67 protein-coding genes, 1 pseudogene and 1 other annotated feature (1 of these 69 running past the window's edge) are annotated in these 57194 nt (G+C 40.8%); of the genes and pseudogenes, 61 read left to right on the top strand and 7 right to left on the bottom strand.

The window, feature by feature from the left end; translation table 11 throughout:
- Positions 1-132: 132 nt before the first annotated feature.
- Both K1I43_RS05650 and zwf read right to left on the bottom strand, forming a co-directional pair.
- Positions 133-744 (bottom strand): cyclase family protein, encoded by a 612-nt coding sequence (locus K1I43_RS05650; protein WP_019417007.1) that lies wholly within the window; start codon positions 742-744, stop codon positions 133-135.
- A gap of 13 nt (positions 745-757) precedes the next feature.
- Positions 758-2245, bottom strand: a complete 1488-nt coding sequence (zwf, locus tag K1I43_RS05655) for a glucose-6-phosphate dehydrogenase (protein ID WP_009373843.1) — start codon at positions 2243-2245, stop codon at positions 758-760.
- A gap of 119 nt (positions 2246-2364) precedes the next feature.
- Between zwf and rnz the strand changes: the two genes are divergently transcribed.
- Both rnz and K1I43_RS05665 read left to right on the top strand, forming a co-directional pair.
- Positions 2365-3294: a ribonuclease Z gene (gene rnz / locus K1I43_RS05660; RefSeq protein ID WP_009373842.1), complete on the top strand. Its 930-nt coding sequence runs from the start codon at positions 2365-2367 to the stop codon at positions 3292-3294.
- A 2-nt stretch (positions 3295-3296) separates the two neighbouring features.
- A complete protein-coding gene (locus K1I43_RS05665; protein WP_019417008.1) occupies positions 3297-3614 on the top strand; it encodes a CHY zinc finger protein in 318 nt (105 codons plus the stop codon).
- Between the two features lie 37 nt (positions 3615-3651).
- Here K1I43_RS05665 and namA read toward each other — a convergent pair whose 3' ends face one another.
- Complete coding sequence (gene namA, locus K1I43_RS05670; protein WP_019417009.1) at positions 3652-4653, bottom strand: NADPH dehydrogenase NamA; 1002 nt, start codon at positions 4651-4653, stop codon at positions 3652-3654.
- A gap of 72 nt (positions 4654-4725) precedes the next feature.
- Positions 4726-5547, bottom strand: coding sequence for a pyrroline-5-carboxylate reductase ProI (gene proI, locus K1I43_RS05675; RefSeq protein WP_019417010.1), 822 nt, complete (start codon positions 5545-5547; stop codon positions 4726-4728).
- Positions 5548-5590: 43 nt separating this feature from the next.
- Positions 5591-5803, bottom strand: a binding site (T-box leader).
- Between the two features lie 181 nt (positions 5804-5984).
- Between proI and K1I43_RS05680 the strand changes: the two genes are divergently transcribed.
- The 5 genes and pseudogenes from K1I43_RS05680 to K1I43_RS05700 all read left to right on the top strand — a co-directional run bounded on the left by K1I43_RS05680 (position 5985) and on the right by K1I43_RS05700 (position 9927).
- Complete coding sequence (locus K1I43_RS05680; RefSeq protein ID WP_019417011.1) at positions 5985-6932, top strand: MBL fold metallo-hydrolase; 948 nt, start codon at positions 5985-5987, stop codon at positions 6930-6932.
- Positions 6929-7714, top strand: coding sequence for an SDR family NAD(P)-dependent oxidoreductase (locus tag K1I43_RS05685; protein ID WP_019417012.1), 786 nt, complete (start codon positions 6929-6931; stop codon positions 7712-7714). The genes K1I43_RS05680 and K1I43_RS05685 overlap by 4 nt, the downstream gene beginning before the upstream one ends.
- A gap of 11 nt (positions 7715-7725) precedes the next feature.
- Positions 7726-8043 carry an iron-sulfur cluster biosynthesis family protein gene (locus tag K1I43_RS05690; protein ID WP_019417013.1) on the top strand — a complete coding sequence of 106 codons (318 nt, stop codon included), beginning with the start codon at positions 7726-7728 and terminating at the stop codon, positions 8041-8043.
- Between the two features lie 8 nt (positions 8044-8051).
- Positions 8052-8552 (top strand): annotated as a pseudogene (locus K1I43_RS05695) (TIGR00375 family protein); the annotation flags it as partial.
- Positions 8553-8709: 157 nt separating this feature from the next.
- Positions 8710-9927: an RNA-guided endonuclease InsQ/TnpB family protein gene (locus tag K1I43_RS05700; protein WP_116052126.1), complete on the top strand. Its 1218-nt coding sequence runs from the start codon at positions 8710-8712 to the stop codon at positions 9925-9927.
- A gap of 217 nt (positions 9928-10144) precedes the next feature.
- Here K1I43_RS05700 and K1I43_RS05705 read toward each other — a convergent pair whose 3' ends face one another.
- Positions 10145-10351, bottom strand: coding sequence for a CDGSH iron-sulfur domain-containing protein (locus K1I43_RS05705; protein ID WP_009373835.1), 207 nt, complete (start codon positions 10349-10351; stop codon positions 10145-10147).
- A gap of 187 nt (positions 10352-10538) precedes the next feature.
- Here K1I43_RS05705 and K1I43_RS05710 point away from each other — a divergent pair, with 187 nt between their 5' ends.
- Entirely contained in the window at positions 10539-11654 is a 1116-nt protein-coding gene (locus tag K1I43_RS05710; RefSeq protein WP_019418687.1) for a TIGR04053 family radical SAM/SPASM domain-containing protein, read from the top strand.
- A gap of 10 nt (positions 11655-11664) precedes the next feature.
- On the opposite strand, the gene K1I43_RS05715 is transcribed toward K1I43_RS05710, so the two are convergent.
- The gene (locus K1I43_RS05715; RefSeq protein WP_019418686.1) at positions 11665-12153 is read right to left on the bottom strand and encodes a DUF6803 family protein; all 489 of its coding nucleotides are present in this window, start codon (positions 12151-12153) and stop codon (positions 11665-11667) included.
- 327 nt (positions 12154-12480) lie between these two features.
- Here K1I43_RS05715 and K1I43_RS05720 point away from each other — a divergent pair, with 327 nt between their 5' ends.
- The 33 genes from K1I43_RS05720 to K1I43_RS05880 all read left to right on the top strand — a co-directional run bounded on the left by K1I43_RS05720 (position 12481) and on the right by K1I43_RS05880 (position 41077).
- The gene (locus tag K1I43_RS05720) at positions 12481-13290 is read left to right on the top strand and encodes a hypothetical protein (RefSeq protein WP_019418685.1); all 810 of its coding nucleotides are present in this window, start codon (positions 12481-12483) and stop codon (positions 13288-13290) included.
- Positions 13280-13702: a cytochrome c maturation protein CcmE gene (locus tag K1I43_RS05725; RefSeq protein ID WP_019418684.1), complete on the top strand. Its 423-nt coding sequence runs from the start codon at positions 13280-13282 to the stop codon at positions 13700-13702. Before K1I43_RS05720 ends, K1I43_RS05725 begins: the two co-directional genes overlap by 11 nt.
- Positions 13703-13713: 11 nt before the next feature.
- Positions 13714-15663 (top strand): heme lyase CcmF/NrfE family subunit, encoded by a 1950-nt coding sequence (locus K1I43_RS05730; protein WP_019418683.1) that lies wholly within the window; start codon positions 13714-13716, stop codon positions 15661-15663.
- Positions 15660-16034, top strand: coding sequence for a cytochrome c-type biogenesis protein CcmH (locus K1I43_RS05735; protein WP_019418682.1), 375 nt, complete (start codon positions 15660-15662; stop codon positions 16032-16034). The genes K1I43_RS05730 and K1I43_RS05735 overlap by 4 nt, the downstream gene beginning before the upstream one ends.
- Before the next feature lie 92 nt (positions 16035-16126).
- Positions 16127-16822, top strand: coding sequence for a heme ABC exporter ATP-binding protein CcmA (ccmA, locus tag K1I43_RS05740; RefSeq protein ID WP_019418680.1), 696 nt, complete (start codon positions 16127-16129; stop codon positions 16820-16822).
- Positions 16819-17481, top strand: a complete 663-nt coding sequence (locus K1I43_RS05745; protein ID WP_019418679.1) for a heme exporter protein CcmB — start codon at positions 16819-16821, stop codon at positions 17479-17481. The genes ccmA and K1I43_RS05745 overlap by 4 nt, the downstream gene beginning before the upstream one ends.
- A 4-nt stretch (positions 17482-17485) precedes the next feature.
- Positions 17486-18181 carry a cytochrome c biogenesis protein gene (locus K1I43_RS05750; protein WP_019418678.1) on the top strand — a complete coding sequence of 232 codons (696 nt, stop codon included), beginning with the start codon at positions 17486-17488 and terminating at the stop codon, positions 18179-18181.
- Positions 18182-18193: 12 nt separating this feature from the next.
- On the top strand, positions 18194-18346 hold the full coding sequence (locus tag K1I43_RS05755; RefSeq protein ID WP_019418677.1) for a CcmD family protein: 153 nt from the start codon (positions 18194-18196) through the stop codon (positions 18344-18346).
- Positions 18343-18837, top strand: a complete 495-nt coding sequence (locus K1I43_RS05760; RefSeq protein ID WP_019418676.1) for a TlpA family protein disulfide reductase — start codon at positions 18343-18345, stop codon at positions 18835-18837. Before K1I43_RS05755 ends, K1I43_RS05760 begins: the two co-directional genes overlap by 4 nt.
- 60 nt (positions 18838-18897) lie before the next feature.
- Entirely contained in the window at positions 18898-19413 is a 516-nt protein-coding gene (locus K1I43_RS05765; protein WP_019418675.1) for a NapC/NirT family cytochrome c, read from the top strand.
- Between the two features lies 1 nt (position 19414).
- Positions 19415-20839, top strand: a complete 1425-nt coding sequence (locus K1I43_RS05770) for an ammonia-forming cytochrome c nitrite reductase subunit c552 (RefSeq protein ID WP_019418674.1) — start codon at positions 19415-19417, stop codon at positions 20837-20839.
- Positions 20840-21026: 187 nt separating this feature from the next.
- Entirely contained in the window at positions 21027-22199 is a 1173-nt protein-coding gene (locus tag K1I43_RS05775; RefSeq protein WP_026011832.1) for a nitrate/nitrite transporter, read from the top strand.
- A 135-nt stretch (positions 22200-22334) separates the two neighbouring features.
- Positions 22335-23666, top strand: coding sequence for a NarK family nitrate/nitrite MFS transporter (locus K1I43_RS05780; protein ID WP_019418479.1), 1332 nt, complete (start codon positions 22335-22337; stop codon positions 23664-23666).
- Positions 23667-23727: 61 nt separating this feature from the next.
- Positions 23728-24489: a molybdate ABC transporter substrate-binding protein gene (modA, locus tag K1I43_RS05785; RefSeq protein ID WP_019418480.1), complete on the top strand. Its 762-nt coding sequence runs from the start codon at positions 23728-23730 to the stop codon at positions 24487-24489.
- A gap of 2 nt (positions 24490-24491) precedes the next feature.
- A complete protein-coding gene (gene modB, locus K1I43_RS05790; protein ID WP_019418481.1) occupies positions 24492-25187 on the top strand; it encodes a molybdate ABC transporter permease subunit in 696 nt (231 codons plus the stop codon).
- On the top strand, positions 25168-26205 hold the full coding sequence (locus K1I43_RS05795) for a sulfate/molybdate ABC transporter ATP-binding protein (protein ID WP_019418482.1): 1038 nt from the start codon (positions 25168-25170) through the stop codon (positions 26203-26205). Before modB ends, K1I43_RS05795 begins: the two co-directional genes overlap by 20 nt.
- Before the next feature lie 104 nt (positions 26206-26309).
- Positions 26310-27311, top strand: a complete 1002-nt coding sequence (gene moaA, locus K1I43_RS05800) for a GTP 3',8-cyclase MoaA (protein WP_019418483.1) — start codon at positions 26310-26312, stop codon at positions 27309-27311.
- 4 nt (positions 27312-27315) lie between these two features.
- Positions 27316-27813, top strand: coding sequence for a MogA/MoaB family molybdenum cofactor biosynthesis protein (locus K1I43_RS05805; RefSeq protein WP_019418484.1), 498 nt, complete (start codon positions 27316-27318; stop codon positions 27811-27813).
- Positions 27810-28379, top strand: a complete 570-nt coding sequence (gene mobA, locus K1I43_RS05810; protein ID WP_006318147.1) for a molybdenum cofactor guanylyltransferase — start codon at positions 27810-27812, stop codon at positions 28377-28379. The genes K1I43_RS05805 and mobA overlap by 4 nt, the downstream gene beginning before the upstream one ends.
- Before the next feature lie 150 nt (positions 28380-28529).
- Positions 28530-29783, top strand: coding sequence for a molybdopterin molybdotransferase MoeA (locus K1I43_RS05815; RefSeq protein WP_019418485.1), 1254 nt, complete (start codon positions 28530-28532; stop codon positions 29781-29783).
- Positions 29774-30277, top strand: a complete 504-nt coding sequence (gene mobB / locus K1I43_RS05820) for a molybdopterin-guanine dinucleotide biosynthesis protein B (RefSeq protein ID WP_019418486.1) — start codon at positions 29774-29776, stop codon at positions 30275-30277. The genes K1I43_RS05815 and mobB overlap by 10 nt, the downstream gene beginning before the upstream one ends.
- Positions 30258-30713 carry a molybdenum cofactor biosynthesis protein MoaE gene (locus K1I43_RS05825; RefSeq protein ID WP_006318154.1) on the top strand — a complete coding sequence of 152 codons (456 nt, stop codon included), beginning with the start codon at positions 30258-30260 and terminating at the stop codon, positions 30711-30713. The genes mobB and K1I43_RS05825 overlap by 20 nt, the downstream gene beginning before the upstream one ends.
- Positions 30710-30943 (top strand): molybdopterin converting factor subunit 1, encoded by a 234-nt coding sequence (gene moaD, locus K1I43_RS05830; protein WP_019418487.1) that lies wholly within the window; start codon positions 30710-30712, stop codon positions 30941-30943. The genes K1I43_RS05825 and moaD overlap by 4 nt, the downstream gene beginning before the upstream one ends.
- A gap of 4 nt (positions 30944-30947) precedes the next feature.
- On the top strand, positions 30948-31436 hold the full coding sequence (gene moaC, locus K1I43_RS05835; protein WP_006318158.1) for a cyclic pyranopterin monophosphate synthase MoaC: 489 nt from the start codon (positions 30948-30950) through the stop codon (positions 31434-31436).
- Entirely contained in the window at positions 31436-32449 is a 1014-nt protein-coding gene (locus tag K1I43_RS05840; RefSeq protein ID WP_220382625.1) for a ThiF family adenylyltransferase, read from the top strand. The genes moaC and K1I43_RS05840 overlap by 1 nt, the downstream gene beginning before the upstream one ends.
- A 17-nt stretch (positions 32450-32466) precedes the next feature.
- Positions 32467-33156 (top strand): Crp/Fnr family transcriptional regulator, encoded by a 690-nt coding sequence (locus tag K1I43_RS05845; protein WP_006318160.1) that lies wholly within the window; start codon positions 32467-32469, stop codon positions 33154-33156.
- A 108-nt stretch (positions 33157-33264) separates the two neighbouring features.
- On the top strand, positions 33265-33792 hold the full coding sequence (locus tag K1I43_RS05850) for a hemerythrin domain-containing protein (RefSeq protein WP_019418489.1): 528 nt from the start codon (positions 33265-33267) through the stop codon (positions 33790-33792).
- Positions 33793-33936: 144 nt separating this feature from the next.
- On the top strand, positions 33937-37620 hold the full coding sequence (locus tag K1I43_RS05855) for a nitrate reductase subunit alpha (protein WP_019418490.1): 3684 nt from the start codon (positions 33937-33939) through the stop codon (positions 37618-37620).
- A complete protein-coding gene (narH, locus tag K1I43_RS05860) occupies positions 37610-39085 on the top strand; it encodes a nitrate reductase subunit beta (protein WP_019418491.1) in 1476 nt (491 codons plus the stop codon). Before K1I43_RS05855 ends, narH begins: the two co-directional genes overlap by 11 nt.
- 15 nt (positions 39086-39100) lie before the next feature.
- Positions 39101-39652 carry a nitrate reductase molybdenum cofactor assembly chaperone gene (gene narJ, locus K1I43_RS05865; protein WP_006318164.1) on the top strand — a complete coding sequence of 184 codons (552 nt, stop codon included), beginning with the start codon at positions 39101-39103 and terminating at the stop codon, positions 39650-39652.
- On the top strand, positions 39653-40336 hold the full coding sequence (narI, locus tag K1I43_RS05870) for a respiratory nitrate reductase subunit gamma (protein WP_006318166.1): 684 nt from the start codon (positions 39653-39655) through the stop codon (positions 40334-40336).
- A gap of 109 nt (positions 40337-40445) precedes the next feature.
- Positions 40446-40685 carry a YqkC family protein gene (locus tag K1I43_RS05875; RefSeq protein WP_009373834.1) on the top strand — a complete coding sequence of 80 codons (240 nt, stop codon included), beginning with the start codon at positions 40446-40448 and terminating at the stop codon, positions 40683-40685.
- A gap of 191 nt (positions 40686-40876) precedes the next feature.
- A complete protein-coding gene (locus K1I43_RS05880; RefSeq protein WP_009373831.1) occupies positions 40877-41077 on the top strand; it encodes a DUF3886 domain-containing protein in 201 nt (66 codons plus the stop codon).
- 20 nt (positions 41078-41097) lie between these two features.
- Here the strand turns inward: K1I43_RS05880 and K1I43_RS05885 are convergent, their stop codons facing one another.
- Entirely contained in the window at positions 41098-42012 is a 915-nt protein-coding gene (locus tag K1I43_RS05885; protein WP_019418493.1) for an aldo/keto reductase, read from the bottom strand.
- Between the two features lie 97 nt (positions 42013-42109).
- On the opposite strand from K1I43_RS05885, the gene K1I43_RS05890 reads away from it, so the two are divergent.
- From K1I43_RS05890 to lysA, 20 genes are all read left to right on the top strand, one after another.
- A complete protein-coding gene (locus K1I43_RS05890) occupies positions 42110-42649 on the top strand; it encodes an NUDIX hydrolase (RefSeq protein WP_019418494.1) in 540 nt (179 codons plus the stop codon).
- Between the two features lie 83 nt (positions 42650-42732).
- Positions 42733-43377 carry a stage II sporulation protein M gene (gene spoIIM, locus K1I43_RS05895; protein WP_009373822.1) on the top strand — a complete coding sequence of 215 codons (645 nt, stop codon included), beginning with the start codon at positions 42733-42735 and terminating at the stop codon, positions 43375-43377.
- A 104-nt stretch (positions 43378-43481) separates the two neighbouring features.
- The gene (gene fur / locus K1I43_RS05900; protein WP_009373818.1) at positions 43482-43934 is read left to right on the top strand and encodes a ferric iron uptake transcriptional regulator; all 453 of its coding nucleotides are present in this window, start codon (positions 43482-43484) and stop codon (positions 43932-43934) included.
- A gap of 95 nt (positions 43935-44029) precedes the next feature.
- On the top strand, positions 44030-44242 hold the full coding sequence (locus tag K1I43_RS05905; protein WP_009373816.1) for a YqzK family protein: 213 nt from the start codon (positions 44030-44032) through the stop codon (positions 44240-44242).
- A 7-nt stretch (positions 44243-44249) separates the two neighbouring features.
- A complete protein-coding gene (xerD, locus tag K1I43_RS05910; protein WP_009373815.1) occupies positions 44250-45146 on the top strand; it encodes a site-specific tyrosine recombinase XerD in 897 nt (298 codons plus the stop codon).
- A gap of 156 nt (positions 45147-45302) precedes the next feature.
- Positions 45303-46484, top strand: coding sequence for a phosphopentomutase (deoB, locus tag K1I43_RS05915; protein WP_019418496.1), 1182 nt, complete (start codon positions 45303-45305; stop codon positions 46482-46484).
- A gap of 13 nt (positions 46485-46497) precedes the next feature.
- Complete coding sequence (locus K1I43_RS05920) at positions 46498-47322, top strand: purine-nucleoside phosphorylase (protein ID WP_009373811.1); 825 nt, start codon at positions 46498-46500, stop codon at positions 47320-47322.
- Between the two features lie 18 nt (positions 47323-47340).
- Positions 47341-48642, top strand: a complete 1302-nt coding sequence (locus K1I43_RS05925; RefSeq protein ID WP_019418497.1) for a pyrimidine-nucleoside phosphorylase — start codon at positions 47341-47343, stop codon at positions 48640-48642.
- Between the two features lie 88 nt (positions 48643-48730).
- On the top strand, positions 48731-49888 hold the full coding sequence (locus K1I43_RS05930; RefSeq protein WP_026011835.1) for a D-alanyl-D-alanine carboxypeptidase family protein: 1158 nt from the start codon (positions 48731-48733) through the stop codon (positions 49886-49888).
- A 100-nt stretch (positions 49889-49988) separates the two neighbouring features.
- On the top strand, positions 49989-50339 hold the full coding sequence (gene spoIIAA, locus K1I43_RS05935) for an anti-sigma F factor antagonist (protein WP_021095893.1): 351 nt from the start codon (positions 49989-49991) through the stop codon (positions 50337-50339).
- Positions 50340-50780, top strand: a complete 441-nt coding sequence (gene spoIIAB, locus K1I43_RS05940; RefSeq protein WP_004889709.1) for an anti-sigma F factor — start codon at positions 50340-50342, stop codon at positions 50778-50780. It begins immediately after the preceding gene.
- Positions 50781-50793: 13 nt separating this feature from the next.
- Positions 50794-51531, top strand: coding sequence for an RNA polymerase sporulation sigma factor SigF (gene sigF, locus K1I43_RS05945; RefSeq protein ID WP_035066892.1), 738 nt, complete (start codon positions 50794-50796; stop codon positions 51529-51531).
- Between the two features lie 79 nt (positions 51532-51610).
- A complete protein-coding gene (locus tag K1I43_RS05950) occupies positions 51611-52231 on the top strand; it encodes a stage V sporulation protein AA (RefSeq protein WP_009373802.1) in 621 nt (206 codons plus the stop codon).
- Entirely contained in the window at positions 52221-52640 is a 420-nt protein-coding gene (locus K1I43_RS05955) for a stage V sporulation protein AB (protein ID WP_019418501.1), read from the top strand. Before K1I43_RS05950 ends, K1I43_RS05955 begins: the two co-directional genes overlap by 11 nt.
- A gap of 10 nt (positions 52641-52650) precedes the next feature.
- Entirely contained in the window at positions 52651-52995 is a 345-nt protein-coding gene (locus K1I43_RS05960) for a SpoVA/SpoVAEb family sporulation membrane protein (RefSeq protein WP_009373800.1), read from the top strand.
- A 13-nt stretch (positions 52996-53008) separates the two neighbouring features.
- Positions 53009-54016, top strand: a complete 1008-nt coding sequence (spoVAD, locus tag K1I43_RS05965; protein ID WP_019418502.1) for a stage V sporulation protein AD — start codon at positions 53009-53011, stop codon at positions 54014-54016.
- 2 nt (positions 54017-54018) lie between these two features.
- Positions 54019-54339, top strand: coding sequence for a SpoVA/SpoVAEb family sporulation membrane protein (locus tag K1I43_RS05970; RefSeq protein ID WP_019418503.1), 321 nt, complete (start codon positions 54019-54021; stop codon positions 54337-54339).
- Positions 54336-54938 (top strand): stage V sporulation protein SpoVABEA, encoded by a 603-nt coding sequence (gene spoVAEA / locus K1I43_RS05975; protein WP_019418504.1) that lies wholly within the window; start codon positions 54336-54338, stop codon positions 54936-54938. Before K1I43_RS05970 ends, spoVAEA begins: the two co-directional genes overlap by 4 nt.
- On the top strand, positions 54895-56364 hold the full coding sequence (locus K1I43_RS05980; RefSeq protein WP_009373794.1) for a spore germination protein: 1470 nt from the start codon (positions 54895-54897) through the stop codon (positions 56362-56364). Before spoVAEA ends, K1I43_RS05980 begins: the two co-directional genes overlap by 44 nt.
- 68 nt (positions 56365-56432) lie before the next feature.
- Positions 56433-57194, top strand: partial view of a diaminopimelate decarboxylase gene (gene lysA, locus K1I43_RS05985; protein WP_026011837.1) — the 5' portion only. The gene runs 558 nt beyond the window's last position; only the first 762 of its 1320 coding nucleotides appear in the window; the start codon lies at positions 56433-56435; its stop codon lies off the right edge, out of view.

The following is a 57194-nucleotide window of genomic DNA, read 5'->3' on the forward strand; positions in this document are numbered from 1 at the left end:
AATCGCTCCTTTTTTGGTGTAGTTGTTTTTGGTGACTCAATTTTACCATAAAAAGGGCGATTCTTCTATTTTTGGGCAAAAAAGAAAGGGCTAGACCCAAAGCGCATTAGCGTTTTGGGTCAGCCCCATTGCTTATTGTTCAAACAATAATACACGCGCTGGGGCGGCGTCAGTGCCGACGAGTTTGAGGGGAGCAGCAACCATCCAATATTCGCCGGCTGGTACGTCTTTTAGGCGAAGCCCTTCGATGACGATAATGCCGTGACCGAACAACGTTTTATGTGTTGGATGTCCCGCTTGGTTTCGTTCGACGCCGAGCGCATCAATGCCGACGCCGCGAATGCGTTTTTCTGCTAAGTGCATCGCAGCATCTTCGGCAACGTAAATAAATTCAAAGTTAAAGGTATCGTCGAATGAATTTTTTGTTTTAAATAAGATAAAATCATTCTCTTGAATATCAAAATGAATGAGATCTTCTTTTGTAATGCGATCATTGACGTTTGTGACGTCTAAAACTTTGCAGTAGCCGACGAGTTTTTCAAGCGGAATCGTTTCAAATGTTTCCCCGTCTTTTACCATATGGAGTGGTGCGTCAATGTGCGTGCCCGTATGCACATCCATATCGATGCGCGATTCAGTGACGTAATCGTTCGTGACGGTCGTTAGCTTCGGCTGTTTTTCCGGCTTATTTTTATACACAGGCATCCCTTCAAAAATCGGGGCGGTGACATCGTACATTTTCATGTTTCGTTCCTCCTTACATTGTTCCGTTTAGCGACCACCAGTGGAAGCCGTCTTTTTGCAATAGTTCATCTGCCTTTTTTGGCCCCATCGAGCCAGCTTCGTAGTTCGGGAAGTCAACCGCTTTCGTATTTTCCCATACTTCAGAAATCGGGTCGACAAAGCTCCATGACGCAGCGACTTCGTCCCAGTGCGTAAAGTTTGTCGCATCACCGCGCATGCAGTCATATAACAACTTTTCATACGCTTCTGGCGTATTAATGCCGTCAATGCAATTGTTGCAGTAATCCAACTTAATTGGCGTCGTTTTCATGCTTTCGCCGCTTTTTTTCGCATTTAAATGAAGGGTAATCCCTTCATCTGGTTGAATATGAATGACGAGCAAATTCGGATGAACGTATTCGCTCGTGCGATAATATAAATTCATCGGTACGTCTTTAAATTGCACAACAATTTTCGTTGATTTTTCAGTCATTCGTTTTCCTGTTCGTATGTAAAATGGCACACCTGCCCAGCGGAAGTTGTCGATCATTAGTTTCCCTGCGACAAACGTTTCTGTATTAGAATGTGGATCGACGCTATGTTCTTCACGATACCCGACGACTTGTTGTCCGCGCACAATGCCGCGTCCGTATTGCCCGCGCACGAAATATTTGTCGACGTCATCATGTGTCATCGGACGAAGCGCGCGAAGCACTTTCACTTTTTCACTGCGAATGTCATCTGTTGTCAGCTTAATTGGCGGCTCCATTGCGAGAAGGGCAACCATTTGTAGCATATGGTTTTGCACCATATCGCGAAGCGCACCAGAATGATCATAGTAACGACCGCGATCTTCCACCCCGAGCGTTTCACTTGATGTAATTTGAATATTGGCAATAAAGCGATTGTTCCAAAGCGGTTCAAAAATCGCGTTCGCAAAGCGAATGACTTCAATGTTTTGTACCATTTCTTTTCCGAGATAATGGTCAATTCGGAAAATTTGTTCCTCGGAAAACGATTGTCGAATTTCTTCATTTAACTTTTGTGCGCTTTGCAAATCATGTCCGAACGGTTTTTCAATGACTAATCGCGTCCAGCCGTTTGTTGCTGTCAGTCCTTCTGATTTTAAATGCGATGTAATCGTTCCGAAAAACTCAGGTGCCATCGCCAAGTAAAAAATGCGGTTGCCTGGAATATGAAATTGCTCTTCCACCCGCGTTAATAATTCATTTAATTGTTCATATGATTTTGTATTTGTCGCATCTAATGAATGATAGTAAAAATGAGAAATAAATTGATTATCCATTAATTCTTGTTTTGTTGCTTCTTCAATCGTTTCTTTTACGTAATGACGAAACGATTCATCTGTATGGGGACGACGAGCGACGCCAACAACCGCAAACTGTTCAGAAAGCTTTCCTTTTTGATAAAGTTTATAAATAGATGGGAATAATTTGCGTTTTGCTAAGTCGCCAGTCGCGCCAAAAATAACAATTGTTGCTTTTGGTTGTACGTCATTCACGGACCATATACCTCACTTTTATTCATTTTTTGAAAGGTTCATGATAATGTAATTTTAGAGGTTTATTGTGGTAAACGCAAATGTTTTATCCGACTAAAGAAAAGAGAGGAGTTTGTAGCGTGGAATTATTGTTTTTAGGAACGGGCTCTGGTGTCCCGTCAAAAGGGAGAAACGTATCGGCAGTTGCCCTTCAGCTATTAGAAGAAAGAGGAGCGACATGGCTGTTCGATTGCGGCGAAGCAACGCAACATCAAATTTTACATACGTCTATTCGCCCGCGACGCATTGAACGTATTTTTATTACTCATTTACATGGCGATCACATTTTTGGCTTGCCTGGATTGCTTGGAAGTCGCTCATTTCAAGGGGGAGAAACGCCTCTTTTTGTTTACGGTCCGGCTGGTATTCGTTCGTTTGTTGAAACTGCCTTGGCGGTTAGCGGCACGCGGTTAAAATATGATTTGCATATTTATGAGTTTACAGAAGGTGTCATATTTGAAGATGAGCAGTTTATTGTTACAGCGAAATTGCTTGATCACGGTTTACCTTCATACGGTTTCCGAATCGTTGAAAAAGATTTACCGGGCACGTTGCTCGTTGATCAATTGCGTGCACTTGGCGTGCGCCCAGGACCAATTTATCAACAAATTAAGCGAGGGGAGATGGTCACATTAGATGATGGAACTGTCATTGATGGACGGAACTTTGTAGCCCCGCCAAAGAAAGGACGAATTGTTTCGATTATAGGAGATACGCGTTATTGTGAGGCGAGTGTGGAATTGGCGAAACAAGCGGACGTCCTTGTCCACGAGGCAACATTTCGTGCCAAAGAAGCGCATTTAGCGCATGATTACTATCATTCAACGACGTTGCAAGCAGCGGAAGTAGCGAAACGAGCGGAAGTGAAGCAACTCATTTTGACACATATTAGTTCCCGCTACCAAGGAGAGATGTGTGACGAACTCGTTGAAGAAGCGAAAACGATTTTTCCGAACGTGTCACTTGCTTTCGATTTCTCATCGTTTCCAATTTTACGAAAAGAGGGTTAACAATGATCGAAGTAAAAGGAAGCGTCATTGATAAACACACACGATGTGTACATTATCATAGTGAACGCGATGTCATTGCGATTAAGTTTTATTGCTGCAAAACATATTTTCCGTGTGTACATTGCCATGAACAACATGGTTGTGGCAAGCATGTCGTATGGCCGAAAGAACGTTTTCATGAAAAAGCGATTTTATGCGGTGTTTGTCAAACTGAGCTGACAATTGAACAATATATGACAAGCAATTACCATTGCCCACATTGCTACGCGGCGTTTAATCCGGGATGTCAACTTCACGCTCACTATTATTTTGAAATGTAAAAGGATGTCCGCCACATTGGACATCCTTTGTCGTGTTTTACCACCCTCTGACATATGGCTTCGGTGCTTCAAGCGATATACCAAGTTCGTTGGCAGCTGTTTTTGGCCAATATGGGTTGCGAAGAAGCTCGCGACCGATAAAAATGAGATCGGCACGGCCATTGCGTAAAATTTCTTCCGCTTGTAAGCCAGACGTAATGAGTCCGACAGCACCAGTTGGCACGCTTGCTTCACGGCGAATCGTTTCCGCAAATGGCACTTGATAACCTGGATACGCATCAATTTTTGCTGGAACGACGGCGCCAGAGCTGACGTCAATGAGGTCAACGCCTTGCGCTTTCATTTGTTTTGCATATTCGACATAGTCTTTCACTGTTAACCCATCTCGATGATAATCGTGTGCGGAAATACGGACAAATAGCGGTCCGTTCCATACTTCTTTTACTGCTTCAATGATTTCACTTAAAAAGCGGTAACGGTTTTCTCCACCGTATTCGTCTGTTCGTTTGTTTGTGAGCGGCGATAAAAATTCGTTAATGAGATAGCCGTGAGCAGCATGAATTTCAATGACGTCAAATCCCGCTTTTTTGGCGCGTCGTGCCCCTTGTTGAAACGCATCGATCGTTTCTTCAATCTCTTCTTTTGTCATTTCTTTTGGTGTTCGCATCGTTTCATCAAATGGAATGGGGGATGGTGCAATAATTTCTCCAGAAACGGTTGCCTTTCGTCCGGCATGGGCCAGCTGAATGCCAATGTTTGCACCTTGTTCATGAACGAGCGTAGTAAGCGTACGCAAGCCGTCAATATGGTTATCATCCCAAATCCCTAAATCGCGTGACGAAATTCGTCCTTGTGGCGTCACGGCTGTCGCTTCCACCATAATGAGCCCGACTTGCCCGACAGCGCGCGTTGCATAATGAATGAGATGCCAGTTGTGCACCGTTCCGTCTTCGCGATCGCACGCATACATACACATCGGCGACATAACAATGCGGTTTTTAAAGGTAACATCTCGAATCGTATATGGTGAAAATAACATGTTTCATCCCTCCCACAGTATGTTTCATAACAAATGATACCATGGGTATTTGGAAAAGAAAAACAACTTGCACTATTGAACGGAAGAAAGCAATGCTTCGCCAAGTTCTTTTGATCGTTCAGTTGCTCGTTTAATGCATGCAATCATCGCTTCTTGGTAGCGATAACGTTCAAGTACCCCAATGCCAGCTTCTGTCGTCCCGCCTGGACTTGTTACTTCTTTGCGCAAAATGGATGGATGTTTGTTTGTTGCTTTTAACATATGAGCAGCACCGATAATCGTTTGTAAAATAAGCTCTTTTGCAATATCGCGCTCAAGTCCAATTTCATCCGCTGCTTTTTCCATCGCTTCGACTAAATAGTAAACGTACGCCGGTCCACTACCCGATAGCCCTGTTACTGCGTGCAAATGCTTTTCATCAACAATCGTCACAATCCCGACCGTTTCAAATAGCTCTTTTGCCATGTGGACATGTTTATCTGTTGCATAGGCACCTTGTGCTAGCGCTGTGGCAGATTGCCCGATAGCTGCTGATGTATTTGGCATGGCACGAATGACAGGCATTTGTTTTCCGATGAGCGATGCAATCGTATCCGTCGTCACTCCCGCAAGCAATGAAATAATAAGTTGTTGTTCATGAAAAGCATGTGCGATCGGCGTTAAGCTTTCGGCAACGTCTTTTGGCTTCATAGCTAAAATAACGATATCAGCTTCTTTGACGGCTTGTTCTTTATTTGTTTCGATTCGTACCCCGTATGTTTGTTGCATATACGTCAGTCGCTCCATTCGAGAGCGATTCGTTACAATCATTTGTTTCGGCTCATATAGTGTCTGTGTCACTCCTGAAATGAGCGCTTCTGCCATCGACCCTGCACCGAGAAATGTGATCGTCATTTTTTCTCCTCCTCGTCTCCAAAATAAAAAGACCTTTCGTCCGATAAAGGACGGAAAGGTCTTTATTTCCGCGGTACCACCTTTGTTGGCACAATGTGCCCACCTCTTATGCCGATATCGTCGGCAAGACGGTTAGGTTTGCCTAACTGCTCATAGGGTAGGTTCCATGATAAAGAGGGTAATGAAACCTTTCAGCCTATGGGTTTCACTCTCTTGTTACCGTTTATCATGTACTGGCCCTATTCATCGCTTTACACATATATGATTTGTTTGCAATTATGCATGAAAAACAAGCTTGTTGTCAATAGGTTATACGTTTTTATTTTCTGAATTTTTTAATAAATAAATAAAAATAAATGACAAATGAAAAAAATAAGTGTAAACTGATAAACAGACGAAACGAAAAGTTATGATGATATAATGAAGGAGCCGAAAAAATGGAACAGTTGCATCGCATTGTCGTCCCAACGCCATTTGCCGTTGGCGATGTCAATATGTATATTGTCAAAGGAGACCGTTTAACGCTTATTGATGCGGGAGTAAAAACGGAAGAAGCATGGCATGTCTTCGTTCGTGAATTACGCGAACTCGGCTATGAACCGGAAGATATTGAGCAAGTCATCATTACACATCACCATCCAGATCACGTCGGTTTACTCGATTATTTACCGCCGTCGCTTCCTGTTATTGGCCATCGCAAAGCTGCACCGTGGATTGCGAAAGATGCTGCTTTTTTTGCGTGGCATCAACAATATTTTGAGCAATTTTTAATTGAATGTGGAATTGGAGAAGAAGGGCTTGCGAAACTTGGAAACTTTCGACGCTCTCTCCGTTTTTCGTGCGAGCGCTCGCTCACCCAAGAAGTAAAAGAAGGGGATATGATTGAAGGCTGGACGGTTATCGAAACGCCAGGTCATGCACAAAGTCATATTGTATTATATCGTGAAGCAGATGGCTTGATGATTGGAGGAGATCATTTGTTAGCGACTATTTCATCTAATCCATTGTTAGAGCCGCCTGCGATCGGGAAACAAGAGCGCCCAAAACCACTTTTGCAATATAACGATTCATTAAAAAAACTACTGAATTACGACATTGCCACAATTGTTACAGGACATGGAGAAGATGTGACAGATGTTGCATCACTGGTCGAAAAGCGACTTGAAAAACAAAAAGAGCGTGCACAATATGTATGGCAATTGTTAAGTGAAAAGCCAATGACGGCATTTGACGTATGCCGTGCGCTTTTTCCGTCCGTATATGAACGTGAATTTTTATTGACGATGTCCGAAACGATTGGTCAACTCGATTATTTAGAAGCGATCGGAGCAGTGAAAAAAGAAAAAGACGATCAAATATATATGTACGAAGCGGTGAGATCATGAAGTTAGCAGGGAAATACGTCGTTATTACAGGAGCGTCGAGCGGCATTGGCGAACAAATTGCATATGAAGTGGCTAAGCGTGGAGGAATACCGATATTGCTCGCTCGCTCAAAAGAAAAGTTGGCGCAAATCGCGCGACATATTGAACAAACGTACGGCATGTCTTGCTTATATGAACAGTTAGATGTCAGTAACCAAGAGGAAGTAGATGTTGTATTTGATCGATTACTTGCGTCTGTCGATATCGATATTCTCGTTAATAATGCCGGATTCGGTGTGTTTCGCTATGTCGAGCATATTGATTTGTTGGAAGCGAAGCAAATGTTTGATGTCAACGTGCTCGGATTGATCGCGTGTACAAAAAAAGTGTACACACATATGATGAAGAAACGATCCGGTCACATTATTAATGTCGCATCTCAAGCAGGAAAAATTGCGACGCCGAAATCGAGCGTATACGCCGCAACAAAACATGCTGTCCTTGGATTTACAAATAGCTTGCGAATGGAAGCGTCCATGTATGGCATTTTTGTCACTGCTGTGAACCCTGGACCGATCGAAACAAACTTTTTTACTGTTGCTGATACGTCTGGGGAATATGTGAAAAACGTGAAACGATGGATGCTCCGCCCTGAATTTGTCGCCAAACGTATCGTTGATGTGATGCTTACTCCGACGCGCGAAGTGAATTTGCCGTTTTGGATGCATATAGGAAGTCGATTGTATCAATTATTTCCATCGGTCATCGAAAAAATGGGAAAACGGGCATTTTTAAAAAAGTAAGCGAGGTGTAAATGGTGAAAATTACGATAACGGAACGAGCGATCGAACAACTTCGCCGTGTTCGTGGAAACAAGCACGTCAAGCTGACATACGATACAGATGATTGCGGATGTGCTGTAAATGGAGTGCCGATGTTACTGCTTGTCAATCAATTAGACGAACATGATGTAGAGATTGAAACAAACGATATACCTATTTGGATGGAAAAACATCGGCTCATTTTTTTTGATGAACAAATGACGATTGATGTTGTCGATGGAGCAGGATGTTTTCAATTAAAAAGCCCGAATCAAATTTTAAATGCGCGCATGTCGCTTATGGAGCGTTGAAAAGAAACATGATGAACCGTTATTTTGTTGATTTACACATCCATATTGGTCGAACGGCTTCACAGCGGCCGGTGAAAATAACAGGGGCGAAATCATTAACGTTATCAAATATTGTACAGGAAGCGACATATACAAAAGGACTGCAAATGATTGGTATTGTTGATGCACATGTGCCGGAAATATTACAAGAAATCGAGCAACATATCGAAAAACATCGTTGGATGGAGCATGAAGATGGAGGAATAATCACGCATGGTGTAACGATGTTATTAGGAAGCGAAATAGAAATATATGATGACCATTGTCAAGGCCCGATTCATGTATTAGTTTTCTTCCCGACGATTGATACGATGCGCAAATTTTCTGATTGGATGGCGATATATGTAAAAAATCGTTCGCTTAGTTCACAACGCATATATGTTTCAGGAAAACATCTGCAAGAACAAGTAAAAAAATGGGGCGGATTATTTATTTTAGCCCATGCGTTTACTCCATTTAAAAGTGTATATGCATGGTTCTGTTTTTTCATTCAATCATAAAAATATATTAAACATTTTGATAAAATATATTTGAGATCCCTCTTCTTTCGTGATCATCTTTACATCTTATTGCATGGCTCTCTGATGAACATGTATAGTAAAAGAGAAAGCGAGGTGAACAGCGATCATGATGGCGAATCGAGTGGAAAGGCATATGATTTGCGCCACTCATCCGTATTATCCGATGCTCGATGAGTATTGTTTTCGTTCAAAAAATTTGTACAACTTCGCCAACTATCAAGTGAGGCAAACGTTTTTTCAACACGGCACATATCTTTCTTACAACAAGCTAGACAAGTTGCTGAAAACAGAAGGGATGGATGCAGACTATCGAGCGATGCCAATGGCTCAATGTGCCCAACAAACGTTAAGGATGTTGCATCGAAATTGGAAGTCATTTTTTAAGTCGATGAAAGATTGGGCAAAAAACAAAGACAAATATACAGGCAGACCGAAACCGCCCAAATATCTCAAAAAAGACGGACGGTATGTACTTGTGCTAACGAATCAATCATGCAAAGTCGTCGATGAACACATCACGTTTCCTGCCTGTTTTCAAGGGTTTCGGTTAAAAACAAACATGAAAGGGAAGCTTCAACAAGTCCGATTCATTCCGAAACGCCGCCATATCATCATCGAAGTCGTTTACAAAATCCCTATTCCACCGCAAAAACAAGATCACAACAGATACATCAGTATTGATTTGGGTTTAGATAACTTCGCAACCATTGTGAATAACGTGGGCAAACAACCGATCGTCATCAATGGTAAAGGTCTAAAATCCGCCAATCAATACTACAACAAACAGATGAGCCATTATCGCAAAGTAGCGAAACAGATGAATGGACTCGATTGGACAAAACGAATGAGCAAAATGACAGAAAAACGAAACCGCATCGTAGAAAACTTTATGCACCAAGCGAGTGCCTTTGTCATCAAACATGCGCTGTCTTTAGACTGCGATACGATTGTGGTGGGGATGAATAAAGATTGGAAGCGTGAAGTCCATCTCGGAAAGCGTACGAATCAAGCGTTCGTTCACATTCCGTATCAAACGTTTCTTCATCAGTTGCAGTACAAAGCGGTACAGCATGGCATTCGCGTCGTCGTGACAGAAGAAAGCTATACATCGAAATGCAGTTTTTTAGACATGGAAGAAATGAAGAAACAAAAACAATACAAAGGAAAACGAATCAAGCGTGGGCTGTTTCAATCTGAAAACGGAACACTCATCCACGCAGATGTCAATGGGGCATACAACATCATGAGAAAAGTATTCCCAAAGGCGTTTGCCAATGGGATAGCGGGTGTGGGGTTACACCCAATCCGAGTACATGTCGCTTAAACGACGTGGACGGATAAACAATTTTATTAAAATCTTTATCATTATTCTATGATTTTAATAAAATTGATAACCTGAAGCATCTGAAGATGAGTTAGCTTATGTTGCGGGACAAAACATTGCCAAAACGATTATCGCGGCTAGAAACGGAACATTACAAGTTCATGAAGGTGGAGGAGGAAAATACGGCAAAGTAAAAAGCCCGGAATAAAAGCCGGGCTTATTCGTTTTTCGGAGCGCGAACGACGGATTGAAATTTTCCTTTATGAGCTGCATCACAAAATGGCATATTTTGTGAGAGCCCGCAACGACAGAGAGAAAATGTTTCTTTCGTTTCAAACTTGTTTCCTTCCATATCAATTAATTCAACATCTCCGGTCACACGAAATGAACCGTTATCCATCACTTTAATTTGCACTTTCGCCATATATTCCACCTCCTTGTATACCTTATATCGTATATACTATCTGTTTTATATCAGAAAAGCAAGAACGTGAATATTTGTCAGAACAGTGACAAGATAAATGGATATGATTTTTTGTGATCAATGTCACATGATATAAACATTCCTTCTTGTACAATGAGAAGTAGTGAGCGAATCGGAGGGATGAAATATGCGTGATTTTCAACAAAATCCATTTATTGTTATATGGGAGTTAACGAGGGCGTGTCAGCTCAATTGTCTTCATTGTCGAGCCGAAGCACAGTATCATCGCGATCCGCGTGAATTAACGTTTGAAGAAGGAAAACAATTGATTGATGACATTTATGAGATGGATCAGCCTCTTCTCGTGTTTACAGGTGGAGATCCGCTTATGCGTCCAGATGTGTACGATATTGCTAAATATGCGATTGATAAAGGGCTTCGTGTATCAATGACCCCCAGTGCAACCCCAAACGTGACAAAAGAAGCTATCCGAAAAGCGAAAGAAGTAGGCCTTGCTCGTTGGGCATTTAGCTTAGATGGTCCGAATGCGGATATTCACGATCACTTTCGTGGGACGTCCGGTTCATTTGATTTAACGATGAAGGCGATTCAATATTTACACGAACTCGACATTCCAATCCAAATAAATACAGTCATCTCTCGTTATAACGTTCATGTGCTTGACGAGATGGTGCAACTTGTTGAAAAGCTCGGCTGCGTGCTTTGGAGCGTATTTTTTCTCGTACCGACGGGCAGGGGAAAAGAGACAGATATGATTTCGCCTGTTGAGCATGAAAAAGTGTTTCGCTGGCTTTACGAAACGAGCAAACGTGTACCGTTTGATATAAAAACGACAGCAGGACAACATTATCGTCGCGTTGTTTTGCAACAAAAAATGCGCGAACAGCAAATTCATGGCGGCATTCGTTATGAAGATGTGTTAATGAAAGGATTAACTGGACAAGTAGACGGACTAGGGCGTGCTCCAAAAGGAGTAAACGATGGAAACGGTTTTGTATTTATTTCGCATATTGGTGACGTATATCCAAGTGGACTATTGCCTGTAAAAGCAGGGAATGTACGTGAACAACCGTTATCTCATATTTATCGCCATTCTCCAATTTTCAAACAGTTAAGAAATCCAGACGGATATAAAGGGAAATGTGGCGTATGTGAATTTCGTTACGTTTGTGGTGGGTCGCGTTCAAGAGCATATGCCGTTACAGGCGACTACTTAGCAAGCGAACCGTACTGCATCTACATCCCAAAAGCATGGCGTCAAAAAGAAAAGGTCGGCGAATAGCCGGCCTTTTTTACATATTCATATGATGTCCTTGCCCATTTCCGAGGGATGGATCTAACATACCAAAAATCATGGCGATATGAGCGACAATTAAAAAAATACCAACGAATATAGCATGCATTTTTAATTTTTGTTCTTCGCTCCAATTTCGTCCAATAACATGTAAATCTAATAAAGTTAATCCAAAGAGAGGGATAACTCCTAATAAGTAAAATGTTACAGCAATAACATCAATCCATCCTCTCCATTCCCCATTCATTGTGAGTGGAATGACAGCTGTGATGAACAAATAAATGAAGACAAACAAAAAATAAATCCCACCTATAATGCTACATATTTTATTTACTTTTCGAATGTTTCCATCAAAACGTCTTGTAAAAAGAATGGCTAATTCAGTAATGGCAACAGTTTCAGCGAGTATCACGGGAATTGCCATGAATAAAATTAAATTCCATGGTTGATTAACGGCCAATAGCTCCATATAGTGCGTCATGCTCATGTATGCTTCCTCCTTTATTTTTTTGTTTCACATTGTATATAACAATAAATTGTGCATTTTTTTTGCAGAAACGAAGAAAAAATTGTGACTAATTCTATATTTTAAAAAAATGGTTTGTGAATTAATGATCATTATGATTGTGCTCTAACAAAAAATTATAGCGCGAATAAAGTGAGGAAAATATGAACTTTATCACATTTCATGTTGTATTTTTCATGAAATGTGATATTGAACAAATTGTGAAAATATTATCATGTATACTCAAAAATACCAAATATTTTTCTATACTAAATGTAGAAGATCGCTCAAAGAAACGAGGGGACAACGATGAGAAAGTATGTATATATCTTTACCTGTTTATTTTACATATGTTTTATTTATTCAGTGGCTGCACAAGAAAATGTTTTTGCACTAGAAAATGCGTTGATACAAGTGATGCCGGAGTATGCAAATCATCCAAATGATCAAACTAATAAGCCGTCTATGTTAGTCGGAATGCATCTTTCGTTTCGAAATGTAAGTAAACAAAAACAAAAAGGAGCAATCGTCATCCCACTTCCAACAAAAGAAAAAGGGTTCCGAATCGGGTATGTTGCTCAGTATGTAAACGATGAGCCAGAAGAAATAGATTATGTACTTGATCTAGAAAAAGGGTATATTTCTTTTGAAGTAAATAAAGAAATTCAATCAAATGAGCGTTACGATGTTGTCATTGAATACTACACAAAAAATATAAAGCTAGAAAAAAAGAAACGGATGATCACTTACACATACCATCATTTGTTACCTATTGAACATATGAAAATCATTTTTTACCAACCATTGAAAGCGGATGGTTTCAAAATGACCCCTTCGCCACAATATTATGAAGAAAACAGTTATGGAATGGGAATGTATTTATATGAATTGACAAAACTCCAGCAAGGAGATGTAAAAACGTTCGATATTACATATTCTCGAGAAGATATGCGTCCCACGTACGAATTACTTAATGAATATCACGGAAATCAAAAAGAACAAAAGAATAAAACATTACCACCTATGTTAGTAGCTAGTGCTGTCGTTGGCGGAAGTTTATTTTCAATTACAACGATGATTTTTACGCTTTACAAAAGGAGGATGAAAAATGGGAAATAAAAAAATTGCCATTGGGATATGCTTCATCGTTTTGGCCATTGGTATGTTGTTATTTACATCTATGCCTTCTGCAAGCGTTGTAGAAGTGAAATTGAAAGATTTAACAAAAAGAGAACAATATGAAAATGAATATGTGTTAACACAAGGAATGCTCAAACAATCTTCTGTACAATGGGATGCGAAACGTACGCAATTATCGTTTGAGTTATATGATGAAAAAGAAACGATCCAAGTGCGTTACACGGGGGCGAAACCTGATAATTTTTCTGATGGAGTCATCGTCATTATCGAAGGAAAATGGCGTAATAACATATTTTACGCTGAAAAAGTTCAGACGAAATGCCCATCAAAATATGAAGGGGAGGATATGAAAAATTACGATAAAGAAATGCATAAAAAACTTTTAGATTGAGGCGGTGCTTTATGTATATATTGGGATACACAACAATGATCGCTAGCTTTATTTTTTCACTATATGGCCTTTGGGCGTATGGATATGGGATAAAGAAGAAAAAAGAAACGTATGTGGAGAGCGGTAAAGGCGCTGTTTTTGCTGTTTTTGTTACAGCGACTATCGGGATTTGTTTACTTGTTTATTTACTAGTAACCAACCATTTTGAGTATAAATATGTCGCCGCATATACGAATTCATCATTAGCGTGGTTTTACCGTTTTTGCGCGCTTTGGGCAGGGAATGCAGGATCTCTTCTTCTATGGGCATTTTTGCTTAGTTTATTTGCTTTCATTATCGCATATTCGAAACGTACGCAGGCACATGCTTTAACGCCGTATGCGCTTCTCGTTTTACTCATGAATCTTGTATTTTTCTTTCTCGTTTTATCAATAAACGAAAATCCGTTTAAAATGACAAAAACGATTCCGTTAGATGGAAATGGTCTGAATCCGATGTTGTTACATCCGGGAATGATCATTCACCCTGTTTCCACATATGTCGGTTATGTTACTTTAGCGGTCCCATTTGCTTATACAATTGGAGTTCTTTTTCAAAAGGATTGGAGTGCAATATGGGTTCCTCTTATAAGAAAATGGACGCTCATCGCATGGGTTAGTTTAACGATTGGGAATCTAGTCGGTGCATGGTGGGCTTATGTCGAATTAGGATGGGGTGGATATTGGGCTTGGGATCCTGTTGAGAATGCTTCGTTTATGCCATGGTTAACGACAACGGCATTGTTACATTCACTCATGATGCAAGAGAAAAAACAAATACTGAAAGGATGGAACGTAGCACTCGTTATTGTATCGTACTTTCTTTCACTGTTTGGAACATTTATTGTGCGAAGCGGCGTGTTAACATCTGTTCATGCTTTTTCAAATTCAACGTTAGGAACATATTTCCTTGTATTTATTATCGTTATGTTTATCGTTACGATGTATGTCGTTGCTGATCGCGCACATGTATGGAAACAAAACAAAGTAGTGATCGAACATATTTTTTCAAAAGAAATGAGCTTTTTAGTTGCGAATTTAATTTTCATCGGCGGAATGATAGCGATTTTTTGGGGAACAATCTTTCCGCTTGTATCGGAAACGATAATGGGAAGAAAAGTGAATGTTGGTGCTCCATATTTTAATGAAGTGACAGCACCTATTTTTCTAGCTCTTATCTTATTGATGGCTATTTGTCCTATTGTTCCGTGGAAATCAGCATCTATTCCAGTTATGTTGCGGCGCTTAAGCATGCCTGCAATTGTGAGCGGATGTATAGCTGTAGCGTTATATGTCATGGGAAAAAAAGATTTATACGTCATTTTGGCATGTTTCATCGTTACGTTCATGATTGTTGTACACATCATAGAATTATTTAGCGATGTATGGAAAAAGAAAAAAGGAACACAACAATCGATTGTTCATATCCTTGTTCATTTATTAAAGCATAACAGCCGCAAGTATGGAGGATACATCGTTCATATCGGTATTGCTTTCATTGCTTTTGGTGTTATTGGTTCACAGGCATATAGCGAAGAAATGATGAAAACGCTGTCGCTTGGGGAAAGTGTGAAAATTGGAGACTATAAATTGTTGTATAAGTCGTTAGATGAACGGTATGAAAAAGATAAAGATGTTGTGTATGCAACGCTAAAAGTACATGAGGATAATGAGAAGACGAATGTGTTAGAGGTAGAAAAATGGTTTTATCATCATTGGAAGGAACCTTCAAGTGAAGTTGCTTTACAGTCGAACGTATTTGAAGATTTATATATTGTATTAAGTTCGTGGGAAAGCGACCGAAGTGCAACATTTTTAATAAAAATAAACCCGCTCGTTTCATGGATTTGGATCGGGGGAGTAATCATGATGATTGGAGCCGTGATTGCGATGACGCATCCGATGAAAGGGGGGAGAAAATGATAAAAAAGCTTTGGTTCAGTTTCTTTTTAGTATGTATTTTGCCGGTTAGCGTCTTTGCGCAAACGTATGATTACAATTCTAAGTTATTTCAACGTATTGTGAATCAATTGGCTATGCAAGGGCATAAAGAACACGATCTCGCTACGTGCACAGTAAAGCAACAGTATTACAAAGAAGTTCTTGATATGTTGAATAAAGGAAAAAGTGAAGATGAAATTTTAAATTATTATGTTGAACAACTGGGAGAACAAGCGCTTGTCGTTCCGCAAAAAAGTGGATTTAGCTTAACTGCTTGGGTTGTACCTATAGCCATCTTCATGTTCGGGGCGTTTGTCATTTATCGAACGGTTCGTCGGAAAGAGGGGAATTAAATGGAATATATGTATATCGTTATAAGTATTGCCGTTGTTACAGGATGTTCCTATTTTATCGTTAGCCCGTTTTTTAAAAAGAGGGAGAGCGAATGATTGTTTTACAAAACGTTCAAAAAAAGCTTGGTATGCGCCCGATACTACGACACATCAACATGGAAGTAACACCAGGGGATTGTTTCTCCATTGTTGGACCGAATGGTGCTGGAAAAACAACGCTTTTAAAAGTTTGTGCATGTATTCATAAAGCTGATGAAGGAAATGTGTATTGGAACGGTCGAGACGTATACAAACAGTTAGCACAATATAAAAGTCAGGTTGGTTGGATTTCACATCATCACTTTCTATATGAAAATTTCACTCCAATAGAAAATTTACGATTTTACAGTGAATTGTACGGAGTAAAAAACCGTGAAGAAACGATTAAAAGATGGCTTAAAATTGTCGATTTATATGTGTTTAAGGATATCCCTGTACGTACATTTTCAAAAGGAATGAAACAGCGGTTATCTTTAGCGCGTGCGTTATTACATGAACCGAGCATTTTGCTTCTCGACGAACCGTTTACGGGGTTAGATCAAGATGGAGTGCAATTGCTTTTCCACTTGTTGAAACAAGAAAGAGAGAAACAATCAATGATTATGATGGTGACACATGACTTTAGTCATATTGAAAAAATAAGCAATAAAGTCGTTTTTCTATACAAAGGAACAATAGCTACTGAAAGTGTGCAAACAAAAGCGGAACATATAAGAGAAATTTACAAAACATTGGTGGATGAACCATGAACATAAAACAAATATGGACGATTACGAAAAAAGAGCTTTACTACGAGTATAAAGAGAAGCAAAACGTCATGTTTATTCTCGTTTTTGCACTATTAATGATTACAACGTATAGTTTTTCCTTTACGATTACACAAGATTTATTGAAACAAATTACTCCTGGTTTTATTTGGATTGTGACGATTTTCACAGGTATGATGTGTTTTGAACGTTCTATGTCCTATGAGTTATATAATGATTGTTTTACGGGGTTGCTCGTTGCACCAATTGAAAAAAGTGCAATTTACATGGGGAAAACAATCGCAAATTTTATTATTCTTTTTTGTACGAACGTCATCGTTGTCCCACTTTTATTTATACTATTTGATTTTCGTTATTATCATCATCTTTCCCTTTTCTTCGTTGTCATGATCGTTGGTTTATTTGGCTTTTCGATTGTTGGTACATTTTTAGCATGTATATCAAACAAAGTATTGTTTTACATTTTGCTTTTACCGATGATCAGTCCGTTGCTTATTGCAGGAGCGCAGTCTACAAAAATATTGTTTCTTGCTGAAAATCAAATTTATGATACGTTCAGTTGGCTAAAGATGATGATTGCGTATGATTGCATCTTTTTTACCGTTTGCTATTGGTTAGTTGATTTTGTATTAGGAGAGTGAGGAGATGAAGAAACTTGATGCCATTTTGCTTGCGTGTGCGACAGTTTGTATGCTCATCGCATTATACATGGTGTTTATTTGGTCACCGATCGAAGTACAAATGGGGGTTGTACAAAAAATTTTTTACATTCACGTATCATCAGCATGGGTAAGTTTTTTAGCGTTTTTTGTCGTGTTTATTTGTAGCTTGTTCGTCATTTGGAAATCGAATGAGTTAGCTTATCACGTAGCGGGAGTGTCAGCAGAAATTGGTGTCGTGTTCACAGCCATTGTATTAACGACGGGGCCCATTTGGGCGCGTAGTGCATGGAATACATGGTGGACGTGGGAACCGCGGTTAACGACAACGTTGATTTTGTTCTTTATGTATATCGGTTATTTACTGTTGCGTCAATCCGATGGGGAACGACATAAAGTTGCTCGTTTTTCTTCAGCATTCGGTCTCGTGGCGTTCGTTAACGTTCCGATTGTGTTTATGGCTATTCGTTGGTGGAACTCTCGCTTGCATCCTGTTGTTTTTGGAGATGGAAAAAATCAAAAGGGCGGAGGGGTAGAGCCAGAAATGTTGTTTACGTTAATTGTTTGTGTGGTGGCGATGACGCTTCTTTATGCTGTTCTCGTCAGAAAAGGTGTTCGTATTGCACGAATGAAAGAAAAAGTAAAAATGTATATGGAACAAGTGTATACACATTTTTCGTAAGGGGGATGTCAAATGGTTTATTTATTTAGTGCTTACGCAGTTGCTTGGTTGATCATTTTTTCATACTTGTTCTTTCTTTTCCGACGTGAAAACAAACTGAACGAACAGTTACAGTTTATTGAACATTGTTTGCAAGAAAAACAGAATAGGAAGATGGTGAAATGAAAAAAAACGTATGGTGGTTTGCGACATTTATGATAATAGTTATGATTGCTGTGCTCGTTGTCAATAAAAAACAAGAAAAGCTTCATGTTGGCGATATTGTTGAAGAAGTTCAATTACCAACGTTAGACGGTCAAATATGGAAAGTGGAAGAAACGAGGGGAAAAGTAACGGTGTTAAACTTTTTCGCTACATGGTGCGAACCGTGTGAAGAGGAGCTTCCTGAATTAGAAGCTTTTTATAAACAGTATAAACAAGCGAACATATTTATTATTTCAAAAGGTGAACCGAAAAGTTGGGTACAACAGTTTGTTCATAAGCATCAAACGTCTCTGCCTTTTTTACTCGATGTGGATGAAAAGATTTCAAAGCGATTCCAAATTGTTGGTCAACCGGAAACGGTCATTCTTGATCGCCATGGTGTCATTCGTGAAAAGATCGTCGGTCCGGTCACAAAAGAAACACTCATTGAAAAAGTTGAAGCAATACAATGATAACAACGCTTCTTTCGGAGCGTTGTCATAGATCATGTACGTAAGAAAGGAGGTGAAAGTATGTGGAAGAAGCTGTTCAGTCTTGATAAAAAGGTTCTCGTTATCGTCTTCCTATTTGTTGGAATTGTTGGCACAGTGGCGGCTGCAGAAACATTGAGTTATACAGATTCAGCTCAATTTTGTAGCAACTGTCACATCATGAACGAGGCACACGATTCGTTTGCAGCATCGACGCACGCAAATATAGCATGCAACGATTGTCACTTGCCACACGATAACGTAGTAAATAAGCTTGTTTTTAAGGCAAAAGCGGGTATGACGCACGTTTACTTTAACACGCTAGGTTCTAAAAAAATACCGAAAGTGCTTCATGCAACAACAGCTTCAAAAGATGTCATTAATAAAAACTGTATAAGTTGTCATGAAGCAACGATTCAAAACGTTTCGCATGACGCAAAAGAAAACTGCTTTAGTTGCCATCGTGACGTACCACATGGAAAGGCGACATTTAAAACAAAAGAATTTGATGAACAATTGCCTTCGGGAACATTATTAAATAGAAAAGGAGGGTTTTAAGGTGATGAAACGGGCTTTCATGCTTCTTGGGTCGCTTCTTCTTATCCTTGTTGGTTGTAGTCAAACAGAGGAAGCGGCCAAACAAAGCAAAAGCACAGGACTTGCGAAAGATGAATATCGCAACGAAGCATTTAAAGATTTGTTTCCGTTGCATTATGAAAGTTATATGAAAAATAAGAAGGAAGAAGATACGAAATATGGGGGATCTGTAAAACGTAGCAAGTTTGAACATGATAAAGAGCCGTATTTACCAATTTTATTTAATGGATATGGTTTTGCGACAGAATACAACGAAGATCGTGGACATGTGTATGCAACAGAAGATGTACGCAATATTAAACGGATTACCGACAAATCAGTCGGATCGTGCTTAACTTGTAAAAGTACAGCTGTACCAAAATTAATTGAAGAAATGGGCGATAATTATTGGGGGGCAAACTTTAATCAAGTCATTTGGCCGAAGGCAGAGGCCATGGGACATTCCCCAATTGGTTGTTCCGATTGCCACGACCCACAAACGATGGATTTACGAATTACACGTCCAAGTTTTATTGAAGCAATGAAAACTCGTGGTGTCGATGTCACGAAAGCAACGAAAAACGAAATGCGCTCATATGTATGTGCGCAATGCCATGTAGAGTACTATTTTGAGCCATCGAAATCAAAAGTAACATTCCCATGGGCAAAAGGATTTAAACCTGAAGAAATGTATGCGTATTATGAGGAGATTGGTAAACAGCAAGGATTTGAAAAAGACTGGATTCATAACGTGTCAGGAACACCGATGTTAAAAGCACAACATCCAGAGTTTGAGACATGGATTGAAGGACCTCACGGAAAAGCAGGGGTGTCTTGTGCAGATTGCCATATGCCGTATGAACGGGTAGACGGCAAAAAGAAAATTACGTCCCATTACTGGACATCGCCATTAAAAACGATTGAACAATCTTGTTTAACATGTCATGCAGATAAGTCAAAAGAATGGATAAAAACGCGTGTAGAAGAAATTCAAACGACGCATATGGAAATGCTTCATAAAGCGGAAGAAGTATCAGTGTTTGCGCATTATTATGTGAATAAAATGATTACAGCAAAAGTAGACGAATCAAAAATTAAAGCAGCCCAAGAACATATAAGAAAAGGTCAATGGTATTGGGATATCGTCGCTGCAGAAAACTCAACAGGATTCCATAATCCACAAGGAACGATGGCGACGTTGAGCAAGTCCATTGATGAATCTAATCAAGCCATTTTAATTGCGACAGAAGAGTTAATGAAAAAAGGAATTGACGTAGATAAGCTGAAAAAAGAAATTGAGGAGCGGATGGAAGCTGTCTATAATGAAGCGGATCCATTTAAGAAAAAAGATCATGCCATTACAGACAGTTTTCCAGGTCAAACTCCGCCTCCTCCAGCAAAAAAGTAAGGTAAAGAGGGGACCCGGCATCCCCTCTTTTTCATCTTATTGTGATTTACATCATGTTGCAAGTGAAAAGAAAGAACGTATGAAAGTTTTGTGAACATAACAAAAATTGTGAACAATATAACAGTAGCAATTGATAAATTTTTTTACGATAAAATTGTCAAATGATAAAACGAAGGGGGAAATCGAAATGGAGCGATTCAAACAGTTTCTCCGAGTGGGGCATTTACCAACACTTCTTTCATCTTTTTTGTACTTTGATATTAGTTTTATGATCTGGGTAATTCTTGGGGCAACAGGGACATTTATTGTGGAAGACTTAGGATTGACACCTGCACAAAAAGGAATGATGGTAGGAATCCCTGTATTAGGAGGAGCGTTGCTTCGTATTCCAATGGGACTATTAGCAGACCGATTCGGTGGTAAGAAAATGGGAATGATCGGAATGGTTTTGACATCCGTTCCTCTGTTATGGGGTTGGTTGTTTGCTGATACATTGACACAAATTTATGCGCTTGGATTGTTATTAGGAGTAGCAGGGGCTAGTTTTGCCATCGCTCTTCCTTTAGCAAGCCGTTGGTATCCGAAAGAACATCAAGGTTTGGCGATGGGAATTGCAGGTGCGGGAAATAGCGGAACGGTTTTAGCAATGTTGTTTGGCCCGCGCATTGCGGAAGCATATGGCTGGAACAGTGTATTTGGATTAGCGCTCATTCCTCTCTTTGTTGCTTTTATTGTATTTATCATCTTCGCAAAAGAATGCCCGACTGCGGTAAAACCAGCAAAAATATCGGAATATACGCGCGTGATGAAAATGAAGGAAACGTGGTTGTTTAGCTTTTTTTATAGCTTATCTTTTGGTGGATTTGTCGGAATGACGAGCTATTTAACACTATTCTTTTTCGATCAATACGGAGTAGATAAAGTGACGGCAGGGGATTTTGTGACGCTTGTCGTATTTGCGGGAAGCTTTGTTCGGCCAATTGGTGGCTATTTAGCTGATAAATATGGTGGAATGAAATTGCTCGTTTGGTTATTTACAGGCGCTACTGTGACGTTAGCCGTTGTTGGTACGCTCCCGCCTGTTTATGTTGCGTTAACTCTTTTATTTATTACACTTATTTTTTTCGGTACAGCAAATGGTGCACTATTTCAAGTTATTCCAACTATATTTCCTAAAGAGGTTGGACTATTAACAGGTTTCGTTGGAGCTGCTGGCGGTTTAGGAGGCTTCTTTTTACCGAATATTTTAGGTATGTTTAAACAATGGACGAATTCGTATTCATATGGCTTTTGGTGGGTAGCAGCAACTATGTTTGTTGCAATGCTTATCATGAGACGATTGCGAAAAACAATCGCTTAAACATTATTTTTTAACATTGTATGAACGTTTGAAAATATGTGATGCGTATCACATTCTTATTGACACTCTTTCTTTATGATAAAAGTACAGCAATTATTTTTACAATCATACTTCAAAAAAGGAGAGACGATCTTTATGAGTCAAACATTGAAAACGGCTTCAGATCATGTTGAACGGAAAAGCCGCATCGGTTCATATTGGAACCCAGAAGATCCTTTGTTTTGGGAAAAAGAAGGGAAAAAACATGCTCGTCGAAATCTTTGGATCTCTGTTCCAACGTTAATGTTGGCATTTATCGTTTGGCAAATTTGGTCCATTGTTGCAGCAAGGCTAAACGACATTGGTTTTCAATTTACACAAAGCCAATTGTTTACGTTAGCTGCTGTTCCAGGACTTGTTGGAGCAACACTACGCTTCATTTACACGTTTGCAGTCGGAAAATTTGGTGGACGAAATTGGACCGTTTTTTCGACAGGGGTGTTACTCATTCCAGCTGTCGGTGTTGGATTAGCGGTACAAAACCCGAATACGCCGTATTGGGTTATGTTATTACTAGCAGCTCTCTGTGGACTTGGTGGTGGAAATTTTTCATCTGCATTAGCTAATATTAGCTTTTTCTTCCCGAAAAAAGAAAAAGGGACAGCGCTTGGTATTAATGGCGGTCTTGGAAACATGGGAGTATCTGTCGTTCAATTTGTCACCCCTTTAATCGTAACTGTTGGTGTATTTGGAGCGATCGGCGGTGAACCACAAGTACTCGCAGACGGCTCAAAAGTTTGGTTGCAAAATGCGGCATTTATTTGGGTTATTCCCATTGTGTTCTTTACTATTTTAGCGTATTTCGGTATGGATAACTTGCCAAACGCCAAACAATCTGTGTCTGAACAATTTGTGATTGTGAAACGAAAACATACATGGATTATGACATGGTTATATGTTGCGACATTCGGTTCATTTATCGGATATGCGGCAGCGTTTCCACTTTTATTAAAATCACAATTCCCAGAACACGTATCACTTGCCTTCTTGGGAGCGTTTTTAGCAGCAGCATTCCGTCCGGTTGGGGGATGGTTGTCCGATAAGTTAGGTGGCGCGCGCGTCACAAACTACATTTTAATTGTCATGGGTCTTGGTGCTGCGGCAGTCATGTATTTTACAACGGAAAAACACTTTATCGGATTTATCGTATCTTTCTTGATTTTATTTATTGCTGCAGGGATGGGATCAGGATCAACATTCCAAATGATTCCAATCATCTTCCCGCCAAAAGAAGCGGCACCTGTTCTTGGTTTTACAGCAGCATTTGCCGCATATGGCTCATTCTTCATTCCGAAACTATTCGGTTGGGCAGCTCAAAATACAGGGACACCAATTACAGCATTTTACTTCTTTATCGCATTTTATGTTGTATCGCTTGCATTAAACTGGTATTATTATGCTAGAAAAAATGCAGAAGTGAAATGTTAGAAGAATAGAAGGGGATATCTATAATAGATATTCCCTTTTATTGATATGTGGGGGGACGAAAGTGAAAAAAATATGGTTTTTTATTATGATTTTGTCATTAGTGGCATGTAATCCTCACATCGCTCAACCAAATGCGGCACCATCTATTAAAGTTGCCGCAGCAGCAGATTTAACTCATGCATTTAAAGAAGTTGGAGAGCAGTTTAAAAATGAAACAGGGATAGACGTTACGTTCATTTTCGGTTCGAGTGGTCAGCTAGCAGAACAAATTAAACAAGGGGCTCCCTTTGACATGTTTGCTTCGGCGAATGTAGAATATGTCGATGAACTTGTTCGTGACCATGTCGCGCTTGAACAAACAAAAAACGTATACGCCTTCGGTCGCGTTGGCATGGCTGTCAAAAATGGAGTAGCTGTATCGTCATTACAAGATTTATTAAAGAAAGAAGTGAAAAAAGTGGCAATTGCCAATCCGGATCATGCACCGTATGGGTTATCAGCAAAACAAGCATTAATGAAAGCTGGCGTTTGGGAACAAGTAGAACCGAAGCTTGTTTACGGAAAAAATATTGCTGATACACTTGCTTATGTGGAATCGGGGAATGTTGAAGTAGCGATTGTCGCGCTTGCACTAATGAAGGATCATCATCTTCCATTCTACCTTATTGATGAACATATGCACGAACCGATTCGACAAGCGATCGTTATCACTAAGCAAACGAAACATGAAAAAGAAGCGCGCGAATTTCTCGCATTTTTAAAAGGGCCGACTGGCACGAGCATCATGAAAAAATACGGTTTTATCATTCCTAAGGAGGAATAATTGTGGAGGCGGTCAATCTTTTTCCGCTCTTTCTGTCATTAAAAGTAGCAACAATAGCCACGGTTTGTGCTCTTGTTGTCGGATTGCCCATTTCTTACTATTTAAGCCGTTCTCATCATAAATGGAGTGACATACTCGATTCTTTATTGACGTTGCCAATCGTATTGCCCCCAACCGTTCTCGGTTACTATTTACTTGTGCTACTTGGTCGCTCAAGTCCAATTGGTCGTTGGTTGGAAGAAACATTTGGGATTTTGATTGTATTTACACCGACAGGAGCCGTTGTTGCCGCTTTTGTTGTCGCTTTGCCGTTTTTTGTGAAGACGGCACGGGCAGCATTTGCAAGTATTGACCAGCAATTGTTGAATGCGGCGCGCGTACTTGGACGATCGGAGTGGGATATTTTTTTTACTGTCGTCATCCCGCTTTCTTGGCGCAATATCGCATCAGCGACTACGCTTGTTTTTGCGCGTGCGCTTGGGGATTTTGGTACGACGCTTATGGTTGCAGGAAGCATTCCGAATGAAACGATGACGATGCCGATAGCTATTTACGATGCATTGCTTGCAGGAAATAAAAAAATGGCAAATATACTTGTCATCATCATGACGAGTGTATCTGTTGTTTTATTGTATACGATGAAACGATTAGAGAAGCGAATGATGCGAGGAGAAAACGATGCTTTACGTCGCCATTAAAAAAACATTTTCGCATTTTCAATTAGATGTAAATTTTACAATACAAAAAGGGGTTATTGGTATTTTAGGTCCATCGGGATGTGGAAAAAGTTTAACGTTGCAAAGTATTGCGGGGCTACAACGGCCAGATGAAGGCGTTATTCAATTGAATAATCATTTATTTTTTCATTCGGACAAACGAATTCACATCCCCGCCCGTCATCGAAATGTCGGGTATATGTTTCAACATTATGCCCTTTTTCCTCATTTGACCGTTTACGAGAATATTGCGTTCGGCTTGAAAAAATGGCCAAAAAAGCAAGTACAACATACGGTTACGAACATGATTGAAAATATCGGATTAAAAGGGTATGAAAATCATTACCCCCACCAATTATCCGGAGGACAGCAACAACGAGTAGCACTTGCGCGAACGCTTGTTACACAACCGAGTATATTATTGCTTGATGAGCCGTTCTCAGCGTTAGATCAACATACAAAACAGGCGATGGAACAACAATGTTTTTCTTATTTACAACAACATTTTTCCGGTCTCGTTCTTTTTGTGACACACCATTTAGAAGAAGCATATCGATTATGCGATGAGCTTATTTTGTATGATCGTGGCCGCGTAATACAACATGGAAAAAAAGAACGTGTATTTTATGAACCGAAAAATGTACAAGCCGCAAACATTGTCGGCTGTAAAAATATATTTTCTTGTACGTTTGCTGAAAAGGGAGAACAGATTATTTGTTATGTCAACGGTGCACAATTGATCGTCCCTGCACATAAAAAAAAGAGCGGAGCGACATATGTTGGTATTCATTCGCATCATATTCGCTTTGTAGATGATGCAATATACAATGCCTTTTCTTTTCGCGTCATTCGAGCTGTCTCACATGTATATACGTATGATGTGACAATACAAACAGATCATTTTATATTGCAAGCTAGTGTGAGTGAAGAACAGTGGCGACATATGCATAATAAAAAAGTATATTTACCGCCTGAGCATTTGTTTTTTTTATTTGAATAAATCATGAACATATATGTTTGTGTGACGTACGTCACATTTCTCAGTTAAGCGATTTAGTAACATGAACATAGAACCTCGATAAACGAAAAGAGGGATTGATGAAGATGGTATATGATGCATATGAACGACCATTATTAGATTTGCGTATGTCGGTAACAGATCGCTGTAATTTTCGTTGCACATATTGCATGCCAGATATAGAAGGAAAACGATATTGTTTTATGGATCGGGAACAACTGATGACATTTGAAGAAATGGAACGTTTTTCCCGATTGTTTGTCAAACTCGGGGTAAGAAAAATTCGTTTAACGGGAGGAGAGCCGTTATTAAGAAAAAATATCGATGTGCTTGTGGCGATGCTGACAAACATTGACGGTGTTCACGACGTATCGTTAACGACGAATGGATTTTTTTTGAAAAAGTATGCGAAAAAATTAAAAGATGCAGGAATGAAGCGAGTGAATGTGAGTTTAGATGCACTCGATGATACTATTTTTACAAAAATGAACGGAGTCGGCGTGCGTTCTGAGCACATTTTAGAAGGAATTGATGCAGCGCTTGCGGAAGGGCTCCATGTAAAAGTAAATATGGTTGTCAAAAAAGGGCTAAACGATCATGAAATTTTACCGATGGCTTATTTTTTTAAAAAGAAAGGTGTAACACTTCGTTTTATTGAATTTATGGATGTCGGCTCTTTAAATGGGTGGAAGTTAGATGATGTTGTGACGAGCAAACAAATATATGACATCATTTCTGAACATATGCCACTTGAGCCGGTTGCTTCTAGTCATGTTGGCGAAGTAGCTAAGCGTTATCGCTACGTAGGGACGAATGTGGAAGTAGGTTTTATTTCTTCTGTCTCAGCCGCCTTTTGTTCAGACTGTACACGTAGCCGATTATCTGCTGATGGGAAGCTATATACATGTTTATTTGCGACAAATGGGACAGATTTATTAAGTATGATGCGAGCTGGGGCGAGCGATGAACAGCTCATTTCATCCATTGAACGTGTTTGGCGAAAGCGAGTCGATCGTTATTCAGAAGAGCGCGGAAAACAAACAACGTGGAATGGGAAACGAATTGAAATGTCATATATTGGAGGGTGACGATATGGGTGTTCATGATCATAAAAAGCAGGCGATGCTCCCTGTCCGATGTAAAATTGTGACCGTTTCTGATACGCGCACATATGAAACAGATACGAGTGGACGATGGATACGTGAACAATTAGAGCAATCAAACATTGTTGTTGCTGCATACGAAATTGTTAAAGATGATGTATTCGCCATTCGACGAGCCGTTCAATCAGTTGAACAAGTAGATGTCATTTTAATGAATGGAGGAACGGGATTTACAAAACGTGATGTGACGATTGAAGCCATTCAGCCGTTGCTTGAAAAAGAAATGGTTGGGTTCGGTGAGCTTTTTCGCTTTTTAAGTTATGAGCAAATCGGAAGTGCAGCGATGTTAAGTCGTGCGCTTGCTGGTTCGATGAACGGCATGATCATTTTTTGTATGCCCGGGTCAACAAACGCTGTGCGCCTAGCAATGGAAAAGCTCATTTTACCCGAAATTCGCCATCTTGTTTGGGAGCTTCGTCGCCAATGAAAACGATCGGCATTGTTTTAGCGGGCGGACAATCAAAACGGTTTGGTGAACCAAAAGCGCTTGCGTTGCGACATGGAAAACCTTTTCTTTTTTATAGTATTGAGGCGTTGCGTCCGATCGTTGATGAAATCGTTATTGTTGCACAGCCACACATTCGAACGAAATTATCGTTTCAAGACGTATCATGGATCGAGGATGATCCACAATACAAAGGGAAAGGCCCATTAGCAGGAATTTATTCGGCTATCGTGCATCATGAAGCAACGTGGTATGTTGTATTGCCATGTGATATCCCGTTTATTCATGAGACGATTATACGTATGCTTAAGGAACAAGCAGATGATGCATTCGATGCCATTGTGCCATATGTGAATGGGAGACTCCAACCACTGATTGCTATATATCACTATCGAGTGAAATCGCTTATATACAATTGTCTTCAACAAGAGGAGTATCGCATGCATACGTTTCTTTCCTCCTGTCGAGTGAAACGTGTTGGGATGAAAGAAGAACAACCGTTTATGAATATTAACACAAAAGAGCAATTTTATAAATGGATTAGTTAGAGGCGAGTTGCCTCTTTTTTTATCAATATTTATGAAAAAAATGTGAATTTCGTCACAACACCACTTGTTTTTGTGACGTACATCACACGATTTTATGATCAAAAGGCGATATAGTAGAGATAGGATATTATTTAGAAGGGATGAACGTAAATGCGCAAACCGATTCCGATTGACGAAGCAATCGAACGAGTAATGGAATGGTGCCGTGAAGGAGAAAAAGAGTATGTTTCGTTAGAGCAATGTGATGGACGCATTTTAGCGGAACATGTGGAAGCAACGATGCCGATTCCATGGTTTGATCGCTCACCATATGACGGCTATGCTCTTGTTGCGGATGCGACAGAAAGAGCTTCAACTCATGCTCCTGTATTATTAGAAGTCGTTGGCACAATTGGAGCTGGTTCGGTTTGGGATGGAACGTTGGCGCCAAACGAAGCAGTAAAAATTATGACAGGTGCAGCCATTCCAAATGGAGCAAATGCAGTCGTGATGGTTGAATTGACGAAAGAGATTGAAAAAGATGGGAAGCGCTTTGTGCAAATAAAAAGAAAAGTGAATGAAGGCGAAAATATTTCGCGTGTTGGGGAAGATATGAGACAAGGTGAGATCGTCGTTGAAAAAGGAACTGTCATTCATCCAGGGATTGTTGCGGTTTTAGCAACGTTTGGATATGATCGCGTTCCTGTGATGAAAAAGCCAAAAGTCGCCATTATTTCAACGGGAAGTGAACTTCTTCATGTTTACGAGCCGCTTGAAAAAGGGAAAATCCGCAACAGCAACGCTTATATGCTTCAAGCGCAAATTCGACGCGTTGGGGGAGAGCCTATTTTGTTTGGCAAAGTGGCCGATACGTTTGAACATACGCTACACGTCGTACAAAAAGCGTTACGTGAAGCAGATGTGGTCATAACAACGGGTGGTGTATCCGTTGGGGATTTCGATTATATGCCTCGCGTATATGAACATCTCGGTGCCAAATTGTTATTCAATAAAGTAGCGATGCGACCAGGAAGTGTGACATCAGCGGCTGTATTTGAAAATAAAATGTTGTTTGGACTGTCAGGCAATCCTTCTGCATGTTATGTGGGCTTTGAATTGTTTGCTCGTCCATTTATAAAAGCGATGTTAGGACAGCCTAAACGTTATTTAAAGAAAGTGCAAGCGGTTTTACAAAAAGATTTTTTAAAACCGAATCCATTTACTCGTTTTGTTCGTGCAAACGTATCGTATGACGATGGAATGTTACACGTGGAACCGGTTGGAAAAGATAAATCAAATATTGTTTCATCGCTCGCACAAGCAAACGCTTTTATCGTTTTGCCGGGAGGAACACGCGGTTTTCAAGCGGGTAATCGTGTTGATGTGCTTTTACTTCATGATGAAGGAGACTATGTTTGGTCATGATGATTTTACAAATCGTTGGTTATCAAAATAGTGGAAAAACGACACTTATTGAAAAAATCATTCACCAGTTATGTGAAAATGGATATCGCGTTGGAACGTTAAAACATCACGGACATGGTGGGAAAGTCATGTTACCGAAAAAAAAAGATACAACGCGTCACGCAGAGGCTGGGGCAATAGTATGTGCAGTGGAAGGGGACGGCACGTTTCTTCTTCATGCGAAAGGAAACTGGGAGCTTGATGAGTTACTATGTATATATGAACGATTTCCAATTGATGTATTGCTTATTGAAGGATTTAAACATGCAGCTTATCCGAAAATTGTTTGTTTACGTCATCGGGAAGATGAACATTTATTGCATTTAAAAAACATACTATTTTCAATTAGTTGGCAACGTACGGACGGATCTTTTTTTATTGAAGATGAACAAGCGTATATGGAGCGCATTATTGCTTATGTAAAGGGGGAACAACATGTTTGCGATCGTTCGTGAACCTATCCATGTAGGAAGTGTCATTGAAGCAGTTGCTGATCGTCATGCAGGGGCGATTGTAACGTTTCTTGGCACAGTAAGAGAATTAACGAATGGAAAAAAAACTGTATATTTGCAATATGAGGCGTATGAGTCGATGGCGCAAAAAAAATTAGAACAAATTGGTCAAGAAATTGTTGCCCGCTTTCCACAAGCAAAAGTAGCGATTGTCCATCGCATCGGTCGGCTTGATATTGCTGATATTGCGGTAGCTATTGCGGTCTCAACGCCGCATCGCGCAGACGCATATGAAGCGAATCGTTATGCTATTGAGCGAATTAAAGAGATCGTTCCTATTTGGAAAAAAGAGTATTGGGAAGATGGGGAAATGTGGATTGGTAATCAAAAAGAAACAGTTCGTTACGATCATGGCGCACCAAAGGAGGAAGAGATATGATTCGCGTATTACTATTTGCCTACATAAAAGAACGACTCGGCAAAGAGGAAATTGTATTCAATGAACAACAAATGACTGTTCGGCAACTTCGTGAGCGTCTTGAGCAAGAATATCATTTACAAGTCGCTTCTTCACTTATGATTGCGATTAACGAAGAATTTGCAACAGATGATGACATAGTATATGCCGGTGATGTCGTTGCACTGATTCCACCGGTCAGCGGAGGGTGATCAAATGGGAACATTTACACATTTTAATGAACAAGGTCGGGCGAAAATGGTTGATATTTCCGAAAAAGGAGAAACGGTGCGAACTGCCTGTGCGATGTCTCGCGTGATCGTGTCAAAAGAGGTGTACGAAAAAATTGTGCGCTCGGAAGTGAAAAAAGGAGACGTATTAGCCGTCGCTCAAGTGGCTGGCATTATGGCGGCAAAACGTACAGCTGATCTTATTCCGATGTGTCATCCTATTTCGTTAACGGGAGTTGATATTTCGTTTACATGGCAAGTGAAAGAAACAAATTATGAGTTGCAAATTGAAGCGTTTGTCAAAACAAAAGGAAGTACTGGGGTGGAAATGGAGGCGTTAACAGCTGCTTCGATTTGTGCTTTAACCATTTATGATATGTGTAAAGCAATCGATAAAGGAATTGTGATTGGCTCGACATATTTAGTAGAAAAAACGGGTGGGAAAAGTGGAAATTTTAAAAGACAAGAGGGATGATGATGGAGCGGTACTCGCGACAAATGTTATTTTCTCCAATTGGTGAAAAGGGACAACGAGTCATTCAACAAAAGCACGTTTTGATCGTTGGAGCAGGAGCACTCGGTTCAGCAAATGCAGATATGTTAGCGCGTGCAGGAGTCGGTCGATTAACAATTGTTGATCGCGATTATGTTGATTGGACAAATTTACAGCGCCAACAGTTATATAGTGAAGAAAATGCTGACAACAGATGGCCAAAAGCGGTTGCTGCAAAGCGTCGTCTAGCTTCAGTAAACCATGACGTTCATGTTGAGGCACTCGTCATGGACGCCCAAGACGAATCGTTCGCTTCTCTTTTTGAACAACAAATTGATCTCATCATTGACGGAACAGATAATTTCGAAACGCGTTTTCTACTAAATGATTTGGCACAAAAGTATCGGATTCCTTGGATATACGGGGCTTGCGTCGGAAGCTATGGTCTTTCGTTTACGATTATACCAGAACAAACGCCATGTTTCCGCTGCGTTATGAATCATTTGCCTTCTTATCATTTGACATGCGATAACGTCGGTATTATTTCTCCTGCCGTGCAAATGGTTGCGGCGTATCAAACAACGGAAGCGTTAAAAATATTAGTGGGAGATGTCAGAGCGATCCGACGTTCACTCGTTATTTTTGACGTTTGGCAAAACGAGCATCGCTTTTTACAAGTTCATAAATTAAAAAATGAGCATTGTCCATCATGTGGAACTGATCGAATATATCCTGCTTTGCGAAGTGAGAGAGCAAAAACATCTGTTCTATGCGGCAGAGATACGGTACAAATTCGTCATACACACCCATTTCACATCACAAACATGATGGAACAAATGAAAGCAAATGGACAACAAGTACATGGCAACGAATATTTATTAATGACTCAATTAGAAGGGCATCGTGTCGTTTTATTTGCTGATGGTCGCATGCTTGTACATGGTACAAAAGATGCTACATTTGCTCGTTCGTTATATCAAAAATACTTTTCTTAAAAAGGAGGCATTAAGGGATGTCTCAGTTTATTAGCAAAAAAAATTTTGAACAACTAAAGAAGTTAGCATATAAAACGATAAAAGTGAAAAAAGGGATGTTTTTATTTCAAGAAGGACAAATTGGCGAAAACTTTTTTGTCGTCTTATCTGGTAAGTTTCAAATTAGTAAATTTTCCGGTGATGGAAAAGAGTTATGTTTACGGCTATGTGGTCCGAATGCTGTCATTGGCGAGTTGATGATTTTTTCAGATAACGGCAGATATCTGTTCAACGGACGGGCGTTAGAAGATAGCGAAGTGCTTGCGATTAAAAACGAAGATATTGAAAAAGAGTTGCTTGCCAATTCGGAGTTTGCTGTTGAGTTTTTGAAAATGATGACCGATCATTTCCGTAAGCAACATACGAAATTTCGCGATCTCGTTCTATATGGAAAAAAGGGCGCATTATATTCTACACTTATTCGGATGGCAAACAGCTATGGCGTTCAGACAAAAGACGGCATTTTATTAGACGTTCCTGTTACCCATCAAGATTTAGCTAATTTTAGCTCTACATCGCGTGAAAGTGTGAATCGCGAATTAAATACATTAAAAAGCAAAGGCATCATCTCCTTCAAAGGGAGAAAAATTATTATTCATAGCTTAGACTATTTAAAAAAACAAATTAACTGTGAAGGGTGTCCATCGTCATATTGCAACATCGAATAGTCAATAAACGTTCATTTTTTAAGCTAGGAGTGTGACGTGCATCACACGAAAAGTTGCTTTCCTCCTATACAATAAATGTGTGAGCACATAAAGAAAAGAGGGATGATGATGGAGTTTTCACCTTGCAGTCTCGTTGGACATGAATCTGTGTCATTATGTCCACCATTGCAACGATTAAAAGAAGAACACGGTCCATTAAATGAAGAAAAGTATGCTCTTTTTGTTGCAGCGAAAAGCATTTACGATGGGGAAGAGCAAGATGTTGTTCAAGCGTTCATTCGTTTGCGCGAGAAAGTACAACAATTTTTGCAACATTTAGAACCTCACTCTCGTCGAGAAGAAGATGTATTATTTCCGATGATGGAACGCTATATCGGAAAACAGTTCGGTCCGATTGCAGTTATGGAATACGAACATCAAGAAGCAAAACAAAATATTGCAACATTTTTACAAAAGACAGAGACCATTCGTTCAGAAGAAGCGAAACAATTAGCTTCATATGTCATGAACGCATATATGATTTTAACTGATCACTTTGCCAAGGAAGAGCAAGTACTTTTCCCGATGGCCGAAAAGTTATTATCTGCTGAGGAAAAAGAAGAATTAGCAAAAAGAATAGATGAGATTAAAGGCTAATCCGTTAAGGGTTAGTCTTTTTTTATATAATATTTCGACATATTTGTGACAATTAAAAAACATGTGAGGTACCTCACATTTATTTGTTGCATCCCGTTTTATAGTGAAGATAGAAGGGTTTCATCATGAAGAGGAGTGAGAGATGTGAAAAAGAAATCACCATTGTTCAAGCGTTTGAACTACGTGAAGCCGATTGAACGTCATGCGGATGCACATAGTGAAGTCACATATCAAGATCGTGATTGGGAGCAAATATATCGCAGAAGATGGCAACATGACAAAGTTGTACGTTCAACACATGGTGTCAACTGTACAGGCTCATGTAGTTGGAATATTTATGTGAAGGACGGCATCGTTACATGGGAAGGACAAAAGCTTGACTACCCAACAACCGGACCTGATATGCCAGACTTTGAGCCTAGAGGTTGTCCAAGGGGAGCGAGTTTTTCGTGGTACATTTATAGTCCGCTTCGTGTCAAATACCCATATGTTCGTGGGGTGTTGTTAAATATGTGGCGCGAAGCGTTGCAACAACATAAAAATCCGCTTGATGCTTGGAAAAGCATCGTCGAGAACCGAGACAAAGCGAAACGTTATAAGCAAGCGCGTGGAAAAGGTGGATTTGTGCGCGCAGAGTGGGATGAAGTATTAAAGCTTGTTGCGACGTCTTTACTTTATACAGTAATTAAGTACGGTCCAGACCGAAATGTCGGATTTTCTCCTATTCCGGCCATGTCGATGGTAAGCCATGCAGCAGGTGCTCGCTTTATGTCGCTTATGGGAGGTCCTATCTTAAGTTTTTATGATTGGTATGCAGATTTACCTCCAGCTTCGCCGCAAATTTGGGGAGATCAAACGGACGTGCCAGAAAGTAGCGACTGGTACAATGCCGGTTACATTATGACATGGGGATCAAACGTGCCGATGACGCGTACGCCAGACGCTCACTTTTTAGCGGAAGTGCGATATAAAGGAACGAAAGTCGTTTCGATTAGTCCAGATTTTGCTGAATCGACGAAGCTAGCAGATGAATGGTTAAGCGTGAAACAAGGGACAGATGGCGCTTTAGCGATGGCGATGGGACACGTCATTTTAAAAGAGTTTTATGTTGATCAACAAATAGAATATTTTATGAATTACGCAAAACAATACACCGATTTTCCGTTTTTAATTACGCTCAAAAAGAAAGAAAACGGCGAATTGATTGCGGATCGTTTCTTGCATGCATCTGATATCGGACGAAATACGACAAACGGGGAATGGAAGCCAGCGCTTTGGAATGATCGAACAAACGATTTTGCCATTCCGAACGGAACGATTGGATCACGTTGGGAAAATAAAGGGAAATGGAATTTAAAAATGGTAGACGAAGAAACAGAAGAAGCGATCGAGCCACGTTTGACGATGTTAGGAATAGAAGACGAAATCGCAACGGTACAAATTCCATACTTTTCACATGATGGAAACAAAATTTTAAAACGCGCGATACCTGTAAAACGTGTGCATATTGGGCACGAGGAATTGTACGTTTCGACTGTATACGATTTAGTTCTTGCGAACTATGGAGTGGACCGTGGTATTGGCGGGGAAGTGGCGAAAACGTACGATGATCTCGTACCGTTTACACCAGCATGGCAAGAAAGCATAACAGGCGTAAAACGTGACCTTGTTATTCAAATTGCGCGTGAGTTTGCGCAAAATGCGGTAGATACAAAAGGGCGTTCAATGATTATCGTCGGTGCAGGAATTAACCATTGGTTTAACTCCGATACAATTTATCGAGCCGTTTTAAATCTCGTTTTATTCGTTGGCGCACAAGGAGTAAACGGTGGAGGCTGGGCGCATTATGTTGGTCAAGAAAAATTGCGTCCGGTAGAAGGGTGGCAAACGATTGCGATGGCGCGTGACTGGCAAGCACCACCGAAATTGCAAAACGGAACATCATTTTACTATTTTGCGACAGACCAATGGCGTTATGAGGACACACCAGTTGGACAGCTCGTATCTCCGCTTGCCAAAGAAGCACGTTATCAACATTATGCTGATTACAATGTTCTTGCGGCTCGTTTAGGTTGGTTGCCTTCTTATCCAACTTTCGAAAAAAACGGAATCGATCTTTACAACGAAGCGGTCGCATCAGGGGCAAAAACAGTCGAAGATATTGGGGCATATGTAGCGAAGCAGTTAAAAGAGAAAACATTACGTTTTGCGATTGAAGATCCAGACAACGAGAAAAACGTCCCTCGCAATTTAATCGTTTGGCGTGCTAACTTAATTTCAAGTTCAGGAAAAGGACATGAATACTTTTTGAAACATTTGCTCGGAACGTCGCACGGATTAATGAACGATGACAAAGATAGTCTTCGTCCGCAAGAAATAACGTGGCGTGAGGAAGCACCTGAAGGAAAATTAGATTTGCTTATTAACCTCGATTTCCGAATGGCTGGAACGGCGTTATATTCTGATGTTGTATTACCTGCAGCAACATGGTATGAGAAGCATGATTTAAGCAGTACAGATATGCATCCGTTTATTCATCCATTTAATCCTGCGATTGCCGTACCATGGGAAGCACGTTCAGATTGGGAAATTTTTAAATCGCTTGCAAAGGCCGTATCACAAGTAGCGGAAGAAGTAGGCATGATGCCAGTTAAAGAAGTTGTGGCGACACCGATCCTTCACGATACACCACAAGAATTAGCACAACCGTTTGGAAAAATTAAAGATTGGAGTAAAGGGGAATGTGAGCCGATTCCAGGAAAAACGATGCCGCAAATTCACGTTGTTGAGCGGGACTACACAAAAATATTTGAAAAAATGACAGCGCTCGGTCCAAATGTTGTCAAAGCACCTTTTGGTGTAAAAGGTATGACATGGTCGGTAGAAGAAGAATATGAAAAATTAAAACATGTGTTAGGAACAGTTCGAGGCGCCACTGTTGCGAACGGTTGCCCAGATATAAGCGATGCAAAAAAAGTAGCTGAAGCCATTTTAACGCTTTCATCAACAACAAATGGTCATGTGGCGGTAAAAGCATGGGAATCTCTTGAGAAAAAGACGAATTTACAATTAAAAGATTTAGCGGAAGAGCGAGAAGAAGAATGTTTTACATTTGAACAAATTACGGCGCAACCGAAAACAGTCATTACATCGCCTGCATTTAGCGGTTCGGAAAAAGGTGGACGTCGCTATTCGCCATTTACGACAAACGTGGAACGACTTATTCCTTGGCGGACGTTAACAGGACGTCAATCATTTTATATTGATCATGAGTTAATGCAAGAGTTTGGTGAAACGATGGCAACGTTTAAGCCTATTTTGCAACATAAACCGTTCCAAAAAAATCGTCCAGATGTCGAAGGAAAAGAGATTACGCTCAATTATTTAACGCCGCATAATAAATGGTCTGTTCATAGTATGTATTTTGATTCGCAACCGATGTTGACGCTATTCCGCGGCGGTCCAACTATTTGGTTAAGTAAAGAAGACGCGGAAGAAGCAGACATTCAAGATAACGACTGGATTGAATGTTTCAACCGAAACGGTGTCGTTGTTGCGCGTGCAGTCGTTTCTCATCGCCTTCCGAGAGGAATTGCATTTATGCATCATGCTCAAGATCGGCATATTAACGTACCGGGATCAAAATTAACGAACAATCGCGGCGGTACGCATAATAGTCCGACACGCATTCATGTCAAACCGACGCATATGATCGGAGGATACGCGCAATTAAGCTATGGATTTAACTATTACGGTCCGACTGGAAACCAACGCGACTTGAACGTCATTATTCGCAAGTTGAAGGAGGTTGATTGGCTTGAAGATTAAAGCACAAATTGGCATGGTAATGAACTTAGATAAATGTATTGGCTGCCATACGTGCAGCGTCACATGCAAAAACACCTGGACGAATCGTCCAGGTGCCGAATATATGTATTTTAACAACGTAGAAACGAAACCTGGCATCGGTTATCCTAAAAAATGGGAAGATCAAGAGAAATATAAAGGCGGTTGGGAGTTGAAAAATGGGGAGCTACAGCTAAAGGCGGGCTCAAAAGCAAATCGATTACTCAATTTATTTTACAATCCGAACTTACCAACGATCGACGATTATTATGAACCGTGGAATTACGATTATGAAACGTTAACAAATAGCCCTGAGAAGAAACATCAGCCTGTCGCACGTCCAAAATCTTCATTGACTGGAGAGTTTATGGAGTTAAAATGGGGGCCGAACTGGGAAGATGACTTAGCTGGTGCGCATGTCACAGCATTAGAAGATCCAAACGTAGTGAAAATGGAGCAGTCGATTCAAGCGGAATTTGAACAAGTATTTATGATGTATTTACCGCGCATTTGCGAGCATTGTGTTAATCCTCCATGCGTATCAAGCTGTCCATCTGGAGCGATGTATAAACGAGAGGAGGACGGCATCGTACTCGTAGATCAAAATGCTTGCCGTGCTTGGCGATATTGCGTATCAAGCTGTCCATATAAAAAAGTGTATTTCAACTGGCAAACAAGCAAAGCGGAAAAATGTACATTATGTTTCCCACGATTAGAAGCTGGATTGCCAACAATTTGTTCTGAAACGTGCGTAGGACGTGTGCGTTATCTTGGCGTAATGTTGTATGACGCAGATCGCGTAAAAGAAGCAGCGAGCGTAACAGACGAAAAAGAATTGTATGAAGCGCAGCTATCTATTTTCTTAAATCCACATGATCCGGAAGTCATTGCGAAAGCGAAAGAAGAAGGAATTCCACAAGCGTGGATTGAGGCGGCACAAAAATCACCAATTTATAAAATGATCGTTGATTGGAAAATCGCATTACCGTTACATCCGGAATATCGGACATTGCCAATGGTATGGTATATTCCGCCATTAAGCCCAATTACAAATATGATTGAAGGAAAAGGAAGCAGGGCAAGTGAATACGACATTTTTCCAGCCATTGATGAGATGCGCATTCCAATTGAGTATTTAGCTCATTTATTAACGGCTGGTGATCAATCACATATTCGTACAGTGCTGAAAAAAATGGCAGCGATGCGTTTATATATGCGTGCGCTACAAACAAATAAACAACCGAATGAACAAATGATTCAGTCGTTAGGGCTAAACGGAGAAGATATTGAAGAAATGTACCGTCTATTAGCGATTGCTAAATACAACGACCGTTTCGTCATTCCAGCATCGCATCGCGAACAAGTAGCTGAATTATATGCGGAACAAGGAACGTGCGGATTATCGTTTATGGGTGGACCAGGTTCATGCGGTATCATTTCGTCATAAAGGGAGAGGATTTAAATGGATTATGCTCATGTACAAACGGTGTTTGAAATCGTTTCGTATTTGTTATCATACCCAGATCGACAATGGCGTGACCAACTTGATGATTGTGCGATGTTTAGTCAACAAATTCCGCATCGCCCTATTGTGCAAAACATACAAAAATTTATTGATTATGTAAAACAAACGGATGAAACGTCATGGATTGAAACATATGTGTATACGTTTGATTTTGGCAAAAAAACAAATTTATACGTCACATATATGAGCACAGGCGAACAAAGAGAACGTGGAATCGAACTGTTACAATTGAAGCAGCTGTACAAATCAGCAGGTTTTGACATAACAGAGCGAGAGTTGCCAGATTACTTGCCACTTATGCTTGAATTTGCGTCGCAAGCCGAACGTGTGTATGTTCAGCCGCTTATGCAAAAATATTTCAATCATATGTCTCACATTCGTGAACAGTTAATTGCGGCGGAAAGTTATTACGCCATTTTATTCGATGTGTTGCTTATGGCGCTTGAGGAAATTGGCGTGCGTAAACTTGCGGAAGGGAGCGTGTCGTAATTGCTCGAACAATTTCTTTGGGGATACTTCCCTTACATCGTTTTAACTATTTTCATTGGTGGGCACATTTATCGTTATCAACACGATCAGTTCGGATGGACGACAAAATCGAGCGAATTTCTTGAAAAAAAATCGTTGCGGCTCGGAAGCATTTTATTTCATTGGGGGATCATCTTTGTTTTTATCGGTCATGTCATGGGGATTCTTATTCCAAAATCGTTTTATGATGCGATCGGCATCTCTGAACATACGTATCATACGCTAGCCATCGCGTTCGGTCTTCCGGCAGGGATCGTTTCTATTGTTGGTTTAGTTATTTTCATCCAACGTCGTTTAACCGTTAAACGCATTCGCTTAACAAGTAGTAAAGCAGATTGGCTCGTTTTAATTTTATTAGCGATTGTCATGTTGACTGGTTTTGCTTCTACATCGTTGAACGTGAACGCAAACGGCTTTGATTATCGCACAACGATCAGCCCTTGGTTTCGCACCGTTTTAACATTTCGTGCTGATCCAACGTATATGGAAAGCGTACCGATTTGGTTTAAAATTCATATCGTCTCCGCTTTATGTATTTTCGTTGTTTGGCCATTTACGCGATTAGTTCATGTATTTAGTATGCCGTTTCGTTATTTAAGCCGAAGTTACGTTGTTTATCGTCGTCGAATGCCGAAACAACAATGAAAGAAGCGATAATGAAAAGAGGTCTCTTTTGCGAGAGCTCTTTTCTTATTTTCCGATATTGAGTTAAAATAAGGATGTATACGTAATTGACATAGAAAGAGTGATTGTTGTGAATGATCAAGTGAATCGTCTTCGAAAAATCGTAAAAGAAAAAACATGGGTGTCGTTTTTGTACAATAACCATCCGTATAGTTTACTTCATTGGTCCGTTGCAGGATTTTCAAACGACGAGCGCGATGTCTGGCTGCTGCAAGATGAGATGACATTTGAAACACAATCGTTCGTGCAGTTAGATGAAGCGCTTGCTTGGATTGAACAACATATGCCGCATATTACAGATATTTTATAAGGGGCCGAATGCCCCCTTCTTATTGCGGAGAATTTTGCCGTTTTGTCGGATGAATCGCTTTTTCTAATTCTTCCTTTGCAATCACAGGACGAACCGTATCGGCTGTCGGCTTTCCTTTTTGGCTTTTATTTTTTGCCATAAAAGTTCACTCCTTTATGTTTTAGTCATGATTAGTTTGGAGAAAGAGAGGGATGTTTATGCTAAAAGATCGATTAAATGAGCAACTGATCGAACAGCTTAAGCAAAAACAAAAGCAACTGCAAGAGGAAGAACAAAAACGAAAAGAAGAAGAGGAAGCAAAGCGGAAGGAAGAAGCTCGTAAGCGAGAAAAAAATAAAACGTTTGCCGAATGGTTAGAAGAAAGTGACTTAGATTGGCGAAAATTTAAATAACCGAGGGCGAACACCCTTGGTTACCGATGATCAGTAAAAATCGTTTGTTTTGTCAGTTGTTTTAAGATAGCTATTTGTTCATCGCTCAATGTTACTGATTGAGCAGCGACGTTTTCGATTAGTTGCGATAATCGGCTTGCGCCTGGAACGACTGTAGCTACTGCTTCATTTGCTAAACAAAAACGAAGGGCAATCGCCGTAAGCGTTTCATTCGGAGCAACCGCTTTTAATTTTGGAATGAGCGTCACTAACTCGGCAAACGAATAATCGACATAGCCGTTTTGTTTCGTATTTTCGCTTGCTCGTTCAATCGGACGTTCAGTTAATAATCCTTTCGCTAGCGGTCCGCGAGCAATGACGCTCACGTTATGTTGCTTCAAAAGCGGAAACCATTCTTCAGCGCGGCGATCAAGCAAACTATACGGCATCATGACAGAAACGATGCGCGATCGCTTCACATATTCGCGAATGACGTTTGGACGCATAGAGGAAATGCCGTAATAACGAATGATGCCCTCTTGTTGCAATTCCTCAAACGCCTCAATTGTTTCATCGATCGGATCATCAATTGTTCCGCCATGTAGTTGATATACATCAATATAATCGGTTTGTAATCGTCGTAAGCTATGTTTCACCGCTTCTTTTATGTATGCTTTTGACGGATCCCACGTCCAGCCGTTTCCTTGTTCCGTCCACCGATTTCCTACTTTTGTCGCAACGATGACATCGTGTCGTTTTCCTTTTAATGCCTTACCGACAATTTCTTCATTTAACCCACGATCATATAAATCGGCTGTATCGAAGTAGTTTACGCCTTGATCGATCGCTTCATGAATGATGCGAATCGCATCGCTTTCCGACGTACCGAGCGACATGCAGCCAAAGCCAATTTCACTTACATATAAATGTGAATGTCCAAGTTTCCGTTTTTTCATGTTCCCACTCCTTTTTAAACATTATAACGAATAAGTTTTCCATTTGTCTTTGTTCATGTAGTACAATGGAAATGAAAAATGACATGGTGGTGAAACGATGGATCATTTATATGAAAAAACGATAAATCAAAAGCGCATTTTTTCTGGAAAAGTGATTGACGTATATGTGGAAGATGTGTTGTTGCCAAACGGGGAAACGAGCAAGCGTGAAATTGTTAAACACCCTGGAGCGGTTGCGGTGCTTGCGATAACAGAAGAAAATAAAATGGTGCTCGTTCGTCAATATCGAAAAGCGTTAGAGCGAGTGCTTGTTGAAATTCCAGCCGGAAAGCTTGAGAAAGGGGAGGCACCGATTGAAACAGCGAAGCGTGAGCTAGAAGAAGAAACAGGATATGTATGCGAAAAAATGGAGCCGCTTCACTCTTTTTATACATCGCCGGGGTTTGCAGATGAATTAGTACATATATTTCTTGCTAAAGGGTTAACGAAAAAAAGCGAAAAGCAAATGCTTGATGATGACGAGTTTGTCGATGTGCTTGAAGTGACGTTAGAAGAAGCACTAAACATGGTCGAAGAAAAACAAATTTATGACGCAAAAACGATTTATGCTCTTTTATATTGGCAATTGCAGGTGTAAAGCGGTCATCTCGACCGCTTTTTGTCATATCACGCTCCTTTTCCCATACAATGTAGTAACAGAACGTGTAGGGGGATGGAGCGATGAGAAAGCGATCATGGACGACAACATGGGGGCAGCATGTACAAGAACATTATACGACATATGTATTTACCGTCGTTCTTTTTGTGATGGGTGTTGTTTTTGGCGCTATTGTTGTCAACAGTTTAAGTTTCAGTCAAAAACAAGATTTATATTATTATTTAACGAATTTTTTTGGACAAGTGTCTGCGGGACATATTGCAAGTGCGCATGACGTATGGAAAGAAAGTTTTTTACAAAATTTAAAATATATTGGGCTGATGTGGATTTTAGCAATGTCGCTTGTAGGGTTACCACTTATTTTAATTTTATTATTTTTAAAAGGGCTTGTTGTTGGTTTTACCGTTGGATTTTTAGTCAATCAAATGGGATGGAACGGATTTTTGTTAGCTTTCGTCTCTGTCGTCCCGCAAAATATTATTCTCGTTCCTATTTTTATTATGATGGCCGCTGTATCGATTTCGTTTTCTTTAAAAATGATTCGACATCAATTTGTGAAACGAACGTCCGAACCAATTTTTCGAGCGATGCTTCGTTATACGTTTGTCATGTTATCGTTTAGCATCGCATTAGTGTTTGCATCTTCACTTGAAGCATACGTATCCCCGTTGCTCATGAAAGAAGTTGTGGAATTAATAGAAAAATAATTATTATTTAATAATCATTTTATTTATCAGTTTATAATCATTTTATTTTGACACGTTCCTTTCTTTTGTTATAATGAGAATGAGTAACGAGGGAGGGAATGAAAATGGAAAGTCGCCTTGAAAGAATTAAAAAACAATTGCATGCCGCAAGCTATAAATTAACGCCGCAACGGGAAGCGACGGTACGTGTGTTGCTTGAACATGAAGAAGATCATTTAAGCGCGGAAGATGTTTACCTCCTCGTGAAAGAAAAAGCACCGGAAATAGGGTTAGCGACAGTATATCGCACGTTGGAGCTATTAACAGAATTGAAAATTGTCGATAAAATTAACTTCGGGGATGGCGTTTCCCGCTACGATCTTCGTAAGGAAGGTGCGGCGCATTTTCATCACCATTTAGTGTGTATTGAATGTGGGGCGGTCGATGAAATTCAAGAAGATTTATTAGAAGATGTCGAAGCGATTGTAGAACGGGATTGGAATTTTAAAATTAAAGATCACCGTTTAACATTTCACGGCATTTGTTATCGTTGTCAAGAGAAGCATGAAGAACAGTAAACCTTTTCGTCTATGAAAAGGTTTTTTCATTTATGTATAAAACGCGATGAAACGGGCATATCCTCTTACTATATGACAGTTGACGGAGGTATGCGATGAGAAGAATGGTGGACGTGCTAAAAGTGTTTCTTTTATTTACGGGATGTACGATTTTATTTTATTATAGTATTGTATGGATGAGCGAGGAATATAACTATTACCGTCGTTACGACGAGCCGATGGGATCAGCTGTGAAAGTATCAACGACTGAACGGCAAGAAACGAATTGGCTCGATCGACTGTTGTTTTTTTATCAAAACGGGGAGTAGGATGCGTGTGGAAGATCAAGTAAAAGATTTTATTCACTATTTAATTGTTGAGCGAAATTTAGCTCATAATACGATCGTATCATATGAACGTGACTTAAAAAAATATGTTCAATATTTACAAAAAGTTGAGCAACGATGTCGTTGGAATGACGTCACCCGTTTTCATATTATGCAATTTTTAAAGTTTTTAAAAGAAAAAGGAAGCTCGCCAAAAACGATTGCGCGCCATCTGGCGTCTGTTCGGTCATTTCATCAATTTTTATTACGTGAAAAAGTAGTCGACCAAGATCCGACGGTTCATATTGAAACACCGCAACTGCCGAGAAAATTGCCAAACGTGTTGTCGATGGCGGAAGTTGAAGCGTTATTGGAAGCACCGAAACAAAACACGCCGTTTAGCATTCGGGATAAGGCGATGCTCGAGTTGTTGTATGCGACAGGCATTCGCGTGAGTGAGCTTATTCAATTAAACATATCCGATGTTCATTTAACGATGGGGTTTATTCGTTGTTACGGAAAAGGGCGGAAAGAGCGAATCGTTCCGATCGGAAAAATGGCGACAGAAGCATTAAAACGGTACATGGAACAAGGTCGTCCAGAGTTGCTGCAACGAAAAAAAGGAACGACAGATGCATTGTTTTTAAACCATCACGGCGAGCGACTAACAAGGCAAGGGTGTTGGAAAATTTTAAAACGGCTCGCCCAAGAAGCAAACATTCAAAAAACGTTAACGCCACATACGTTGCGCCACTCATTTGCAACGCATTTATTAGAAAATGGCGCCGATTTACGCGCCGTGCAAGAAATGCTTGGACATGCAGATATTTCGACAACGCAAATTTATACGCACGTCACGAAAACGCGCTTAAAAGACGTGTACAAGCAGTTTCATCCGAGAGCATAACTGTGACGATGATTTGTCACAGTTTTTTTATTGCAATTCATTATGAAAACGTTTTATAATTTAGTTGTCAGACTTCTGACAAATATGAACGATGCGTGATTTTGTTTCATAGTGGGTATGCTATGAAGCGAATGAAGCGATTGGGGAGGTAAAACGGTGAAGCCTACATATAAACGTGTATTTTTAATTGTGATGGACTCAGTTGGAATTGGTGAAGCGCCAGATGCCGAAAAATATAACGACAAAGGTGCGGATACGCTTGGGCATATTGCCGAACATCGCGGTGGCTTACATATGCCGAACATGGCGAAGTTAGGCTTAAGCAATATTCGTGAAATTCAAGGGATTCCGAAAGCAGAAAAGCCGCTTGCTTATTTTACGAAAATGCAAGAAGCATCGGCTGGAAAAGATACAATGACAGGACATTGGGAGTTAATGGGTCTTCGCATTGATACGCCGTTTCGAGTGTTTCCTGACGGATTTCCAAAAGAGTTGATTGATGAATTAGAAAAACGAACAGGAAGAAAAGTGATCGGTAATAAACCAGCAAGTGGCACAGCGATTATTGATGAGCTTGGCCCTGAACATATGGAAACAGGTGCGCTTGTTGTATATACGTCAGCCGATTCAGTGTTGCAAATTGCAGCGCATGAAGAAATCATTCCGTTAGAAGAATTGTATCGTATTTGTAAAATTGCGCGTGAATTGACGCTTGATGAAAAATATATGGTCGGTCGTGTCATTGCTCGTCCATTCATTGGAAAGCCAGGAAGTTTCCAACGGACAGCGAATCGTCACGATTATGCGTTAAAACCGTTTGGTCGTACAGTCATGAATGAATTACAAGATGCAGGATACGATGTGATCGCCATCGGTAAAATTGCTGACATTTACGATAACGAAGGTGTGACACAAACGTTGCGCACAAAATCAAACATGGACGGAATGGACAAATTAGTCGATACGTTACAAATGGACTTTACAGGACTCAGCTTTGTGAACCTTGTTGATTTTGATGCATTATACGGTCATCGTCGCGATCCAAAAGGATACGGTGATGCGTTAGAAGAGTTTGATGCCCGTTTACCAGAAGTGTTTGAACGTTTAAAAGAAGACGATTTATTAATTATTACGGCGGACCACGGAAATGATCCGGTTCATCACGGAACCGACCATACGCGCGAATATGTGCCTCTTCTCGTTTATAGTCCGAGCATGAACGGAGGAAAACAGCTTCCGTTGCGTGAAACGTTTGCAGACGTTGGAGCAACAATTGCGGAAAACTTCCGTGTAAATATGCCGAAATACGGAACGAGCTTTTTACATGAGTTGAAATAAGGAGCGTGACAAAATGAATCGAGCAGCAATTGAACAAGCCGCGCAATTTTTAAAAGAAAAGTTTCCAACTTCACCGCAAATCGGCTTAATTCTTGGTTCTGGTTTAGGTGTGTTGGCAGATGAAATTGAACAAGCGATTAAAATTCCGTACAGTGATATTCCAAATTTCCCTGTATCGACAGTCGAAGGACATGCCGGTCAACTTGTATACGGCCAGTTAGAAGGTGCGACTGTCATCGTGATGCAAGGGCGATTCCATTATTATGAAGGATACAGTTTTGAAAAGGTAACATTCCCTGTACGCGTGATGAAAGCGCTTGGTGTTGAACAATTAATTGTGACAAATGCGGCAGGCGGTGTAAATGAATCGTTTGAACCAGGCGATTTAATGATTATTTCAGATCATATTAATAACATGGGTGGCAATCCGCTGATCGGTCCGAATGATTCTGCACTTGGTGTGCGCTTCCCAGACATGTCGGAAGCATATAGTAAACGACTTCGTCAACTCGCTAAAGACGTGGCGAATGAAATTGGATTGCGTGTACGTGAAGGGGTATATGTCGCCAATACAGGTCCAGCATATGAAACACCAGCAGAAATTCGTATGATTCGTGTCATGGGCGGTGATGCAGTCGGTATGTCTACGGTACCTGAAGTGATCGTCGCTCGCCATGGAGGAATGGAAGTGTTAGGTATTTCATGCATTTCCAATATGGCTGCAGGCATTTTAGATCAGCCGCTGACACATGATGAAGTGATCGAAACGACAGAAAAAGTAAAAGCTGACTTTTTACGATTTGTAAAAGCGATCGTGCGCAACATGGCGAAAAAATAAACGAGAAGGTGAATGACGATGAGAATGGTCGATTTAATTGAGAAAAAACGTGACGGCCACGCATTAACGAAAGAAGAAATTCATTTTATCATTGAAGGTTATACAAAAGGTGACATTCCTGACTATCAAATGAGCGCACTAGCGATGGTGATTTTCTTCCGCGGCATGAACGAAGAAGAAACAGCTGAATTAACGATGGCGATGGTACATTCAGGTGATACGATCGACCTTTCAAGAATTGAAGGAATTAAAGTTGACAAACACTCAACGGGCGGTGTGGGTGATACAACAACATTAGTGTTAGGTCCACTTGTTGCATCTGTCGGCGTTCCGGTTGCAAAAATGTCTGGTCGCGGCCTTGGTCACACAGGCGGAACAATTGATAAATTAGAATCTGTGCCAGGATTTCATGTTGAAATTAGCAACGACGAATTTATCGAACTTGTAAATAAAAATAAAATTGCCGTTGTCGGTCAGTCCGGCAACTTAACGCCAGCCGATAAAAAATTGTATGCGCTTCGCGATGTAACAGCAACGGTCAATAGCATTCCGTTAATCGCTTCATCGATTATGAGCAAAAAAATTGCAGCCGGTGCAGATGCGATCGTGTTAGACGTAAAAACAGGTGCGGGCGCGTTTATGAAAGATTTAAACGATGCGAAAGCATTAGCGAAAGCGATGGTCGATATTGGAAACCGTGTTGGACGTAAAACGATGGCGATTATTTCCGATATGAGCCAGCCGCTCGGTTATGCGATCGGAAACGCCCTCGAAGTAAAAGAAGCGATCGATACGTTAAAAGGGGAAGGTCCGGACGATTTACAAGAACTTTGTTTAGTACTTGGCAGCCATATGGTATATTTAGCTGAAAAAGCATCTTCGCTTGAAGAAGCGCGCCATATGTTAGAAAAAGCGATGAAAGACGGTTCAGCACTTGAAACGTTTAAAACGTTTTTAGCTGCACAAGGTGGCGATGCGTCCGTTGTCGATGATCCGAGCAAATTGCCTCAAGCGAAATATGTGATTGAACTTGAGGCGAAAGAAGACGGATACGTATCAGAAATCGTTGCCGATGCGGTTGGAACGGCAGCGATGTGGCTCGGTGCTGGGCGCGCAACGAAAGAATCGACGATTGATTTAGCGGTCGGTTTAGTGCTTCGTAAAAAAGTTGGCGATGCGGTGAAAAAAGGGGAATCGCTCGTTACGATTTACAGCAACCGTGAACAAATTGATGATGTGAAACAAAAACTATATGAAAACATTCGCATTTCTACGACACCTGTCCAAGCGCCAACATTAATTTACGATAAAATTTCGTAACCTGGAGGATTTGTTCCTTCAGGTTTTTTATGTATAAAAAAATAAAAAATGGAAAGGATGGCAAGTATAAAGAAATGGAGGGTTGGAGATGAAGCGATTTTTTTATGTGCTTGCCATCACGTTATTATTTTTCCCGATCGTATCTGTGCATGCGGAACAACCAAAAGTGGAGTTAGCGACAGAGGCGCGATCAGCCATTTTAATTGAACGAGACACAGGGGCTGTTTTGTATGAAAAAAATGCCCATGAGCCGCTTCCGCCAGCAAGCATGACGAAAATTATGACGATGCTTCTTATTATGGAAGCGATTGATCAAGGAAAGCTAAAGTTAGACGAACGGGTGCGAGCAAGTGAATACGCTGCATCGATGGGCGGATCGCAAATTTTTTTAGAACCCGGGGAAGAAATGACTGTTGACGATTTATTAAAAGGTGTCGCCATCGGATCGGGCAATGATGCTTCGGTTGCATTAGCAGAACGAATTGCAGGATCAGAAGAAGCGTTCGTCCATCTAATGAACGAAAAAGCAAGACAGCTTGGGCTCAAGCATACGGCGTTTGAAAATACGACAGGTTTGCCAGCAAAAAATCATTATAGTACCGCATATGATATGGCGGTGATGGCAAAAGAGCTATTAAAATACGATTTAATTACAAAATATACAGGCACATATGAAGACTACTTAAGAGAAAATACGAACAAAAAGTTTTGGCTTGTGAATACAAATCGGCTCGTAAAATTTTATCCAGGTGTCGACGGATTAAAAACAGGCTATACGAGCGAAGCGAAATATTGTTTAACTGCAACGGCGAAAAAAGGAAACATGCGCGTCATCGCTGTCGTGTTCGGAGCTCCGACGCCAAAGGCGAGAAACGCACAAATTACAAAAATGTTAGATTACGCGTTTAGCCATTACGAAACGAAACCGCTTTATAAAAAAGACGAAACGATTGCGATGCTTCCTGTCAGCAAAGGAAAGAAAAAGGCGGTTGCGGCTGTAACGTCTGAGCCGATTTCTGTTTTGTTAAAGAAAGGGGAAAAATCAGAAGCGGTAAAAACGACGTGGAAATTAAATGAAAAAGTGAAAGCGCCTGTGAAAAAAGGAGATGTGCTCGGTACGCTCATTGTGAAAAAAGATGGAGCGGTGATCGCGAAAAGTCCTTTAGTGGCGAAAGAGCAAGTGGAAGAAGCAAATATGTGGGAGTTGTTTAAACGAATGTTTAGTTCATTCTCGCGCACATCTTGACGAAACGAGACGAATGGCGACTAGTTTTGTCGGGAAGAAGGATTGACGCATAAACAAATCGAATTCTTCCTTAACCTAAACGGATAAGGAGGAAATGATCGTGAGTTTATCGATTCAATTAGAAGTGAAACAACATGTATTGCTCGTACGATTAGCTGGCGAGCTAGATCATCATACCGCAGAACAGTTGCGTGCAGAAATGACGGATGTATTAGAGCGAGAGCGAATAAAAGCGATCGTTTTAAACTTAAATGAGCTAACGTTTATGGATAGTTCAGGATTAGGTGTCATTTTAGGAAGATATAAGCAAATTCAACGCATGGGTGGAGAGATGGTCGTCTGCTCTGTTTCTCCGTCAATTAAGCGTTTGTTTGATATGTCAGGGCTGTTTAAAATTATTCGGTTAGAAGTCAATGAACAGTACGCATTACAAACGTTGGGGGTGGCGTAAATGAGAAATGAAATGCATCTTCAATTTTCCGCCCTCAGCCAAAATGAATCGTTTGCCCGTGTGACAGTTGCTGCGTTTGTTGCGCAACTCGATCCGACGCTCGATGAGCTCACGGAAATTAAAACAGTCGTATCTGAAGCTGTAACGAATGCGATTATTCACGGTTATGAAAATGATCCAAGCGGTGTCGTCTACATTTCCGTCATCATTGAAGGACATACAGTCCATTTAACGATTCGGGATCATGGAAAAGGGATCGAAAACGTGGAAGAAGCGCGACAGCCGTTATTTACGACAAAGCCAGAGCTCGAACGTTCCGGTATGGGATTTACAATTATGGAAAATTTTATGGATGAAGTAAACATTTATTCAAAAGTGAATGAAGGAACGACCGTGGAGTTGATTAAGCATTTAACGAAAAGCAAAGCGCTATGCAATTAAGGGAGACGTGCCTATGGATGTCGAGGTACAAGCTGTCAAAGACCATGAAATCAAAGAGTTGATTCGGAGGAGCCAGCAAGGTGATCAGCAGGCGCGCGATGAGATTATCGAAAAAAATATGCGGCTTGTCTGGTCGGTTGTGCAACGGTTTTTAAACCGAGGATATGAGCCAGAAGATTTGTTTCAAATCGGTTGTATCGGTTTAATGAAATCCGTCGATAAGTTTGATTTATCGTATGACGTCAAATTTTCAACGTATGCAGTACCGATGATTCTTGGAGAAATTCAACGCTTCATTCGCGATGACGGATCCGTGAAAGTGAGCCGTTCATTAAAAGAAATCGGGAATAAAATTCGCAAGGCAAAAGATGAATTATCGAAGCGAAACGGTCGCGTCCCAACGGTAAATGAAATTGCTCAATTTTTGGAAATTTCACCTGAGGACGTTGTACTGGCGCAAGAAGCGATTCGTTCGCCTGCATCTATTCATGAAACGGTGTACGAAAACGATGGCGACCCGATTACGTTGCTTGATCAAATTGCAGACGAACAAGATGTTTGGTTTGATAAAATTGCGTTGAAAAAAGCGATGGAAGAATTAGATGAACGCGAACGGTTAATCGTGTATTTGCGTTATTATAAAGATCAAACACAATCAGAAGTGGCAGCTAGATTAGGCATCTCTCAAGTGCAAGTGTCTCGTTTAGAAAAAAAAATATTGCAACAAATGAAAGCCCGAATGGATGAATAAGTCCGTTCGGGCTTTTTATGCATACGGAGGAAGGTCATATCTCATACTACAAATAAAATGATGGAAGCAAGGTGTGAGTATGAAAGAAACGATTTTTTTGAAAATGCGTCATCGTGTGCAAGTGCAGCCGAATGCAACGGTTCGAGTAGGAGATGTTGCGCAAGTCGTCGCAAAGAAACGAATGGACGATATTGTCCAAACCCCGATTTATACCGTGCAAAAAAAAGATCGAAACATTGTTATTATTGATGTCATGCATGTGATGAAAGCATTAATGGCCGTTGCGCCGCATGATGATATTCAGTCGCTCGGACCGTCACAAACGATCGTTGAAGTCGTTTATGAAAAAAAACGGTGGGGCTATTTATATGTTCCAATCGTTTGGCTTCTTTTATTTATCGGATCGGGGCTTGCGATTATGAATTTTCACGAAGATGTGAGCATGCAACAAGTACAACAACGGCTGTATCGGGTAATCACAGGAAAAGAAGTAGACAAACCGTTATGGTTTCAAATTCCGTATTCCCTTGGATTAGGTCTCGGGATGATTTTATTTTTCAATCATTTTTTTAAAAAGCGAATTAATGAAGAGCCGAGCCCACTTGAAGTCGAAATGTTTCAATACCAACAGTCGCTCGATCAATATGTCATTATGCATGAAAATAAAGAAGCGATGAGGCGAATGGACGATGATTCGTGAGCTGATTGTAGCATTTGTCGGATTGGCGGGAGGATTAGCTGTCGGTTCTGGTTTTGTGGCGTTTTTAACCGTTCTTGGTGTCATTCCGCGATTGACACAGCTTACAAAAACGATGAAATGGATTACGACGTATGAATGGGGCGTTGTACTCGGTGCGGTCGTAAGCAGTTGGGTGAGCTTGCGCGATCCCCTTTTTTCTTTTCCGCCTATGTTAGCAAGCGTCATCGGATTGCTTAGCGGTGTATTTGTCGGCATGCTTGCTGCGGCCTTAACGGAAGTATTAAACGTATTTCCGATTTTAGCGAAACGACTCGGCATTGATGAACAAATTGTCGTGTTATTAATGGCGATGGTATTTGGCAAAGTAGCAGGCTCTCTTTTTCATTGGATATATTTTGTTGATCGATAGGGGGAGACAGATGGGAAAAGCATTTTTGTTCGGAGGGGTTATTGCTGTCATTGGACAAGCGCTCATCGATATGTACAGCGTATGGTTTCATATGAATGAGCCAGAAGCCGTTCGGTGGATGAACGGGACGTTGATCGTATGTGCGGCGATATGGACACCTACTCGATTGTATCGCCAGTTCACACAGTTTGCAGGGGCGGGAATGATTGTGCCGATGATGAGTTTAGCAAACATATGGAGCGCAAGCGCGCTCGAATATCGCAATGAAGGAGCGGCAGAACATATGCTTTCTGTTGGCGGGAGCATCATTGTGACGTTAGTGGCGGCATCATATGTTGCGTCATTGTTTTTATAAAAGGGGGGGTTACATGAAAAAAGTAGGGGAACAAACCATTATATTCGATACTGACATTTATATCGAATCGGTCGGCACGGTTGTCGGTCCGAAAGAGCGTGAAGGTCCACTCGGTTCGTCATTTCATCGAGCTTATGACGATTTATATTGCGATGAACAAAGTTGGGAGCTCGCAGAACGGCGGTTGATGAAAGAAGCGATTACGATTTGTTTAACAAACGGAAACGTACAAACAAAAGACGTTGACTTATTTATTGCGGGGGATTTGCTCAATCAAACGGTCACTGCGAACTATGTTGCCAAAGAAATAGATGTCCCCTTTTTAGGAGTATTTAGCGCCTGTTCAACGATTACGGAAGCGATGCTCGTTGCCGCTACGTTTATTGACGGAACGTTTGCTCGCCGCGTGTTAGTGGCAACGAGCAGCCACTACGGAGCGGCAGAACGTCAATTTCGCTTTCCGACGACAATGGGTGTCCAGAAGGGAGAAAGTGCATCGTGGACCGTAACTGGCGGAGCGGCCGCATTATTAAGTGCGATACGTTCCCCCTTTCGCATTCGTGCAGCAACGATTGGAAGAGTAATCGATAGCGGTATAACGAATCCGCTCGACATGGGACGTGCGATGGCGCCGGCCGCATTTGCCACGATCAAGCAACATTTTGCAGACTGTGGACTTTCACCGACATCGTATGATGTGATCGTTACAGGAGATTTAGGAAAAGTCGGAAGCAGCGAACTTAAGGCATTATGTCATGAGGCGAACATGAACATAAGCGAGCGATATGACGATTGTGGCGTGCTCATTTACGATGCAGAACAGCAAGCGTTTGCGGGCGGGAGCGGGTGCGCGTGTTGTGCCGTTGTCACGTACAGTTATTTTCTTGAACAGATGAGGGAGAAAAAAATAAAAACGATGCTCGTTATTGCGACAGGAGCTTTGTTTAATAGTACGATGGTGAAACAACATCAAACGATTCCAGCGATCGCTCATGCGATTGCCATTGAAGCGGTGACGTAAAAATGGAAACGTACGTATATGCATTTGTCATCGGTGGTACATTGGCGCTAATCGGACAGTTGTTGCTAAGGAAGTGGTCGTTTATTCGCATGATGACGATATTTGTATTCATCGGTATAGCGCTCGAATCGGTCGGTGTATATCGTTTTATTCAGTCATTTGCGCATGCAGGAGTAGAAACGACACTTGTTCATCTTGGAGCTTCTTGTATACAAGCGGTAAAAACGGGGGACTTTACAAATGTCGTCTTTTTTCTTTCTTTTCCAATCTTCGTTGCATGGATGACCGCTATTGTTTGTAAACCGAGAGGAAGGATCGAATGAAAAGAAGGAAAGTGATTTTAGTGACAGATGGAGATGAGCATGTGCGGCGTGCGCTCGAATGGTTAGCAAAACAATTTGGTGCGCGTTGCATTAGCCAATCGCAAGGCAATCCATCGCGTCTAACAGGGAAACAGCTTGTTGAACTTATTTTGCAAACGCCGCATGATCCTGTTTTTGTCATGTTTGATGATAGCGGAATTATCGGCGAAGGGGCAGGTGAACAAGCGCTTCGTTACGTCGCGACGCATGAGCAAATCGATGTACTTGGAGCGATAGCGGTTGCGTCTGATACGAACAATCAAGAATGGACAAAAGTAAATATTTGCATTGATTATGATGGGAACTTCACATCATACGGTGTCGATAAAGAAGGAATTGCTGAGTGGGAATTCGGTCGAGTAAATGGAGATACGGTATATTGTTTAGATGAATTACCTATCCCAATTGTTGTTGGAATTGGCGATATCGGAAAAATGAGACGTCGTGATGATATTCGCAACGGTTGCCCGATTACGCGCAAAGCGATTGAATATATTCTCGAAAGGAGCAAACGCGATGAAAACAGAAAGTTACACACCGATTTCTCCGAAGTTGAATGAAAACGAACAGTTTTTCAAAGATGCGATCGGGGTCGGGACGAGCTTCGATTTAGGCGTCCGTAAATTGAACATTTTAAAAACAGATGTTCACTTATATTATTGTAACGGTCTTTGTGATACACAATATATTATTGAACTGCTTGAAATGCTTGTTCAAGTCAATGATCGCGAACGACAACCAGCGAAGTTGCCAGATATTATCGAAAACCGTCTCGTTCACCAACAAGTGAATCCAGTGAAAAGTTTAGATGAAGCGGTTGATTTTTTGTTAACCGGTTTAATTTTATTGTTTATTGACGGAGAAACGAAAGCGTTCGCTGTCGATGTGCGCAGCTATCCAGGGCGTTCACCCGAAGAACCAGATACCGAGAAAGTGGTGCGAGGGGCGCGAGATGGCTATGTTGAAAATATTGTCGTCAATACGGCGCTCACGCGTAGACGCATTCGAGATGAACGGCTTCGCTTTGAAATGATGCAAGTGGGCGAACGTTCAAAAACAGATATTTGTATTGCATATATTCAAGACGTAGCCGATCCCGGACTTGTCGAACTTATTAAAAAAGAATTAAACGAAATTCAAATTGATGGATTAACGATGGCGGATAAAACAATTGAAGAATTTTTAGTGAAACAAGGATACAATCCGTATCCGCTCGTTCGTTATACAGAGCGGCCAGACGTCGCTGCCACACATTTATTAGAAGGGCATGTGATCATTATGGTCGATACGTCGCCAAGCGTCATTATTACGCCAACAACGTATTTCCATCACGTTCAACATGCGGAAGAATATCGACAATCTCCAGCGGTAGGAACGTTCGTCCGATGGGTGCGATTTTTAGGCATTTTTGCCTCGCTTTTTTTACTCCCGCTTTGGTTTTTGTTTGTGCTTGACCCATCGTTACTACCGGAAAAATTGGCGTATATCGGGCCAAATGAAAAAACAAATATCCCTATTTTTGTCCAGCTGCTTATTGCTGATATTGGTATTGAGTTTTTACGGATGGCTGCCATCCATACTCCAACACCGTTGTCTACGGCAATGGGTTTAATTGCAGCTGCATTAATTGGACAAATTGCCATTGATGTTGGGCTGTTTGTACCAGAAGTGATTTTATATGTATCTGTCGCTGCGATCGGTTCTTTTGCAACACCGAGCTATGAATTAAGCATTGCCAATAAAATTTTTCGTCTTTTATTTTTAGTTGTCATTGCGTTGTTTGGTGTCCCTGGATTTATGATTGGCGTCACGATCTTTTTACTTTTCCTTGCCAACATTCGTTCATTAAATACCCCATATTTATGGCCGTTTATTCCATTTGATCCGGGGGCGTTTATGCAAATTATCGTGCGGCGGTCTGTAGCTGGTTCATCGATTCGCCCAAGCATCGTACATCCGCAAAATAAACAAAAACAACCGACATAAAAAGGTTGAAACGTACCAAAATTTATGGTACGTTTTCTTTAATTATTTCGGAGTCATCAGGAGGATGTATAATTATGCACGGAACGATGCGAATAAATGATCGGGGACATTTAGAAATTGGCGGTGTTGATACGATTGACTTAGCTCGCCTATACGGAACCCCGCTTTACGTTTATGATGTTGCTCTCATTCGTGAGCGTGCGCGAGCGTTTAAGCGAATGTTTGATAAACATCGTGTACGTGCGCAAGTGGCGTATGCAAGCAAAGCGTTTTCGACAATTGCTATCGTGCAATTGATGGAACAAGAAGGATTATCTCTCGATGTCGTTTCCGGTGGTGAGCTGTACACCGCATTAGCTGCTGGATTTCCGGTCGAACGCATTCATTTTCACGGCAACAATAAAAGTAAAGAAGAACTGCAAATGGCAATTGAAGCGAAAATCGGTTGTGTTGTCGTCGATAATTTTTATGAGTTACAGCTACTGCAACAGCTTTGCTGTGCGCATGAATATACGATGCCTATTTTATTACGTGTCACACCAGGCATTGAGGCACATACACACGACTACATTTTAACAGGTCAAGAAGATTCGAAATTTGGATTTGATTTGCATAATGGACAAGCGGATGAAGCTTTACAGCGTGCGCTCGCTTCTTCCCATCTTCATGTGCTGGGCATTCATTGTCATATCGGTTCGCAAATTTTTGATGCGACCGGTTTTGTTCTCGCAGCGAAAAAGCTATTTGAGAAACTTGCTACATGGCGTGATACGTACCGTTTTACTGCACAAGTGGTCAATCTTGGCGGCGGTTTTGGCATTCGTTACACG

The organism is Anoxybacillus sp. ST70 (assembly GCF_019553625.1).
GTDB lineage: Bacteria > Bacillota > Bacilli > Bacillales > Anoxybacillaceae > Anoxybacillus > Anoxybacillus gonensis.

Coding starts and splice junctions, on each gene's coding strand:
- K1I43_RS05650 (WP_019417007.1), bottom strand. CDS start 744: ATGAAAATGTACGATGTCACCGCCCCGATTTTTGAAGGGATGCCTGTG.
- K1I43_RS05665 (WP_019417008.1), top strand. CDS start 3,297: ATGATCGAAGTAAAAGGAAGCGTCATTGATAAACACACACGATGTGTA.
- namA (WP_019417009.1), bottom strand. CDS start 4,653: ATGTTATTTTCACCATATACGATTCGAGATGTTACCTTTAAAAACCGC.
- proI (WP_019417010.1), bottom strand. CDS start 5,547: ATGACGATCACATTTCTCGGTGCAGGGTCGATGGCAGAAGCGCTCATT.
- K1I43_RS05680 (WP_019417011.1), top strand. CDS start 5,985: ATGGAACAGTTGCATCGCATTGTCGTCCCAACGCCATTTGCCGTTGGC.
- K1I43_RS05685 (WP_019417012.1), top strand. CDS start 6,929: ATGAAGTTAGCAGGGAAATACGTCGTTATTACAGGAGCGTCGAGCGGC.
- K1I43_RS05690 (WP_019417013.1), top strand. CDS start 7,726: ATGGTGAAAATTACGATAACGGAACGAGCGATCGAACAACTTCGCCGT.
- K1I43_RS05700 (WP_116052126.1), top strand. CDS start 8,710: ATGATGGCGAATCGAGTGGAAAGGCATATGATTTGCGCCACTCATCCG.
- K1I43_RS05705 (WP_009373835.1), bottom strand. CDS start 10,351: ATGGCGAAAGTGCAAATTAAAGTGATGGATAACGGTTCATTTCGTGTG.
- K1I43_RS05710 (WP_019418687.1), top strand. CDS start 10,539: ATGCGTGATTTTCAACAAAATCCATTTATTGTTATATGGGAGTTAACG.
- K1I43_RS05715 (WP_019418686.1), bottom strand. CDS start 12,153: ATGAGCATGACGCACTATATGGAGCTATTGGCCGTTAATCAACCATGG.
- K1I43_RS05720 (WP_019418685.1), top strand. CDS start 12,481: ATGAGAAAGTATGTATATATCTTTACCTGTTTATTTTACATATGTTTT.
- K1I43_RS05725 (WP_019418684.1), top strand. CDS start 13,280: ATGGGAAATAAAAAAATTGCCATTGGGATATGCTTCATCGTTTTGGCC.
- K1I43_RS05730 (WP_019418683.1), top strand. CDS start 13,714: ATGTATATATTGGGATACACAACAATGATCGCTAGCTTTATTTTTTCA.
- K1I43_RS05735 (WP_019418682.1), top strand. CDS start 15,660: ATGATAAAAAAGCTTTGGTTCAGTTTCTTTTTAGTATGTATTTTGCCG.
- ccmA (WP_019418680.1), top strand. CDS start 16,127: ATGATTGTTTTACAAAACGTTCAAAAAAAGCTTGGTATGCGCCCGATA.
- K1I43_RS05745 (WP_019418679.1), top strand. CDS start 16,819: ATGAACATAAAACAAATATGGACGATTACGAAAAAAGAGCTTTACTAC.
- K1I43_RS05750 (WP_019418678.1), top strand. CDS start 17,486: ATGAAGAAACTTGATGCCATTTTGCTTGCGTGTGCGACAGTTTGTATG.
- K1I43_RS05755 (WP_019418677.1), top strand. CDS start 18,194: ATGGTTTATTTATTTAGTGCTTACGCAGTTGCTTGGTTGATCATTTTT.
- K1I43_RS05760 (WP_019418676.1), top strand. CDS start 18,343: ATGAAAAAAAACGTATGGTGGTTTGCGACATTTATGATAATAGTTATG.
- K1I43_RS05765 (WP_019418675.1), top strand. CDS start 18,898: ATGTGGAAGAAGCTGTTCAGTCTTGATAAAAAGGTTCTCGTTATCGTC.
- K1I43_RS05775 (WP_026011832.1), top strand. CDS start 21,027: ATGGAGCGATTCAAACAGTTTCTCCGAGTGGGGCATTTACCAACACTT.
- K1I43_RS05780 (WP_019418479.1), top strand. CDS start 22,335: ATGAGTCAAACATTGAAAACGGCTTCAGATCATGTTGAACGGAAAAGC.
- K1I43_RS05795 (WP_019418482.1), top strand. CDS start 25,168: ATGCTTTACGTCGCCATTAAAAAAACATTTTCGCATTTTCAATTAGAT.
- moaA (WP_019418483.1), top strand. CDS start 26,310: ATGGTATATGATGCATATGAACGACCATTATTAGATTTGCGTATGTCG.
- K1I43_RS05805 (WP_019418484.1), top strand. CDS start 27,316: ATGGGTGTTCATGATCATAAAAAGCAGGCGATGCTCCCTGTCCGATGT.
- mobA (WP_006318147.1), top strand. CDS start 27,810: ATGAAAACGATCGGCATTGTTTTAGCGGGCGGACAATCAAAACGGTTT.
- K1I43_RS05815 (WP_019418485.1), top strand. CDS start 28,530: ATGCGCAAACCGATTCCGATTGACGAAGCAATCGAACGAGTAATGGAA.
- K1I43_RS05825 (WP_006318154.1), top strand. CDS start 30,258: ATGTTTGCGATCGTTCGTGAACCTATCCATGTAGGAAGTGTCATTGAA.
- moaD (WP_019418487.1), top strand. CDS start 30,710: ATGATTCGCGTATTACTATTTGCCTACATAAAAGAACGACTCGGCAAA.
- moaC (WP_006318158.1), top strand. CDS start 30,948: ATGGGAACATTTACACATTTTAATGAACAAGGTCGGGCGAAAATGGTT.
- K1I43_RS05840 (WP_220382625.1), top strand. CDS start 31,436: ATGATGGAGCGGTACTCGCGACAAATGTTATTTTCTCCAATTGGTGAA.
- K1I43_RS05845 (WP_006318160.1), top strand. CDS start 32,467: ATGTCTCAGTTTATTAGCAAAAAAAATTTTGAACAACTAAAGAAGTTA.
- K1I43_RS05850 (WP_019418489.1), top strand. CDS start 33,265: ATGGAGTTTTCACCTTGCAGTCTCGTTGGACATGAATCTGTGTCATTA.
- narJ (WP_006318164.1), top strand. CDS start 39,101: ATGGATTATGCTCATGTACAAACGGTGTTTGAAATCGTTTCGTATTTG.
- K1I43_RS05880 (WP_009373831.1), top strand. CDS start 40,877: ATGTTTATGCTAAAAGATCGATTAAATGAGCAACTGATCGAACAGCTT.
- K1I43_RS05885 (WP_019418493.1), bottom strand. CDS start 42,012: ATGAAAAAACGGAAACTTGGACATTCACATTTATATGTAAGTGAAATT.
- K1I43_RS05890 (WP_019418494.1), top strand. CDS start 42,110: ATGGATCATTTATATGAAAAAACGATAAATCAAAAGCGCATTTTTTCT.
- spoIIM (WP_009373822.1), top strand. CDS start 42,733: ATGAGAAAGCGATCATGGACGACAACATGGGGGCAGCATGTACAAGAA.
- fur (WP_009373818.1), top strand. CDS start 43,482: ATGGAAAGTCGCCTTGAAAGAATTAAAAAACAATTGCATGCCGCAAGC.
- K1I43_RS05905 (WP_009373816.1), top strand. CDS start 44,030: ATGAGAAGAATGGTGGACGTGCTAAAAGTGTTTCTTTTATTTACGGGA.
- K1I43_RS05920 (WP_009373811.1), top strand. CDS start 46,498: ATGAATCGAGCAGCAATTGAACAAGCCGCGCAATTTTTAAAAGAAAAG.
- K1I43_RS05925 (WP_019418497.1), top strand. CDS start 47,341: ATGAGAATGGTCGATTTAATTGAGAAAAAACGTGACGGCCACGCATTA.
- K1I43_RS05930 (WP_026011835.1), top strand. CDS start 48,731: ATGAAGCGATTTTTTTATGTGCTTGCCATCACGTTATTATTTTTCCCG.
- spoIIAB (WP_004889709.1), top strand. CDS start 50,340: ATGAGAAATGAAATGCATCTTCAATTTTCCGCCCTCAGCCAAAATGAA.
- sigF (WP_035066892.1), top strand. CDS start 50,794: ATGGATGTCGAGGTACAAGCTGTCAAAGACCATGAAATCAAAGAGTTG.
- K1I43_RS05950 (WP_009373802.1), top strand. CDS start 51,611: ATGAAAGAAACGATTTTTTTGAAAATGCGTCATCGTGTGCAAGTGCAG.
- K1I43_RS05955 (WP_019418501.1), top strand. CDS start 52,221: ATGATTCGTGAGCTGATTGTAGCATTTGTCGGATTGGCGGGAGGATTA.
- K1I43_RS05960 (WP_009373800.1), top strand. CDS start 52,651: ATGGGAAAAGCATTTTTGTTCGGAGGGGTTATTGCTGTCATTGGACAA.
- spoVAD (WP_019418502.1), top strand. CDS start 53,009: ATGAAAAAAGTAGGGGAACAAACCATTATATTCGATACTGACATTTAT.
- K1I43_RS05970 (WP_019418503.1), top strand. CDS start 54,019: ATGGAAACGTACGTATATGCATTTGTCATCGGTGGTACATTGGCGCTA.
- spoVAEA (WP_019418504.1), top strand. CDS start 54,336: ATGAAAAGAAGGAAAGTGATTTTAGTGACAGATGGAGATGAGCATGTG.
- K1I43_RS05980 (WP_009373794.1), top strand. CDS start 54,895: ATGAAAACAGAAAGTTACACACCGATTTCTCCGAAGTTGAATGAAAAC.